Genomic DNA, 57,671 nt, shown 5'->3' with positions numbered 1-57,671 from the left:
CGATCGGCGTGGGCTACCACCTCGACACCACCGGCCTCGAGGAGAAGTCGGCGGCGCTCGAAGGCTGTCTGGTCGCCGTGGAGGAGCTGCGACTGCGCGGCTTCCGGCCGCGGGCGGTCGACGTCGGCGGCGGTTTCGGCATCAACTACCTGGCCCACGCGGACCAGTGGGAGCGCTACACGAGCGCGCTCACCCAGGCCGTGCTGGGCGGGCGCTCCCCGATGACCTGGGGCGGCCACGGCTACGGACTGCGCACGAGCACGGCACCCTCAAGGGGGCACTGGGCCTCTACCCGGCCTTCCGCCCCGTCGCCGGGGCGGAGTACCTGGACGAGCTCCTTTCCTGCCCCGCTCCGGGCCTCGGCCGTCCGCTGGGCACCGTGTTGCTGGAGAGCCTGTGCGATCTGTACGCGGAACCCGGCCGCGCCCTGGTGGACCAGTGCGGAGTCACCCTCGGCTCCGTGCTGGAAGTGCGGGCGGCGGGCGCCGGTCCGGCCGTGGTGCGGCTCGCCCTCAACTCCGGCGACGTCGGGCTGGAGCAGCACGGCATCCTCATGGACCCCGTACTGCTGCGCCGCGACGGCGCCGCGCCCGCGCCCGGCGGCCCGCCCGTGGCGGTGCACCTCGCGGGGAACCTCTGCCTGGAGTCCGACCTGATCACCCGCCGGACGGTCTTCCTGCCCGCCCTGCCCCGGCCCGGCGATCTCCTCGCCTTCCCCAACACGGCCGGCTACTGCATGGACTTCACCGCCACCGCGGCCCAGCAGCAGCCTTCGGCCCGCAAAATCGCCGTGCGAGAGGAGGGCGGTTCCTGGCGCTGGTGTCTCGACGAGCAGTACTGGCCGGTCTTGGATACGGGGGGACAGCGGGTATGAGGTACGACAGCATCACCGAGGCCATCGGTAACACTCCACTGGTCCGGATCGATCCGCACGTGCACGGACTGCGCAACATCGACCTCTACGCCAAACTGGAGATGCTCAACCCCTTCGGCTCCCTCAAGGACCGGGCCGCCTGGAACATGGTCCGCGCAGGCTTGGCCGGGGCGGCCGAGCGCCGCGAGACGATCGTCGAGCTGTCCAGCGGGAACACCGCCAAGGCCCTGGCACTCATCGCCGGCCTGCACGGGCTGCCCTTCAAGAGCGTCACCAACCGCATGCGGATCCCCGAGATCAAGGATCTGCTCCTGCTGCTGGGCGCCGAGATCGAGGAACTGCCCGGGCAGAGCGAATGCCTCGACCCGACCGCCACCGATGACCCGCTGACCGTCTTCCACCAGCAGCTCAGCCGCCCGGGCAGCGCGCATCTGCACACCGACCAGTACTTCAACCCGCTGAACGCCCGGGCTCATGCGCAAGGCACCGGCCCCGAGATCATCGCGGACCTGGACGGCCGCGCGCCGGACTGGTTCATCGCCTGTGTGGGTACGGCCGGATCGTCCACCGGCGTCGCCTCCGCACTGCGCGCCCACGCCCCGGGCGTCCGCGTCATCGGCCTGGTCGGGGAGAAGTCCGACTTCATCCCGGGCATCCGGACGGCCGACGAGGTACAGGAGGTCGGCCTCTTCGACCCGGCCGCCTACGACGCCATCGAGACCGTCGGTGCGGGCGAGGCCATCGACGGGATGGTGACCCTGCTGCGGCGCTGCGCGCTGCTGGCCGGGCCCACCGGCGGCGCCGCCTACCACGGCGCCGTACGCCACCTCCGCCCGGTCGACGACGCGCTGGAGGAGCGGCGGACGGCCGTCTTCATCGTGTGCGACCGGGCGGAGAGCTACCTGGGCTACCTGCGGGCGCGCCGCCCCGAGCTGTTCGGCCGCCCGCCGGCCAAGAACTCCGTGACCACCCTGACCTCGGCGGACCTGAGCCGGGTCACGGCGATCGGCGTCGAGGAGGCACAGAAGTGGATCGAGACCGGGCACCCGCTCGTGATCGACCTGCGCGGGCCGTTCGCGTACGCCGCCCTGCACATCGACGGCTCCGTCAACATCGTCGACGAGCTCTTCGAGGAACTCGTACGCGGCGGAATGCCGTTCAGCGCGAGCCGGCCGGTTCTGCTGGCCTGTCCCGTCGGCGACAAGTCGGCCCGGTAAACGCGGCCCTGCTGACCCGCATGGGGCATCCCGACGTACGCAGCCTGGCCGGCGGCATCGTCGCCTGGCGGGACGCGGGCGCGCCGCTGGTGCGTGACTGACATGGACGACCCGGCAGCCCAACTGAAGTCCCTCGCCCCCTGGCAGCGTCCGCTGCGGGCCCAGTTCCCCATCGTGACCGGTCATCCGGAACTGGTGTACCTCGACAGTGCCGCCACCGCGCAGAAACCGCAGGCGGTGCTCAGCGCCGTACGGACCTACCTCACGACGGCCAACGCCAACGCCGGGCGGGGCTCCTACCCGTGGGCGAACACGACGACCTCCCTGGTGGAGGGCACCCGCGACCGGGTGAAGGAGTTCCTCGGCGATCGGGCCCCGGACCGCTCGTCGGTCCACTTCACGAGCGGCACCTCCGAGGGGCTGCGCACGGTGGCGCGGGACTGGCTGCCGGAGCTCCTGGAGGACGGCGACGAGATCGTCGTCCCGCACGCGGACCACCAGGCGAACCTCGCGCCCTGGCTGGAGACCCGGGCGCTGCTGGCCCGGCAGGGGGTGCGGATCCGGGTGCGGGAGCTGCCGTACCAGAGCAGTTCCGGGGACTACGATCCGGACGCCCTCGCCCGGGCGGTCGGGCCGCGTACCCGGTTCGTGGCGGCCACGCACGTGCACCACGTGTTCGGCGCCGACATGAACGTCCACCGCATCCGCGAGGCCGTGGGTCCGCAGGTGGCCATCTGCCTGGACGCGGCGCAGAGCATCGGGCACCTGCCGGTGTCGGTGGCCGCTCTGGACGTTGACTTCCTGGTCTTCTCAGGGCACAAGGCGCTGGCTCTGCCCGGCACCGGCGCCGTCTGGGCGCGCGGGCTGCGCGGCCCCGCCTTCCGCCCCGGCGGCTGGCAGGGCACCCCGAACACGGCGGGGATCGCGAGCCTGGCGGCCGCTCTCGACTGGCTGGACGCAGCCGGGACCCGTCGTATCGAACGCTGGACCACGGCGCTGGCCTCGATCCTCACCGACGGGCTGAGCACCCTGGACGCGTTCGAGGTGCTCGGCTGCCGGACCAGCCTCGCGGCGGACAGCTCCGTGCAGCGGCGAAGCAGCATCGTGACGTTCCGGCACCGTGAGATCAGCGCCCAGGACCTGGGGTTCATCCTCTTCAGCCGGGGTTTCATGGTGCGCTCCGACGACCACTGCCAGGCCGGGCGGAGTGTACGCGACGGCTCGGTGCGCGTCAGCCTGCACGTCTACAACACACCCGAAGAGATGCAGCAATTGGTGACCACGCTGTCCGGGCTGCAATGATTTTCATGAGCAGGCTGTGGTCACGGCGACGGAGGCAACCAGAGCACGATGAGCATGAGCACGGTGGCGGCCGCGCGCTGGGTGCAGCGCTGGGAGTCCCAGCAGCAGCGGTACGCGGTCGAGCGTGAGGAGCGGTTCACCGTCATCGGGGACGTGGTCGAGCGCGTGACGCTCGACCGGCCGGACCCACTGGTCGTCGACCTCGGGAGCGGCCCCGGCTGCCTGGCCGCACGTTTGGCGGACCGGCTTCCGCAGGCCGAGGTGGTGGCGGTGGACGCCGATCCGCTGCTCCTGGAACTGGGCAGGGTCCACTACGGAACCGCCGTACGCCACGTCGAAGCGCTGATCGGGGCGCCCGGGTGGCTCGAGGCCCTCCCCGTGGACCGCGCGCTGGACGCGGCCGTGTCCACCACCGCCCTGCACTACCTGAGCGAGCCCACCCTGCGGGACGTGTACCGGGACGTCGCCGAACGGCTGCGGACCGGCGGCGTGTTCGTCAACGGCGACCACATCCGTCCGGACTCCCCGAAGATCCGCGAGCTGGCGGACGACATCGGCCGCCGCCGGTCCGAGCGGCAGCTCGCCCGCACCGGCGAGGACTGGCAGTCCTGGTGGTCCGGGGCCGTCGCCGATCCCGAACTCGCCGCCCTGCTCGCGCGGCAGGGCGAACACCGGCACCCGCCCTGCGAGGGCAACGACCTGCCCTTGTCCGGCCACATCGAGCTGTTGCGCGAGGCCGGATTCCAGGACGTCGGGACGGTCTGGCAGTTCGGCAACAGTCACGTCCTCGTCGCCGTGCGTTGAACGGACTCCGCCCGCTCCCCATCAGCCGCAGCACCGCGCTGGGCACGCCGTGCGCAGTTGCCCAGGGCCAGGGGGTGCCAAGGTTTCGCGCTCTCGGCCCGAAGGTCGTCTCCTGGCCGGCGCCCTTCGCGGTGGCTGAGGCCGGCCACCGTCTCGGCCTGGTCCCAGACCGTCAGGAACGACGTCCGCAGGCACGCCGCGAGCGCCGGGTGCTCGATGTACAACGCGGTCGTGGCCGGTGTGTCCGCCATCGGGTCGGGCATGTCGCACCGCACCAGCGAGGTGTCGGCGGTGATCAGTTTCAGCGGGAGCCGGGGGGGTGAAGCGGGACTGCTCGCCCGCTGCGCCGAAGCGGCGCACGTTCTCCAGGAGTTCCGCATCGGCCAGCGCGTCGCGGGTGTGCACGGCGCGGGACGTGCCCCCGGCGCGGCGCAGCCCGCGGACGGCCTTGATGCCTTCGTCGTTGGCGGCGGGGGCGACGAAAGGGGGCTTGCAGAAGCTGTGTGGCCCGGGCGATGCGCCTATCCGAGTGCCTTCCGGGCGTCTCGCGGGCGGCGCGCGCGGGGTGGGGGTATGTCGTTTCGCGCCGGGTGACCTTGGGATGCACGAGGAGATCAGCCATGTACGCAGTGATTCGACGGTACGAAGAGGTGACCGATCCTGCCGAGGCGGGACGCCGAGTGGACGAGGGTTTCGTGCCTCTCCTCCGTCAAGTTCCCGGATTCGTCGCCTACTACTGGGTGGACGCGGGGGGTGGGGTGATGGTCTCGACCAGCGTCTTCGAAGACCAAGCCGGGGCCGAAGCGTCAGTCAGGAGGGCGGCCGAGTTCGTACGTGACCACCTCGCGTCCCTGCTGCCCACCGCTCCCCAGGTCACAGCGGGCCAGGTGGTGGCTGCTGGGTGACGACCAAGCCGGAGCACCGCCTCGCCCGTGGCGTCGACGCGGACCATTCCGGTCGCGCGTGCCGACGACGTCACTCACACGACCCGGCCGAAGCCGCCGGCAGGCAGTAGCGGGTCCAGTACGGCGCACACCGCCAGGGTGAACTGCCAGGAGTGCGCCCGTCGCCGCCCCAGCGATCAGAGCCCGCCAGAGGCACTCGCGCGCTTCCCGGACTCGCGAGCGGCAGCGGCCGGTGGGGCGGCGCCTGATGTCTGCCGGCCTCACGGCTACCGATCGAGGCCCTGAACCACCGCCGGTCTGCGCGGCGGCCTCCGCCGGCCCAGCCGTCCCCGTCCGGGCAGACGACACACCTGCGCCCGTGGCGGCCGCCGGTACCCCCGCTGCTCCGCACGGCTGACAAGCCGCCACGCACGGGTGGGTTGCCTTCGAACGGCGCGCGGACGCACGAGAATCCCGGTTACGGGCGATGAACCACGCCCCCACACGCAAGGGAGCTGTTGAATTTGCCGGTGGAGACCCGAAAGCACGCCAGGGCCCGCACGGACGAGACCCCACCGATCACCGACCGCGAGGGTCTGGTGGCGGCGCTCCAGGAAGCGCTGGCGCTGGAGCACGCGATCATTCCGGTCTACCTGTACTCGTTGCTCTCCCTGGACCGCCAGCGCAACCAGGAGGTGGCGGCCACCGTGCGCAGCGTCGTCATGGAAGAGATGCTGCACATGGCCCTGGTGGGCAACGTCCTCAACTCGGTGGGTGCGACACCTGCCATCGGCGGCCCGGGATTCGTTCCGCGCTATCCGGCCCGCCTGCCCGGTGGCGTCCTGCCCGACCTGACGGTCTCGCTGCGCCGCTGTTCGGTCGAGCACGTCAGGAACGTGTTCATGGCGATCGAGCGCCCGCACTCGCCGGTGGCCGTCTCCGGCCGGCGGGATCTGCGGATCCTGGAAGGCCATGAGGTGACGCTCTCGCCGCGGGGCGACATCGTCGGAGCGACGCCCGAGATCCTCTCGGCGCCCCAGCGGTTCTTCGAGACGGTCCGCTACGAGGACCACACCATCGGCTGGCTCTACCAGCGCATCGCCACCGCACTCATCGATCTGAACCGTAGACAGGACCTGTTCACCGGTGATCCCGGCCGTCAGGTCCTCTGGCCCGGAGCGCCGGGCCGACTGTACCGGGTGACCGACCTGCCCAGCGCCCTGTGGGCACTGGTCGAGATCATCCGGCAGGGCGAGGGCACCGTGGAAAACCCCACCGTCGGCGCGCTGCCGACCGACCCCACCGAACCACCACCGCCGAGGAGCGCCCGATGAGACCGGAGATCAGCCGTCGCGGCACCCTGCAGGCCGCCGCGGGACTCTCCCTGAGCGGCCTGCTGCCCCTGACCGTGCCGAACGCGGACGCCGCTCGGGCAATGTCCACCGCCGGGGGCGGGACCGAGGAACTCGCGCACTACTACCGGTTCATGGAGATCGCCGAAGGACGCCGACTCGTCCGGGACCGCGGAAGCTGGCAGCTCACGGGTCCCCCACTCACCCTGGCCGGCGCCGGCGTGCTGCCTCTCGTGGACGACCCCGACACCGAGAAGCTCCCCCCGGGCAGCCGGGAGCGTGAGGCCTCCGAAGCCTGTGACGCCGCCTACGACGAGGTCCTACAAGCCCTGCGGCGCGTCTTCGACGGCCACCCGGACGAACTCCGCAACGCCGTCGCCCGCATGCGTGCCTTCGAGAGCCAAGCCGAGGAACTGTCCCGGATCCCCAGCGCGCCCGGCGCCTCGACCGTACTCGGACCGGCCTTCCGCCTCCCCGAGGCTGACGGGCCGCCATCCGGCTGACCGGCGCCCGGGCGTCAGCCTGCCGAGAGGCCGGCAGGGGCCGTCCGGGCGCTGGGACGGCCGTGCGGCACAGTGGCGGTGGTCCCTTCCTCTGCTGCTCGTCGTCCGGCCCACGGCCCCCGGATGCGTCGCCGTCCACCCCGCCCGCACCGCCGCGCCGGCCAACGCGTGCGTGCGCGCGGACTCGTCCACAAGAGCACCCGGCCGACGGGCGCGGGGCCCGGCCGCCGTCCGCCAACGGAGCACGGGTACCCGCGCAGGCGCGTACCTGCTGCCGCCAGGCCGGCCACCGTCGGGCTGCCGTGACCGCCGGCTCGGTACGCTGCCGCCCGTGCCGGGTCCGGGCGCTGTGGGCCGTGACCTCACCGAGCGCGCCGAGCATCGCGCCCGCCGCATGTGATGCCGCCGCACCGCCGCTCGCGCCGGCCGGCACCACCCGCACGGCCGGCTCCGCGGAGGCAAGCGCCAACGCGACCGAACGCCCCACCACCCCAGTCCCGACCACCAACAGTGAAGAACGATGCCGCGCACGCCGACCCGCGCGAGCGCTCGCCGAGACCGACGGAACCAGTCTCCCCGGGCCGTAGAAGTACCGAGGACCCGACCGAATGCGGCATCGGTCTTCTCAAGAGACACCGGGTGGTGGCACCCGGTACGACGAGCCCTCCGTTCTGCTACGGCCGGAGGCCGCGGGAGCGCGAGCACCCAGGGTCCTTCACCTCGCGCCGACCGCGTACCGGTACGACAGCTGGACGATCTTCCACACCGTCTCCAACTCGGCTGCGGTCCTGGGACCGTAGACGAGCGTCACGGCCTGGACCGGGTGGTGCACGCCCCAGCCCGCGGCGATGACGTCTTCCTCTGCCTCCGGGGGGAGCGTGAGGTGGAGCGAGCCGTCGTGGTGGGGATGGATGTGGGCCCACTCCCTGCCGCGCTGGAAGGCTTCGGCGGGGCCCGAGCCGATGCCCTCGGGCAGGAAGAGGGCACGGGCGTGCGGGACCGAGACGAGCGTCGGGGACATGTACACGTAGGGCAACGCACGCATCCGTTCCCACAGCTCTTCCTGCAGCATGATCGGGGCGATCTGGGAGCCCTGCCCGTGCGGCGCCGGGCCGAAGACCCTCGGGGCTGCGCCGTTGCGGGGCGTCAGGGTGAGCATGGCGAGGTTCCTTTCCAGTGGCCGGTGAACCGACCGTGAATGGTCAACGGAGATGCAGCATGCGTGCTTGATGCCTGCGCCTTGGTGGAGGGCCGGTCGAGACACGACGGAGCCCGGTGACTGCTTCGGCGAGCGCGAGCACTCCGCCCGGGACACCGTCTCCCGCAGTACTGACGCTGGTTCGGGGACGGCGCACGCGACGTCGATGTACTCGTTGCAGAGAGAGATCCCGACGAGCCCCCGTGGGTCTCGACGGAGACCCGCCCGAGCCCGTCCTTGACCCTGTTCATGCACCCGCCGAGCGGCCCGCATCCGAACCCTCGCGGAAGGCGTCAGTCTGCTCAGGTACCCGCCACGGGCGGACGCTGGGGCTACCGCTTCTTGTTCTCCGTCTTCCCGTTGTCCTTGGCCTTGCGCTCCTTGTCCTTGTCCTTCGCCTTCGGTTTCCGGCTCGCGGGCGGCGCCGCTGCGGGAGCCGCTGAGGGGGCAAGGCTCGGGGTGATGGCCGGGGCGGCGGCAGGCGCGGGGCGCGCAGCCGTGGTTACGGGGGCGGTGGGAAGGGCGGCAGGTGGAGCGGCGGGCGTGGGCGACGTACGGGCCGCCGCCTCGGGTGCCGTCGGCCGGCTGCCTGTTGTCGCCAGGGGGGAGGCGGTCGCCCCTACCAGAAGCAGGGACGCGCCGACCACGCTCGCAGCCGTCACAGCCGCTCCCTTCGTACGACGGCCGGTCCGGCACCTTCTGTTCTTGCCGCCGGGCACCTGCCGGGCCCGGGCCAGTGGAACGGGTGCACGGTGCGTATCCGGTGCTTGCCCCGAGGCCCCGGGTTCACGCGCCGGCTGCGGTGCGGGGCGCGGGCCCGGCGCCGCGCACAGGCCCCGCAGCACCAGATGGGTCCGGGCGGCGTCGGGGCGTGCCTGCGGGTCCTGGTCGGTCATCGCCTTCAGCAGTCTTCCCAGGGCCTGGGGCAGCAGCTCGGGTACGTGCGGGGGACGCAGCAGCGGGGCGACGCCGAGTTCGACGGGGGTGCCGGCGTATTCGCGCTCTCCTGTCAGTGCCTCCAGCAGCGTCAGGCCCAGGGCGTAGACGTCGCTGGCGGTGCCCGCACCGTGGCCGCGGAGCTGCTCGGGGGCCATATAGGCGAGGGTTCCGACGAGCGTGTCCGGTGCGCTGCGGGAATGGTCGTCCAAGGTCCGCGAGAGACCGAAGTCGGCCAGGAAGGGCGACCCGTCGTCGCAGAGCAGGACGTTGGACGGCTTGATGTCGCGGTGGATGATGCCGTGCGCGTGGACGTGGTCGAGGGCAGATGCGATCTCGGCGCCGAGCCGGATCACTTGTACCGGGCTGAGCGGGCCGGCGTCGATGCGCGTGCGCAACGTGATGCCGCGTATGAGTTCGGTGACCATGTAGGCACCGTGATCGTGACGTCCGGTGTCGTACACCGTGACCAGGGCGCGGTGCGAGAGACGGGCCAGGGTCTGCGCCTCGTCACAGAAACGGTCGGCGGTGACGGTGTCCGTTCCGGAGCGGAACACTTTCACCGCGACCTCGCGTCCCAGAACCTGGTCGACACCCCGGTACACGTCCGCCGTCCCGCCGGAGCCGATGAGCGCTTGGAGCCGGTAGCGCTCGCCCAGCACCGAGCCGACTGGGGTCTGCACTGCGTGAGCTGGACCCGGACGTGCCGACATGCGGGGACCTCCTCGACTCGCGGGCAGTACACCGCGTTTACCCCTCGGCCTCGGGAGTACGCAGCCCTTCGCGTCGACGGGCTCGTTGCCTCCGGGCCGTGACCGCGCGCGTCCACCGGGCCCCGGTCCGTGCGGCTGTGTCAGGTGGTCAGGGCAGCAAGTTCTGCGTTGGCGCGCTCGGTGACCAAGGCGAGGACGCGGCCGGCGGCGGCCAGGTCATCGGCGGCCAGGCCGCCCCAGATGCGGGCGCTTATGGGAGCGGTCTCAGCGCCGACGGCGGCGAGCAGCAGGCGTCCTGCTTCTGTGGGTCGGAGGTGCGTTCCGTCGACGACGAGCAGTTGCTCGGTCAGGAGGTCGTCGAGAGTGGCGCGGACGTCGGCCGGATCGGCTTTGAGGGAGGCCTGGACCCGGGTGGCGAGATCGTCCGGCGTCTGCGGGGTGTCGGCGGTGACGGCGGCGCGCAGGACGACCTGGTGCTGGAACGTGATGCCGTGGCGGGCCAGGACGTGCTCCAGGACGCCGCGGGCCGCGTAGTGGGCCAGGCCGAGGGCGCGGGCGTCGGCGGCAGGTGCGCTGGTGGTGGAGGCAGCGGTGGTCATGGTGTTGTCCTCTGAGTGCTCTCGTCGGTGAGTGCGGGTGGAGCGAGAGGGGTTTCGAGCAGGGCCCTCAGCTCATCCGTGAAGGCGTGCGTGCGCGGGGCATCGAGGCCGCCGAGGGGCTCCAGCAACTGCTTGAGCAGTTCCTGGACCACCGCGATGGCCTGCCGCGCAGCGGCTTGGCCCTGCGGGGTCAGGGCGAGCTGTACAGCGCGCGGGTCGTGGGGGTCGCGAGTGCGCTCGAGCAGGCCGGCCGACTCCAGGCCGCGCGCCAGCTTCGACACGTACAGCGCCTCCAGACCGGTGTGGTCCGCAAGCCGGCGCTGACTGGGGCGCTCGCCGGCGCGCTGCATACCGTGCAGCGACGCGACCAGCGAATACTGCGCATGGGTGAGGCCCAGCGGAGCCACCGCGCGATCGACGGCGACACGCCACTTGTTGGCGAGCCGCCACACCAGGAATCCGGGAGTGCCCCCCGGTGAACTCCTACTCATGCAAATAGAGTACATGGCTACTATAGCCATGGCTACTATGTGAACCGGGCAGAGCTGGCGGTCGGCCCGGCACAGGGCCGGGAGCGGCGCCTCAGGGCTCACCCAGGCGTACGGCGAGGGCGGCGATGTCGTCGTCAAGGCGCCCTCTGCTGTAGCGGAGGAGGTCGCGGTGAAGGGCCGTGAGCAGTTCGCGGGGCGGTGTCTCGGGCTGTTGGCGCATCCAAGTGGCCAACGGGAAGAACTCGCCGTCGCGGGCGCGGGCCTCGGCGATCCCGTCGGTGTAGAGGAGCAGCAGGTCGTTCGGGGCGAAGTCGAAGGTGTCGACGTTGTAGTGCTCGCCGATCAGCTCCGCGAGGCTGAGCAGTGGCGAGGGGGTGGCCGACTCGAGCACACGGAGATCGCCGCCGTGCAGGAGCAGCGGTGGAGGGTGTCCGCAGTTGAGGATGCCGATGTGCCCGCCCTCGCGCGGGATCTCGACGAGAAGGGCGGTGGCGAAGCGCTCCATCGGCCCCTCGGGGGGAAAGGCGGCGTTGTAACGGGTGCTGCTGGCGTCCAGCCTGCGCGCGACGTTGACCATGTCGGCCTCCCCGTAGGCCGCCTCCCGGAAGGCGTTGACGATCGCCGCGGCCGCCCCCACGGCCGGCAAGCCCTTGCCCCGCACGTCACCGATGAGCAGCCTGACCCCGTACGGCGTGTCGACCACCTCGTAGAAATCCCCGCCGATGCGGGCCTCCGCCGCGGCCGCGAGATACAGCGACTCGATCTCGATGCCCGCGACGACACGCGGCATGGGGCTCATTACCACCTGCTGCGCCGCGTCGGCGACGAGCCGCACCTGGAAGAGCGTGCGCTCCCGCTGGAGCCGGACATGACTTCCGTACGCTGCGGCCACGGTGACCGCGATGATGCCCGCAGCCGTCCACCACGTCCCCAGACCGGGAAAGACGAGGCTGAGGCCGATCATCAGGAAGAGGCAGACCGTCCCGAGCAGGACGGTGGGAAGCACCGGCCACATGGCGGCGGCGAGTGCCGGCGCCGCGGGCAGGAGGCGACTGAAGGCCAATTCCGGCGGAGTGGCGTATGCCAGGCTGGCGATGACGACGGTCAGGATGACCGGCGACAGCCGCACAAGTCTTCCCGGGCCGGGGCGCCCGTGGAGTCGCGGCCGTCCAGACTCGATCACACTTCCCAGAATATGCACAAAGCGGGCATACCGCCCTGACGAGCGGAGTCTCTGCCTGCCCTCCCGCGCATGGCGTCAGGGCACCGTTTCCAATGGAGGGAGCTGCCGGTGGGCACGTCACCCCCGGCGCGTCGGGGAGGCGGCACTGGCCGGGTGACCGGCCGTGCTCCCTTGCCGGATCCCCCGCCCGTGCCGGAGAGTCCCCGTAGGACCGGCCCCGCCGGTCGCGGCAGGGGACCGGGTGCGGGGATCGGCCAGTCGAGGGAGCAGCCATGCAGGGCGGTACGGTCGCAGTGGTCGGCGGAAGCATTGCCGGATGTGCGTTCGCCTCGGCGGCGGCACGCGCGGGGGCGGACGAGGTGGTGGTGCTGGAGCGCACCCGGGGGCAGCTCGCCGACCGGGGACTCGGGCTGTGCATCCACGACGAGCGGGCCGTCGAACTCGCGGCGACCGGCGCCCTGCCGCCGGGCATCGCCGCCCACCGGCTGACCCGGCGCCGGTGGGTGGTCCGGGACGCCGCCGCCGGGCCGGCCGGGCGGATGTTCTGGGAGCAGCCGTTCCCCTTCCACTCCTACCACTGGGGACTGCTGTGGAGCGGGTTACGGGAGGCGACGCCCGCATCCGTGGTCTACCGCCAGGGCGTGGCGGTGACCGGGGTGGCCGCCGCCGGGGACCGGGCCGAGGTGCGGCTCGCGGGCGGGGGCACGGAGCAGTACGACCTGGCCGTCGGCGCCGACGGGTACCGCTCGGTGGTACGGGAGACGGTCTGCCGTACTTCCCGCCCCGAGTACGCCGGGTACGTCTGCTGGCGCGGCAACTTCGACGCCCGGCGGCTGGCGGAGACCGGCGAGGCGGACTGGCCCCGTGACGCCGTGACCACCGTCTGCTTCGAAGGCGGCAGCTGTGTCGTCTACCGCATCCCCGGCCCGGCCGGTCCCCGGGTGAACTGGGTGCTGTACGCGATGCCCCCGCAGAGCGGGCGGCTGCGGCTGGACGACCCCACCAGCTTTCCGCCCGGGCAGGTCACTGCCGAACTGGGCGCGGCACTGGCCGAGTTGCTGGAGCGCGGTTTTCCGCCGTACTGGGCCCGCGTCATCTCGCTGACGGACGCGGAGCACACCTTCGTCCAGCCGATCTACGACCTTGCGAGCGCGCACACCACCGCGGGCCGCTTCCTGCTGGCCGGTGACGCGGCGGTCGTGGCGCGCCCGCACACCACCAGCGGGGCGGCGAAGGCCCTCCAGGACGCCAGCGCCTTCGAGGCCGCCTGGCGCCGGTCGGCCTCCTGGGACGAGCTGCTGGACACCTACCGTGCCGGGCGGGGGCCTGCGGGCCGGGAGCTCGTCGCCCTGGCCCGCAGGCTCGGCCGGGCCCAGGTGGAGCGGACGCCCGTCTGGGCCGCGATGGACGCCCGTGAGGCGGGGTCGTGGTGGCGGGACCAGCTCGCGGACGCGGCGGACATCGGCGGCCAGGCCATGACCGCCCCGAAGCCGCTGGTGGAGTGATCGCGTGACCACCTGGACGCCTCGTCCGACTGGGCCCACTGGCTGGTCCCGGCTTCCCCCACGGCGGTTTCACGGCAAGCCCCGACTGATGCCCGGCCGCACCTGGTACGAAGCGCCGGCCGGCGGCGGGGCCCGGCGAGGGTAGGGAAAACCCCACCACTAAGTCTCCGCCTGGGCGTGCAGACCCGGCGGGGGCCGCGCGGCTGGAATGGGTCCATGACCCGTTCCGTCCGCACCTTCCCGTTTCAGGCCTCCCGTTTGCTCCCCGCTTCGTCCGCCGTCCGGTGGACCGTCGGCTGGCTGCTCGCGGCCGCCTGGGCGCTGTCCTTCCCGCTGGTCTCCTCGCTCGGCCCGCACCGGCTGTGGGGTTGGTGCGCGGGCGGCGGCTACCTGGCCGCCGCCGGGGCCGGCGTCCTCGGCCGTCGCCGGGTGGCCGTCGGTGCGGCCCTGCTCGGGGCCGTCGCCGTACCGCTGCTGTACCTGGTCCTGACCGGCCGGGGCCAGTCCGAGGTCGCGGTGATCGAACGGTCCGGGCGGCTCCTGCTGCAGTCCGGACGCCTCTACGTGGACCAGCCCGCCGGGGTCGAGGAGTACACCCCCTACCTGCCCGGCATGGCCCTGCTCGGCCTCCCGCGCGCCCTGCTGGGCGGCGGCGACGGCTGGGCGGTCCGCCTCCTCGGCGACGCCCGGATCTGGTGCGCGGCGGTCCTGTTCGCCGCCCTGTGGGCGGGGCGCCGGATGCTCGGCGGTCCCGCCCCCCGGCTGCTCCCGGTGCTGGTGGCGTCTCCTGTGGTGGCCCTTCCGCTGGCGGTGAGCGGGGTGGACCTGCCGCTGGCGGGGCTGTGCTGCCTGGCGCTCGCGGCGGCCTCCTCCGGCCGCCCGGCGGTGGCCGGGGCGGCGCTCGCGGCGGCGTGTGCCATGAAGTGGACCGCGCTGCCCGCGGTGGCGGTGGCCGTCGCCGTCCTCGGGGCCTGCCGGGGTGCCCGTGCGGCGGTCCGCTGCGCGGCAGTGGCGGCGTCGGTCACGGCCCTGCTGGTGCTGCCGGCGGTCCTGCTCCAACCGGCCGAGCTGTGGCGGCAGGTGTTCGCCTTCCCGACGGGCCGGGCGGAGGTGGCGACCCCGGCGAGCAGCCCCCTGCCGGGTCATCTGCTGGCCGGACTCGGACCCCGGGGCTGGTACCTGGCTGTGGCCCTGCTGGCCCTGGGCGGCCTGGCGATGGCGGTGTCGCTGTGGGTGCGCCCGCCGCGCACGGTCGTCGCCGCCGCCGATCGGCTTGCGCTCGGGCTCACCCTCGCCTTCTCGCTGGCCCCCGCCGGCCGCTTCGGGTACCTGGCCCTGCCGCTGCTGCTCGTGGCCTGGTCCCGCTCGGCGGCCCCGCGCCCGGGGCCCTCCCGGATCGTGGCCCGGTCCGCCACGCCGGCCCGGGGTGCGGCGCGGGCCCGGTGATCCCGGTCAGCGGGCGTTCTCGTACCGGCCCACCGCGCGCGCGACGGCGTCCTGCAGCGGCTGCATCCGGTCGACCAGTTGCCGGTAGTCGCCGCCCCGGCCGTCGGACCATTGGCCCAGAGCGACCACCATGGCCCGCCCGCCTCCCGTGTGGTCGCCCCGCACGTCCTTGTACAGCGCGGTCTGTTCACCCGCGCAGCCCTTTCCCTCGGCGATGTAGCCGGCCAGGCGCGGCCCGACGGTACCGGGTTCGGGACAGGACGCCAGCGCGGCCGAGCCCACCCGGGTGAAGGCGCCACCGGCGCCGTCCGGGACCTGGGCCGGGAAGGCGTCGGCCAGGGCGATCACCGGCCGGGAGGCGGGGTCGGCGGCCGCAGCGGCCTGCGCCATCGGCGAGGACGTGGCCATCGCGGCTGCGGAGGGGGTGGCGACTTCGGCACGTCCAGACCCTGGGGATCAACCCCGTGGAAGTGAATACCCCCAGGTCACAGCCTCATCACTATCCGGGGGGATCAGTTCCGCCCGGTGCCCCGCAGATGGGCCAGGACGGCCAGGACGCGGCGGTTGCCCTCCGTCGGGTCCAGTTCCAGCTTCGTGAAGATGCTGCCTGCGTGCTTGACGACGGCGGCCTCGGTGACGAACAGTCTGGCCGCCAGAGCCTGGTTGTTGAGCCCTTCCGCCATCAGTGCGAGCACTTCGCGCTCGCGGGGGGTGAGCCGCGCCAGCGGCCGGTCCGGGCCCTGCTGGGGAGCGAGCAGCACGCGCACCACCTCCGGGTCGATGACCGTCTGGCCCCCGTGGACCCGTTCCAGGGCGTCGAGGAACTCGGTCACCTCGCCGACCCGGTCCTTGAGCAGGTAGCCCAGCCCGGCCGGTGAACCGCCGGTGAACAGCTGGGTCGCGTACGCCGTGGCCACGTACTGGGAGAGCACGAGGACCGGCAACGAGGCATCGCGGGAGCGCAGTTCGAGCGCGGCCCGCAGTCCCTCGTCGTGCAGGCCGGGCGGCATCCGTACGTCCGTGACGACCACGTCGGGCCGCTCGGCCTCCACCGCCCGCAGCAGGGCGGCGGCGTCACCGACGGCGGCGAGGACCTGGTGGCCGCCGAGGGTCAGCAGTTCCGTCAGCCCGGCGCGCAGCAGCACCGAGTCCTCGGCGAGGATCACCCGGAGCACGGGACCTCCACGCGCAGTTCCGTCGGGCCGCCCACCGGACTGGAGACCATCAGCCTGCCCTGCAACATCGCCACCCTGTCCGCGAGACCCGCCAGGCCCGCTCCCGCGCCGGGATCGGCCCCGCCGCGGCCGTCGTCCGTGACGGTGAGAGTGAGCCGGTCCCCCTCGATCCTACCGGCGACGCCGACGTGCGAGGCGCCGCTGTGCTTCGCGGCGTTCGCCAGCGCCTCGGTGACGGTGAAGTAGGCGGTGGTCTCGACCGGTTCGGGCAGCCTGGGCAGGTGGGCGAGTTCCACCGTGACCGGCACGGGATGGCGCAGCGCCACTTCGGCGACGGCCGCCGCCAGCCCGTGGTCGCTCAGTACCTGCGGGTGTATGCCGCGTACGAGGTCCCGCAGTTGCTCCAGGGCCAGCCTCGCCTCGGCGCGCCCCCGGCCGACCAGCACCGCGGCCTCGGCCGCTTCCGGGATCCGGCGCAGCCGCAGCTCCGCGAGGCCCAGGGTCATGCTGAGGGCGACCAGTTGCTGCTGGGCCCCGTCGTGCAGGTCGCGTTCGATGCGCCGCCGTTCCGCCTCGAAGGCTTCCACCAGCCGGACCCGCGACCGGGTCAGCTCCAGCACCCGGCCGTCCTCCTCGCGCGGCCCCAACAGCAGCCGGGCCGCCTTCACCTGCGCCCCGGTGATCAGCGCGCCCGCGTACGCCGCCAGCACCAGCCCCGCCAGCCCGGCAGCCGTCCCGCCCAGCGCCTCCAGGGGGCCCGCAACCGCCTGGCCCGGTATCAGCATCACCGGCTCCGGGGCGAGGGCCCACACGATGACCGGGGCCGCCACCAGGATCAGCGAGAACGCCAGGAGCGTCAGCACCCCGAAGCCGGCTGCCCCGAACACCGCCCCGAGCAGGACGGCATACCCGAACTCCCGCCAGGTGGCTCGCTCCCGCAGCCGGGTGCGCAGCCAGGCGGCGGCGCCGGCCCCGGCCAGCGAGGTGTGCGGATCGGCGACCGGCGCCGGCTCGACCCACCGGAGCCTGCGCCGCTCCAGCTCCCCGAGCGGTACGGCGCCGGCCACGGCGGCGAGCAGCAGCAGGAGCCCGAGGCCGGCGACCGCGAGCAGCAGCCCGAGCCCCACCAGCAACACCAGCGCGACCAGCACCGCGTACCCGAGTGGGAACCCGCTGCCCAGGTAGGCCCAGCACCGCCACGGCCACAGCGAACCGAGGAACCTCCAGGGCCGCCGCATCACCCCCCACACGGCCACCGGAGAAACGAGGGGGGAGTCGGAAACCGGCATGTGCTCCAGCCTAACGAGCTCGCGCGGCGATCATCGGTGACGGGAACCCGGCCGGGTCCCGGGCCCCGGGTCCCGGGTCCCGGGTCCCGGGTCCCGGTACAGGTGCGCCGTGCACGGAACACGGCCGGTGCGCCGACCGCCCCCGACGGCCACCCCGGCCGACACGGGTTCGCTTGCGCAGAGCGCGCACCGCTGTGCCGTTTGCACGAAGCTCGGCCATTTGCCGGAGGGCGGTGTGACAAGGCCGGGGATCAAGGCGAGTCTGGATGGATGGACGACAGCGGCGAGGTGCCCCCGGGAGCCGACGACAAGGCGGCGACGGTGGGGGTGGAGGAGGAGTACTTCCTGGTCCGCGCCGACACCCGTGCCGTGGTGCCGGCCGGACCACGGGTGGCGGACCGGGCCACCGCCGAACTCGGGGATCTGGTGGCCAGGGAGTTCACGGATCTCCAGGTCGAGGTGCGCACGACGCCGTGCGCGACGGTGGACGAGCTGCACACCCAGTTGGTGCGGCTGCGCCGGGCGCTCGCCGCTTCCGCGGCGATGGAGGGCGTCCGGGCATGCCCCTCCGGGACGCCCGTGATCGGAGGCGGGGCCGGGGTGCCTGTCGGTGATCATCCACGGTACCGGGCCGGTGTGGAGCTGTACCGGTCGATGATGGACGACTTCGCGGTCTGCGCGCTCCACGTCCATGTGTTCCTGCCGGACCGGGACGTGGCGGCCCTGGCGGGCAACCATCTGCGGGCGTGGCTCCCGCTGTTGGTGGAGATGAGCGCGAATTCCCCGTTCCACGACGGCCGGGACACCGGCTTCGCGAGCTGGCGGTCGGTGATCCGGCTGGGTTTCCCCACCCTGGGGCCGCCGCCGTACGTCGAGTCGTTCGACGACTACCGGCGTACCGCCGCGGCCATGGCCGACGTGGGCGGGATGTCCTTTGCCGAACTGCCGTTCTGGGACATCCGCCCGCACCCGCGCCTGCCGACCCTGGAGGTGCGGTGCATGGACGTTCCCGCTGACCCCGCCGACTCGGCGGCGATCGCCGCCGTCGTGCGCGCGTTGGTGGTGACGTCCGCCCGCCTGGTGGAGCAGGGCGACCCGGGCCCGCGGCGCAGCGGTGAGCTGCTCCGTGCGGCCTACTGGTACGCGACACGCGACGGCTGGAACGGACAGGGGGTGGAGCCGCTGTCCGGGCTGATGCTTCCCGCGACCGAGCGCGCCCGGCGGCTTGTGGATCACATCGGTGCGGCGCTGGAGGAATCGGGAGACCTCGAACGCGTCACCGCCTTCCTCGACCGGCTGGCCGGCCGGGGTACCGGCGCGCACCGTCAGCGTGCCGCCCACCGGGCGGGCGGACTGCACGCGGTCGTGGACGACCTGGTGCGGTGGACGACCGACCCGGCACCGCCCCCGCCCGGCACACCGCCGGCACCGGGCCGGGAACGGGCCGAGCGGAGAACTCCACCGGACCGCGGCCCGCCGGCGAAGATCCCGCCGCCCGGCGGGAGCGGCATCGCCGTCCTGCCGCAAAACGGAGCCGGCACCCGCTCGGCCCCCCCTCAGCTGTCTGGCCGACTCCACCACGACGCCGCCCGGTAGCCGTGCCACGCTGAGGAACGAACACGAAGCCGCCGTGCGGCGGTTCAGGAGACGGGACAGGGGGGAGCCAGAGCCCGGGGACCGATCCTGGGCGGCCGCTCACGGACGCTGGAGAAGACCATGGACGACCGATCCCCGAAGAGCCCTGCGACCGCAACCGCCCCCACGGACCGGGCACCCGGCGCACCGCCGAGCGGGACACCCCGCTCGGCGGACGACGTCCCGGGCACGGCCTTCGGCGCCACCTCTCCGGGGTCACCGGGTACCAGTGCGAATGTGCGCCGCGACGGTTACGCCCGTCTCAGCGCCGCCGACCTGGGAGTGGACACCGAAGCCTTGGGCGAAGACTTCGCCCGGCTCGCCCACGGCTACCGCGACCTGCCACTCGACCCCTACGCGCCGGACACCAACCGGTACCGCCGCTACTCGCATGCCGTCTACCTGCCCTGGAACGGCGAGTTGTCGTTCGTTCCCGGCGTTCCCGATCCGGAATTCGGCACCGTCACCGAGTACTGGCAGGACGAGCACAACCCCGAGTTCCCCCGTGTCCGGCGCAGGCTGCCCGACGTCCCGCCGGCACTGCAGCGCAACCGCCTGCTGACCGCCCTGATCCGCGCCGACCTCGACCAGGCGCTGTGGCTGCAGGACCTGCAGCACGCGCCTGTGTACATCGGCGTGCACATGATCACGCTGGCCGTGGGGGGCCAGCAGCAGGTGGCGGTCTCCTCGCCGAACTGCTTGCACCAGGACGGCGGCTCACCCGCCACCTTCACCTTCGCCCACCTCATCGGCTGCCACGACATCACCGGCGGCGACAACGTCATCGCCACCCCCGACAGCGCGGGCCGGGTGCCTGACGCACTGCCCCCCGACGCCCTCCACGCCCGCTTCATGATGACCGAACCGCTGGACGGCTACGGCGTGCACGACCACCGCGTCAGCCATTACGTCGCCCCCGTCCGCCTTGCGGACGGCAAGGACCACGGCCGACGCGACATCCTCATCATCGGCATCGCCCCCTACACGCCAGGGCTGTAGTCCCGCTGCGGAAGCGGTCGTTCGTGCCCGAGCCGCGGCAGCACCGGCCGTCGTGCTCAGTGGCGGTACGCGGCTGTCGCGATACCGATGAACGATCGGATCAACGGGTTCGTGTCACCTTCGTTCCACACCGCCACCACCGACCAGTCCGGCGCGCAGGCCGCACGTCGGGTCGGTCAGATCGGTGTCGCGGATGCGGACGTCGATCCCGGGATGGTTCCGGCGGTAGGCGTCGCCCGCCGGGACAAGCCCGGGTCCGTGCCGTCGCCCAGGATGCCGACGGTGATGGTCGCGACGCCGGCTGCCGCGCTCACGCGTACCCGGACGCGGTCGGCGTGGTCGAGCAGGGCTCGCGCCTCGTCCAGCAGCACCGTGCCCACCGGAGTGAGCGTGATGCCGACGGGACTGTTCGGTCCTGGCGCTCCCCCTTGCCAGCGGCAGGACCGTGGTGCCCCCGGCCAATCGACGCAGACGACGGGCCCCGCAAGCGTGCGGCCCACGAACGGGAAACTGTGAACATCGCCCATTGGATCGTCGTGGGACCGCTCTCCCTCTTCTGCTTCTACTCAGGCACGCTGAAGGTGAGCCGCAGCCACGATCGGCTGCGACCTCTGATGGCCTGGGTCGACCGTGTGCGGTTGCCCGCCCTCAGGGCACTGGGAACGGTCGAAAATACTGGGCGCGACCGGCATGGTCCTGCCGCCCCTGACGGGCATCGCTCCCTGGCTCGGGCAAGCCGCCGCCCACCGGCTTGGTACTCCTGCAAACCGGTGCGATCGCCGTCCACTTGACCGGTGGGGACCGCCGGATCGCGTTCGACATCGGGCTCGCCACCACCGCGGCTGTGACCGTCTGGCCGGCCACCGGGATGTGATCGGGCCCGGTCCTCCCAGGAGTCGGTCGCGTGTCCAGGTGCCCGACGTAGACCGCGACCTTGCCCTTCGGGGTGGCCCGGGACGGCCCGCGACGGAGCTCCGCCGGGAGTCAGCGCTCGGGTTTGGAGGGCCGCTGCATCAGCGCGGCCGCGGCCTGGTCGAGGGTGACCTTCTCGTGCAGCAAGGCGCAGACGACTTCCGTGATCGGCATCTCGACGTCGTGGGCGTGGGCCAGCGCGAGGACCGCCTCCGCGCTCTTGACGCCCTCGGTGGTCTGGCGACTGGCGGCGGTGGCCTCGGCCACGGTCAGGCCGTGGCCGAGGTGGGTGCCGAAGGTGCGGTTGCGGGAGAGCGGTGAGGAGCAGGTCGCCACCAGGTCGCCGAGGCCGGCAAGCCCGGCGAGGGCGGCCGGATGGGAGCCCGTGGCAGTCGCGAGGCGCGTGGTCTCGGCCAGGCCGCGGGTGATGAGCACGGCCTGTGCGCTGTGGTCCAGGCCCATGCCGGCGGCGATGCCGACGGCGAGGGCGATGACGTTCTTCACCGCGCCGCCCAGCTCGCACCCGATCACGTCGGTGCTGGTGTAGGGGCGGAAGTAGGGGGTGTGGCAGGCCCGCTGGACGCGTTGGGCGGCTGCCTCGTCGGGGCAGGCGATGGTTGCGGCGGCGGGCTGGCCGTCCATGATCTCGCGGGCCAGGTTCGGGCCGCAGAGCACGGCGACCCGGTCGTCGCGGATACCGGTCACCTCGGTGATCACCTGGCTCGCCCGAAGGCCGCTGCCGATCTCGATGCCCTTCATCAGCGACACGATCACGGTGTCGGGGCCGATGTGCGGCGCCCAGGCGGCGAGGCTCGCCCGGAGGGACTGTGCGGGGATGGACAGCACGAGGAAGTCCGCGCCGTCCAGCGCGGCGACCGGGTGCGTGGTGGCAGTCAGCGTGCGGGGCAGCTCCACGTCCGGGAAGTATCCGGGGTTGCGGTGCGTCGTGTTGATCGCGTCGGCGATCTCGCTGCGCCGGGCGTGTACGGTCACGCTGATGCCTGCGTCCGCCATGATCTTGCCGACGGCGGTGCCCCAGGACCCGGCCGAGAACACCGCCGCACGGGCGGAACGGTGCTGGCTCACTGCGGGTCCCCCCGTCGGGCGCGGGCCGCTCGCCGGTCTGGCGGCCGGGCGCGTCCATCCTATCGACCGCCCTGGCCCGGCTTGGGTGTCCGCGAGGCGCCGCAGCGGCAGCCGGACGGCCCGACTGCCGCGCAAGGAGGCGGCGGTCTCGGGCGGATGCCGAAGGGGCGGATGCCGAAGGTGGGGGTCAGGACGAGGGACGGCGGAGCCCTGGTGGAGTGGCCGCTCGTAGTCGGGCTTACTGGGTAGGGCCAGGGGATGAGCTATGTACGCCCCGTGAAGGGGTACTCCCGTGACAGCCGTTACATCACCACCCGGATCACCGCTGACGGACGCGACGGTTTCCCGGTGGAGCCCGGCCGCTACCGTCTCGTGGTGAGCCGCGCCTGCCCCTGGGCACAACGCGCTGCGATCGTTCGGCGGCTCCTGGGGCTGGAGGAGGCCCTGCCCATGGCCGTCGCCGGGCCGACGCACGACGTCCGCAGCTGGACCTTCGACCTCGATACGGGCGGCCGGGACCCGGTGCTGGGGATCGAACGGCTCCAGGAGGCGTACTTCGCCCGCGACCCCGGCTACGACCGGGGCATCACCGTGCCCGCGATCGTGGACGTGCCGACCGGCGAGGTGGTCACCAACGACTTCGCGCAGATCACCATCGACATGTCGCTGGAGTGGACGGCCCACCACCGCGCCGGAGCGCCGGCGCTGTACCCGCCGGCGCTGCGGCCGCAGATCGACGCCGTGAACGAGGTGGTCTACCGGGACGTGAACGACGGCGTCTACCGCGTCGGGTTCGCCAAGTCGCAGGAGGCGTACACCAAGGCGTACGAGCGTCTCTTCGCCCGGCTCGACCAGTTCTCCGAGCGGCTGGAACGGTCCCGCTACCTCGTCGGCGAGACGATCACCGAAGCGGACGTGCGGCTGTTCACCACGCTCGTGCGCTTCGACGCCGTCTACCACGGCCACTTCAAGTGCAACCGGCACAAGCTCTCCGAAATGCCGGTGCTGTGGGCCTACGCCCGCGACCTGTTCCAGACACCCGGCTTCGGCGACACGGTCGACTTCGACCACATCAAGAGGCACTTCTACGTCGTCCACAACCACATCAACCCGAGCGGCATCGTGCCCGTCGGCCCAGACCCTTCGGGCTGGCTCGAACCGCACGGCCGCGCGGCGCTGGGCGGCCGCCCCTTCGGTGACGGCACCCCGCCCGGACCCCCCTCCCCCGCCGAGACCGTCCCACCCCTCGGCGCTCCGTCCCGCCTCTGATACGGGCGCGGCAGGCGGGAGGCCGGAGACCCCGACCGCCCGGCCCCCGGCCTGCCCGCCGCCCAGAACCCGAGGTGGCCGGCCCCGCCGCCCGCCGACATGCGATATCCGCGTGACCGCTTCGTCAGTCAGGAGCCGGAGAGTTGAACTGTCCTGCAGCCGGCGGTGCGGATCGGCTCCGCAGCCGGTCCGGCGGGGGGGCGGGACAACGGTGCGGGGCAGAGTTGACGTCCAATCGATTGCCTTTCGAGGAGTTCTCGCTCGTGCCGTGACAACGTCATCGCGCCAGGCTCCACTGGGGACGAAAGGACAAAGGGAATGACCAAGTCAGGGCGCAGGTTCGGCATTGCCGCCGTGGTGACCGCATTGGTGGCCGTGATGATCGCCGTCGTGGGACCGCAGGGAGCCAGCGCACAGGACCAGGCGCGTCGCGGCTGGGACCACTTCGGGTTCGGGGTGCCGTGGGAGGAGTCCTACGGGTACTCGCAGGCCATCAGAGCCGGTGACACGATCTACATCTCGGGGCAGTTGTCCCATGACGCGGCGGGCAACCTGGTGGGCGTCGGCGACTTCGAGACCCAGGTGCGCACGTCGTTCGCCAACATGGACAAGGTGCTCGCGCACTACCGGATCCAGCGCAGCCAGATCATCAGCATGAAGATCTACACGAAGGACCTGCGCAAGAACTTCGACACGGCCGCGAGGCTGCACAAGGAATACGTCGGCAACCACCGCACGACCGACACCATCCTCGGTGTCACCGACCTCGCCTTCCCCGAGCAGTTGGTGGAGATCGAGGCGGTCGCGCTGGTGTCGCCGCGCTCCTGACCGGGCCTGGCCGCGCGGTGACCGCCGCGCGGCCGCTCAGCGCGCGCCAGGCGGACCGCGCAGACCGTCGCACGGCCCGGCAACCGGGATGCCGGGCCGTGCGCGGTTCAGCCGTGGGTCCGGTCCGGGCGCAGCTCGATGTGGTCCGGGGCCAGGTCGACCGCCACGCGGTGCTCCATGCCCAGGGCCTCCAGGAACTTCGGGGGGAGTTGGACGCGCCCGGAGCGGTCCAGGACGACGTACTCCCGTTCGCTGATCGACTCCTCGCCGTACTCGTCCGTGACCAGGCGGCGCAGGACCTCGCTGCTGGTGCGGCCGTCGCGGATCGCCACGGTGCGGCGGACCTCGCCCGCCACCATCGGGTCGTGCGTCACGATGACCACCGTCACGCCGAGTGCCTCGTTCACCTTGCGGAAGGTCTCGAAGACCGCCGCGGCCGTCTCCGAGTCCAGTTCGCCCGTGGGTTCGTCGGCCAGCAGGACCCTGGGGTCGTTCGCCATCGCCACGGCTATCGCGACGCGTTGCTGCTGGCCGCCCGACAGTTCCGCCGGCCGCCGGTGCGCCAGGTCGCCTATCCCGAGGGCGTCCAGGATCTCCGCGACCCGCGCGGCGCGGCGGGCGCGCGCGCCGCGTCGGGTGCCGCCTCCCTTCAACTGCATCGGCAGGGCCACGTTCTGGGCGGCCGTCAGGAACGGCAGCAGGTTGCGCGCCGTCTGCTGGAAGACGAAGCCGACCGCTTCGCGGCGGTAGCGCAGCCGGTCCCGCGCCGACAGTTCCAGCAGGTCGTAGCCGGCGACCGACGCGCTGCCCGCCGTCGGTACGTCCAGGCCCGCAAGGATGTTCAAGAGGGTGGACTTGCCGCTGCCCGAGGCGCCCACGAGGGCCACCAGCTCGCCCTGGGAGACCGTCAGTTCCAGCCCCTGCAGGGCCTGCACCTCGATGCCGTCCGTGCTGAAGATCCGGACCAGCCGGTCGCAGGCGATCGCGGCGTCCGCCGGGGTGCGGGGCTCGGCGGCGGCCGTCGCCCGGCGGCGCAGTTCCTCGTACGTCGGCTGGTCGGTGATCAACGCTGGTCTCCCGCTCTCAACTCGGTGGTGATCTGCCGTCGCCCGGACGTCGCCGCCTCGACGAGCACGGCCGCGGCGACCAGGGCGGCCAGGCCCAGGGCCTGGGTCAGTACGGGGCCGGCCGTGAGCCGTACCCCGGTCGGCACGCTCGCTCCGACCAGGGTGGACAGGTCCATCGCCGGGCCCAGCAACGCCACCGCGGCGGCCGCCGCCAGGGCCCCGCCCAGCGTCGCCGCCAGGGTCTGCGGCAGGGTCTCGGCGAGGATCAGCGCCACGCCCTGGCGGCGGCGCAGCCCCATGGTGCGCAGCCGGGCCAGCAGCGCCGCCCGGCCGGGCACGGTCCGCATCAGCGTCAGCAGTACGGCCAGCAGCGCGAAGCCGGCCGCTGCGGCAACGGAGGCCCAGAAGAGGCGCTGCGCCGATCGCTGCAGCGGATCGGCGGCCAGCTCGGCGACGGCCTCCGCGCTGGTGCGCACGGAATACCCGTTGTCGGCGTGGTACGAGCGGGACGCCGGATCCAGGCCCGCGGCGGGTGCCGGACCCTGGGCCCGGGTCGTCGAAGACGCCGACGGGCGCACGTCCCGGACCAGCGCGCGCAGCCGGTCGCCGTCGACGGAACCCAGAGCCAGCCACTGGTTCGTGCGGCCGGCGCCGATGAGGGCCGTGGCCGGGCCCGCGGGCAGGACGACGGTCGCGGCGTCCCGGGCCGGCCAGGCCGGGGTGCAGTCGATCACGCCGGCGACCCGTGCCTTGAGCTCTCCGCCGTTGCCGCGCCGCAGCGTGTACGTGCCCGGCCCGGCCGGCCGGGCCAGCCCGGCGCTGAACAGCGCGGGCACGGGCGCGGCGGCGGACTGCGGGCCTCCCGCGGTCAGCAGGGCCGGGTCGAAGGAGCCGCAGCCGAGGGCGCGGGACAGCTCCGCGTACGCGGCCGGCTCGGCGACGATCACGGAGACCTGGCCGGCTCCCCGGGTCGTGCCGGTGACCGAGTAGTCGTGGTCGATCCACAGCGGTACGGACGTCCGTACGCCCGGCAGCTCGCCCGCGGCCCTCGCGAGTCCGTCCGGGAGCGACGCCGTTCCCAACGCGGAGATCGCCGCGTCGCCGCCGACCGCCAGCCGGGCGACGCCCAGCCGGTTCGAGTCCACCGAGTCCAGGACGGCGGCCCCGAATCCCCCGGTGGTGACGGCGAGGAGCAGGGCCACCGTCGGCAGGACGGAGGGACCGGTCCGGCCGCGGGCGTGCGTCCCGCCCGCCCCCGAGCCGCGGGCGGCCCGCGCCAGCCCGAGGAAGCCGACCAGCCCGGAGCGGCGGCCGGCCGCCCGTGCGAGCCACCCGGTCACCACCGGCTGGAGCCGGGCCAGCAGCAGCCCGCCGCACAGCGCGAGCAGCAGCGGAGCCGCGATGAGCAGCGGGTCCGGGTCACCACCGGCCGGGGCGACGCCGCGCCGGCGGACCTCAAGTACGGCCGCCCCCGTGGCGATGACGACGAGCAGCTCGGCCACGGGCCGGCGCCACCGCCCGGCCGGACGCGGCGGGGACAGCAGTACTGCCGCCCGTACCGGGAAGGCCAGCAGCGCGAGCAGGGCGACGACCGCGGCGGACAGCAGCCCGGGAGCGAGCCGGGGCGTGGGCAGCAGCAGTACGGCGAGCGCGGTGGCGGCCGCGGCGGCCGGCAGCACCGTGACGGCACCCTCCCCGAGGAGCCGGCCGACGATGCCGGCGCGCGAGCCGCCCCGGGCCAGCAACAGCCGCAACTCGTCGTCGCGGCGGTCCGCGGCGAGCGCTCCGGCCAGGCACAGGACGACGAAGGCGACCCCGCCGACCCCGGCGGGTCCGATCAGCGCGAGCGGCGCCGCGGCCTGCCGGCGCTCGTGGGCCTGCTTGAACAGTTCGGGCAGCCACGAAGTGGTCAGCAGCCGCTCGCGGCCGGTCTCCCGCGCGAGGGTGGTGGCGGTGGGGCCGCCCACGTACGAGGCGACCTCCTTCGTCGTGGCGTCGAGCCGGTCCGCCCGCAGGCGGCCGACGTCGACCGGAAGCCGCCAGAAGTCCTCGGCGGTGCGGCCCCAGGTGTCCACCCGGCCGAGGTCCCCGGCTCCGATCAGGGCGTCGACGTCCCAGGAGAGGTTCTCCCCGGTGTAGTGCTCGCACGCGCGCGGCAGGCAGTCGAGGTCCGCCCAGAAGTCCTCGGCCGGGTCGGTGACCGCGTAGAGACCGACGACTTCAACGGTCGGCGTGCCGTCGGCCAGGGGCGCGCTCTGCAGGACGGATCCGAGGCGGGCGCCGAGGGTTTCGGCGGCGCGCTGCGAGAGGGCGACCTGGAGCGGCGGGGCGTACGCGGCGGCGCCCTCCCCGGCATCCGCGGGCGGAGTGCTGCTCGGCCAGCGCCCCTCCAGCAGTTTCACGTGGGCCGGGGCCTCTTGGACGTACAGCAGGGACATGTTGGGCGGCAGACCCGACGGGCGGGACAGCTGCGGATTCAGCAGCGGCAGCCGCTTGGTGGTGCGCGTGCCGTGGACCACCTCGGCCGCGTCGACGTGGAAGGTGGCTCCGGTACGGGCGAGCAGGCTCTTCAGCGTCCCGTCCAGGGCCTGGGCGCTCTGCCCGGACAGCGGGGCCGGCGCGGTCACTTGCAGGCCGGTGTCGGTCCGTACCCTGTGCTCCAGGAAGGATTTCAGGGCCTGGTCGGCGCCCCGGTCCTGGGCCCGCGGCAGCGCGGCGGCCAGCAGGACGGCGGCGAACGCCAGCGCGGCGGCGAGCAGGGTGCCCAGTGGCGCCGCCCGCAACCGGGTCCTGACCCAGGGTGCGGGCTGCGGCCCGGAGCGCGGGACGGCGACGGACGGCGGGGCGGCTGGCAAGGGCGGAATGGCGGACGGCGGCGGGGTGGGCGACGGCGGCGGGGTGGTCACATCTCCTCCACGGGGCGCAGCCGGGCGGCGATGTCGCGGCCCCGCGGGCCGCTGAGCACGGCCGACAGCAGGGGGACGGCGGCGATGGCGGCGGCCGTCAGCAGGGTCTGCCAGAACGGCAGGTCCACCCGTACCGGCGGGAACGGCTGTCCTGCGGCGGGTGTCAGCACGATCAGGGGCGCCAGCAGATGGACGAGGGCGACACCCAGCCCGGTCCCGACCGCGGTCCCGATGACGATCAGTACCCCGCCCTCGGCGGCGGATGCCAGGGCCAGTGACCGGCGCGGGCTGCCGAGCGCGAGCAGTACCGAGAACTCCCGGCCGCGCACCCGTCGCTGGGCTGCGGAGGACGTCGCGAAACCGATGGCCGCCAGGACCGCGCACGCGGCGGCGAGGGCAGCCGGTGCGCTCTGCGGACCTGCGCTCAACGGGTCCTCCAGCAGGCGCACGGTGGTTTCCTCGCGCAGTTGGACCCGCTCGGTCCTGGCCCCTTCGCGCAGCTTGTCCGCCGCGCGGGCCGGGACCGGGTCGGCGGCCGAGGCGGCGGGCAGCCACCACTCGGTGGGTCCGGCCGGCTGCTGGCCGGCGGTCTCCACCAGGAACCGGCCGAGGGTGCGCAGGTCGACGGCGAGCGCCGACCGTCCGACCACCGGGAGGGAGTCCACGGCGGCGGTGATCCGCACCGGGACCGTCGCGCCGTCCAGGGTGACGGGGACCGTCTCGCCCACGGAGGCGCCCACGGCCCTCAGGTAGCGGGTGGTGGCGACCGCCGGGACCTCGGCGGGGGGAGGCGCGTTGGGCGCCGGGAACAGCACGGCGTTGACGGCCTCCTCGGTGCCGGCCTGCCCCCGATAACGCACCCGCATCAGGTCGGTGGCACCGGCCGGGACCGGGGACAGCTCGGGGGCCCGCACCGTGCGGGGCCCCTGCGGGCGCGCCGACTGCCAGCCGCGCGCTTCTGCCCGGTCGGGCGCGGCGACCGCCGTGGCGCCGCCGTCCGCGGTGTCGGAGACGCCGATCCGGCGCAGGCTCAGTTCGCTGCCGGCGCCCGCGGGGCCGCCGTCCCCGGCGTACGAGAGGCGGATGCCCGCCAGGGTCAGCGGGGCCGCGGCCGAACCGACCGGGGCGCCGGTCAGGGTGTCCAGTGGGAACGGCAGGGTGGCGTCGCCGTTGGCGGGCAGCGTGGCCGACGGCGTCCCGTGGGTCGCCCCGAACCGGTCGCGCAGCAGCAGGCTCACGGTCGCCCAGCCCGTACCGGCGGACCGTACCGTCACGTCCAGGTCGATCCGGCGGGGGGAGCCGGGCAGGGCGACACCCGGGGCCGGTACGGGAGCGGCTCCCGCGGCGCCGGCCGCCGCGGACCCCGTCGGGGCGCCCGGGTCTGCCGCGGCGAGCGGGGCGAACAGCTCGCGCATCCCGTGCCCGCCTCGCAGGTCCGCGCGCAGCGGTACGCGCTCGCCCACCTTGGCGGCGTCCACCGCGATGAGGTCGGCGGAGCCGCCCCCGTCGGGCAGCTGCTGTTCCATGCGGACCACCGGGATGAGGCGGTCCGCGCCGGGCAGTGCCGCGTAGCGTCCGCCCTGCCCCATCGGGGTCATGCTGCTCCCGGAGATCCGCAGGCCGCCCGCGGTCGCGAAGTCGGCCTGGTCGTGCTGGGAACCGGACCAGGCGGCGTGCTGGCCGAGGGCCAGGATCCCGCTGGCGACGGCGAGGACGAGCAGCAGCACGGGCCCGGTGGCCCGGCCGGGCCGTCGGGCGAGCTGCCAGCCGATCAGGGCGGGCCCAAGGCTCCGGCCGCGCGCGGCCAGCCGTCCCCCGGCCCGCGCCGCGAACGGCAGCAGGCGCAGCACCAGCAGCGTGCCGCCGCACAGGGCGAAGGCGGGGGCGGCGACCAGGACCGGGTCGATGCCGAACCCGCCGCCGTGGGAGTCGGGCACGCGGGCGCCCGTACCCCGGTACTTCGACAACTGCTGGTAGCCGAGGACGGCGAGGCCCAGCACGGCCAGGTCCAGTCCGGAGCGGGCGGCGCCCGTCACCAGGGCCTGCCTGCTGCCGGCGCGGCGCAGTACGGCGGCCGAGGCGCCGCGCAGGGCGGACGGCAGGGTCGTCAGCAGGACGCAGGCCAGGGCGCAGCCGGCCGCGACCGGCCAGACCAGCCAGGTGTCCGGGATTTCCGGGTGGACCCGCCCGAGCGGTCCGAACCGGCCGAACAGGCGCAGCAGTGGCGGTGTGAGCAGCGGCGCCAGGACGGCCGCGGGCAGGGCGAGGAGCAGCGACTCGGCCGCACCGAGTACGCCGAGGCGCCGACGGGAGGCGCCGCGCGCGGTGAGCAGGACGCGCTCCGGTTCCTGGCGGGTCGTCAGGATGTGGGAGACGAGGAGCAGTGCGGCCGTCGCGAGGACGGCGAGCTGGAGCGCGCCCACCAGCAGGGTGGACCGGGCGACGAGCAGGCCGGAGTCCAATTCGGCGAGGAGTCGCGGCAGTTCGGTGACGGCCCGGAGCGAGGTGGTGCGCTCCAGGGCGACCCCTGCGGGACCCGTCGCGGTCCGGACGGCCTCGGCGTCGGAGGTGCGGACCGTGCGCAGGTCCGGGGTCAGCAGGGTGAGACGGTAGTTCTGCAGGAGACCGCCGGTCGTGAACGCGCTGTCGTCCACCAGGAGCGGGCCGTAGGTGGCGAACGCGTCGGACTGGATCTCCCGGCCGCCCAGCGGGTCGAGGCGCCAGTACCCGGCGTCCGGATCGGTGGCCCGGTACACGCCGGTGACCAGCACGGTCAGCGCGGCCCCGCCGAACCGGTCGTCCAGCCGGACCGGCGCGGGCAGCGCTGACCCTGCCAGGCCCAGCCGGGCCAGCGTCGTGAGCGGAACGGCCACCTGCACCGGCTCCGTCGCGGTGCCGGCTCCGGCGGCGACGGGCCCGGGCCATACGCCGGCCAGCAGTCGTACGTGCTCCCGGCCGAGGGCGGCGAGCAGGGTCAGATCGGCGTCGCGACCGGAAGCGGCGGTGCCCGGGAGTCCGTACGAACGGCTGCGTGCCACGCTCTCGGTGGTCACCGGCAGCCGGCCGAACACCTCGCCGGCGAAGGCCCGGACGGACTCGTCGTCCTTGGCGCGGGAGGCGGCCGGACGGCCGCTGGTGACCACGACGGTGGTCCGGGCCTGCTCCGCGCCGGTCAGGGCTCGCCGCAGTGCCTCCTCCTCCACGCCACGGGTGAAGGCCGTCAGCGCGGTCAGAGCGGTCGTGGTGATCAGTACGGTGAGCAGTACGGCGACGGCAAGCGGCCAGCGCCCGCGCAGCCGGCGCACGACGAAGCCGAGCACAGGTCGAGTTCCCTCCCCCATCCGGACCTTCGGTACCGGATAGCGGACGATGCTGTCAGATTCGAGCCAGAGGGGGAAGGGGCTTGCGCGAAAGGTGCGACAGATGCGCAAATGCGATCAGAAAGCGGCAGTGGCGCGTGGACCGCGGGGCCGGGTGCTCCACGCGGACCACGCGAACGGGGCGGACAACTCGGCGGGGGAGCAGGTGCGATGACCAACAACCAACAGGAGCCGGTGACGGCGGCGGTCGCGACGGCGCGGGAGGACGCCGGCACACCGATCGTGGTGGTGGACGACCTCCACCACAGCTTCGGCAGCGGACCGCAGGCCGTGCACGCCCTGCGCGGCGTATCCTTCGAGGTCCGCCGGGGCCAACTCACCGCTCTCCGCGGCCGGTCGGGCTCGGGCAAGACCACCCTGCTGAACCTCGTCGGCGGCCTCGACACCCCCACCAGCGGCCGGATCACCCTCGACGGCACCGATCTGGCCGAACTCGACGAGCGGGGGCTGCTCGCCCTGCGCCGCGACCGCCTCGGCTTCGTCTTCCAGTCCTTCGGCCTGATCCCCGTCCTCACCGCCGCCGAGAACGTCGGCGTACCGCTGCGCCTGCGCCGCGTACCAGCCAAGGAGCGCGAGGAACGCGCCCGGACCCTGCTCGCCCTGGTCGGACTCGCGGACCACGCCGACCAGCGCCCGGGCGAGCTCTCCGGCGGCCAGCAGCAGCGTGTCGCGGTGGCCCGCGCGCTGGCCAACGACCCCGACCTGATCATCGCGGACGAGCCCACGGGTCAGCTGGACTCGGAGACGGGCCGGTCGATCATGGAGCTGTTGCGCGCGGTCGTGCGCAGCGAGTCGGTCACCGTCCTCGTCGCCACCCACGACCCCGGCCTGATCGAACTAGCCGACCGGGTCGTGGAACTGAGCGACGGCCGCATCGTCACGCCCGGCGCTGAGGGGGAGCCCAGCCGGCCCGGGTGACCGGGGCAGGCCCGCGCCGGCGCCCGGCGGAAACCCTCCGCCCGGCGGTAGCCCCCAGCCGCCGCACCGACCGTTCCCGGTCCGCCTTCGCCGCTCCCGAACCAGCCCCGCCACGGGCCGGCGGAACCGTTGGCCACGCGGGCGGACGCTCTGGTGCTCAGACCCGCCACGCGTAGGCCGGGGTCACCGTCCCGGCCAGATGAGCACGGGTCCGGGCAGCGGGCGGGTCGCCGAGGCTGCCGGAGTGGATGTCCGGGTGCTGTGCCACTGCGAGCGGCGCGGCCTGCCGGCCGGGGGCCGGCCGGCGCACAGCCAGCGCAACGGCCCCGGCAACCCCCGAAGAGCGGGGAGCGGTTGCTCAGAAGTCACTGGGCGGCAGCGGAAGAGGCAGCCCGGGCAGGCCGTCGATGCTCCGCGCGATGTGGTCCTTCTTGGCGAAGTACGCGCTCAGCGAGGTGTCGTCCTCCCGCGAGAAGCGCTTGCCGTGCAGGTCGCGGTCTTCGTCGTACGACATGAAGGGCACCCCGTAGCCGCAGGAGTCACGGACGAGTTCCGCCGTCACCACGATGATCGCGCGCAGCCCGTGCAGGGCCGGGTCGATGCCCGGGAAGTGCGCGAGCAGTTCCTTGAAGCGCGCGTCGTCACGGAAGACGGGCTCCCCCCGGCCGTGCACCCGAACGATGTTGGGCGGTCCCTGGAAGGCGCACCACATCATCGTGATCCGGCCGTTCTCCCGCAGGTGCGCGATGGTCTCGGCAGTGCTGCCGGCGAAGTCGAGATAGGCGACCCGCTCCTCGTCGAGCACCGCGAAGGAGCCCTTGAGGCCCTTGGGCGACAGGTTGACCGTGCCGTCACCGACCAGCGGGGCGGTCGCGGTGAAGAATATCGGCTGCTGCTCGATGAAGGTGCGCAGCCGGCCGTCGATGCGTTCGTAAGTCTTTCCCATGTCTAAGAATTATGTAAGGAAACTCTTCGCCTGTCTAACGAACTGCTGCGGTGGAGCCGAGCTGCTCGCCCACCAGCCTGAGGAGGCTCTGCCGGTGCTCCACCAGATAGAAGTGGCCGCCGTCGAAGGCACGGATACGGAAGCGCCCGGTGGTTTCGGCACTCCACGGCCGCATCAGCGCTGCGTCGGCCGTCGGGTCCTGGGTTCCCCACAGGGCGGTGATGGGGGTGCGCAGCGGCGGCCGGTCCGGCAATGGGCGGTACACGTCCACCAGTTGGTAGTCGGCGCGCAGGGCCGGCAGGAACAGGTTCCGCAGCGCCGGGTTGTCCAGGATCACCGCCGGCGTACCGCCGTGCTCGCGCAGTGCGCCGAGGAGCTCCGCTTCGGTGCGGGGCCGCGGTGCGTCGGAGCCGCCCGACGGGGGCAGCGTGGCGGGAGCTCGCCGTGCGGACACGAAAAGCGCCGACGGCCGTGTCCGTTCGCCCTGCGGCTCGGCGGCCAGCGCGAGAGCCGTCTCGTACGCGAGGATCGCCCCCATGCTGTGCCCGAACAGCGCCGTGGGCCGCCCGTCGAAGCCGGTCCGCAGCGCGTCCATGACCTCGGCGACCACCGCGTTCAGGTCGGACACCGGCGGCTCGCCGATCCGCTGCTCGCGCCCGGCGTAGTGCACGAGGGCGACCTCGATGTCGTCGCTCGTCTCCGCCCAGGCACGGTAGAAGGAGGGCCCGCCGCCGGCGTGCGGGAAGACGACGAGGCGGTGCCGGGCCGCCGGGCGCGGCCGCGCCGTGATCAGCGTCATCGGCGGACCTCCCGGGTTCCCGTCACCGACGCGTACGGGTCCTCCGCGATGCGGTGCAGGGCGCTGACCAGCAGACGGCCCAGCCGGGCACCCGTCGCCGCGTACGGGCTCTCCGCTCCGAGCGTGACGGCGACGGCGCGGCGGCCCCCGGGCGCGGCGCGGGTGATCTCCACCATGAGCGGGAAGCTGTGCCGGTCTGAGAACCACCAGTCGCGGGTGCGGACCGTGCGCAGCGCGTCGAGGTCGTCGAAGGTGTGGAAGTCCGTGTAGTTGAAGGCCACGTGGAAGAGGGGGGTGCCCCGCCCGACGAGTTGCTGCATCTCGGCCAGCGGGTAGCGCCGGTACGGCTGCCGCTCCCGCTCCGCGCCGAACGCGGCGCCTGCCAGCTCCGCCCAGGTGCCGCGGGCGGTGACATGGACCGGCACCATGTTCAGAAGCAGGCCGAGGACGCGGTCCGCATCCGTCTCCGCCAGGCGGCCGTTGACCTGAACACCCGTCACCGTGTCCCGCCGGCCCGTGATCACGGCAAGCGCGTGGGCGTGCGCGGCGAGGAACAGGCTCTTCACGGGGAGGCCGAGCCGCGCGGCTGTCGCGTCGAGTGCGGCGTCCAGCTCCTCCGTCAGTGGCGTGTGGAAGGCGAACTCGTCCTCGGCCTGGCCGCCCGGGTCCACCGGCAGGTCCGGCACGTCCGGCGCCCGCCGCAGTAGCTCCTCCCACCAGGCCCTGATGGCGGGGTCGGCCTGGGCGGCCTGCTCGGCGGCGACGAAGTCCCGGTAGCGGGCGGCCGGTGCGGGCGGCAGGGCGGTGGGGGCCGGGACGGGGGCCTCGGCGGCGCGGAGCTGGTCCTCGTAGGCGAGCAGCAGCTCGGTCGTGAGCAGGGCCAGGCTCCAACCGTCGAGGATCGCGTGGTGCACGGCCAGGGAGAGCTGGAAGCCGTCGCGCCCCAGGCGCAGCACGTGGCAGCGCACGAGCGGAGGTCGTTTCACCTCGAAGGGGTTGGCCCGCTCGCGCTCCCACCAGTCGCGCAGCAGTCGTTCGCGGTCCTGGTCGTCGGGGGCGGCGGCCCGCGGTCCGTGGTCCTCGACCGTCAGGGGAACGTGGGCGGACCCGGCCACGAGCTGCATCGGTTCGCGGAAGGCGGCGAGGTGGAAGGACGTGCGCAGGATCTCGTGCCGGGTGCAGAGCAAGGCCAGGGCGCGTTCGAGGGCGGCGGGATCGAAGGGACCGTCGAGACGGACGCTGATCAGATCGTGGTACAGGTCGATGCTCTCGTCCTCGGCGTATTCGCATTCGAAGAGGATGGCGAGCTGCATCGCCGCCGTCGGGTAGGCGTCGACGGTCCCGGGCGGGAGCGCCGACGGGTCGAGGTCGGCGACGGTCGTCGACAGCTCGGCCGTCGCGGGCGCCGGTGCAGTGCCCCGCTCGCTCGCGGCGACGGCGAGCGCGGCCACCGTCGGGTGCAGGAATATCTGCTCGATCGTGACCGGAATCCCCCGCTCGCGTGCCAGCGCTGCCAGCCGTACCGCGCGCAACGAGTCACCGCCGAGCGCGAAGAAGTTCTGGTCGATGCCGAGTTCGGGGAGGCCGAGTACCTGTCCCCAGACGTCGGCGAGGGTGCGCTCGGCAGGGGTGCGCGGTGGCGTGACGGACTCCGGCCCGGCTGCGGGCCGCCGGTCCTCGGGAGCGGGCAGGAGGGTCCGGTCGAGTTTGCCGTTGCCCGTCAGCGGCAGTCGGGCGAGCGGCACGACGGCGGCCGGCAGCATGTGGGCGGGCAGCCGCAGGCCCAGCGCCTCGCGCACCTCCCCGGGCCGGACGTCGTGGCCGGGTACGGGGACGACGTAACCGACGAGGCGGGGCAGGCCGGGGACGTCCTGACGCAGTACGCAGGCGGCGGCGCGGACGCCCGGCTGGTCGAGCAAGGCCCGTTCGATCTCGCCGAGCTCGATCCGGAATCCGTTCAGTTTGACCTGCTGGTCGATCCGGCCCCGGTATTCGAGCTCGCCGTTCTCCAGGCGCACCGCGAGGTCGCCGGAACGGTAGAGCCGCTCCCCCGGCGCGCCGAACGGATCGGGAACGAAACGTTGTCCGGTGAGTTCCGGGCGGTTCAGGTACCCGCGCGCGACGCCCGGTCCGCCCACGTACATCTCGCCTTCGACGCCGGTCGGGACCTCTTTCCCGTCCTGGTCCAGGAGATGCACCCGCAGGTCGGACAGCGGGCGTCCGATCGGGCTGAGCGAGCCCTTGAGGTCGTCCAGTTCGAGTGGACGGACGGTGACGTGGACCGTCGTCTCGGTGATGCCGTACATGTTGACGAGCCGGGGCCTGCGGATGCAGTACCCGGCGACCCAGCCGGTCAAAGTGGCCGGATCGAGTGCCTCCCCGCCGAACACGACGGTTCGCAGGTCCAGTTCCGGGTATCCGGCGTCCTCGGCGGCCGCCGCGAGCTGCCGGAAGGCGGTGGGTGTCTGGTTGAGCACGGTGACGTGCTGGGTGCGCAGCAGCTCCAGGAACGCGTACGGGTCACGGCTCGTGAGGTACGGCACGATGACGAGCCGGCCGCCGTAGAGCAACGGACCCCACAGCTCCCACACGGAGAAGTCGAAGGCGAGGGAGTGGAAGAGCGTCCACACGTCGTCGGTGCCGAAGCCGAAGTCGTCCTCGGTGGCGGTGAAGAGGCGGGTGGCGCAGCCGTGGGTGACGACGACGCCCTTGGGCTTTCCCGTCGATCCGGACGTGTAGATGACGTACGCGGGAGTATCCGGACCGGCACCCGACTGCGGCGCGTGTTCCGGCTCGGCGTCGCAGTCCTCGGCGAGGGAGACGAAGGCGGGAGGTGCGAAGGCCCCGTCGAGCAGCGGTGCGCACGCCTCCGCGTCACCGAGCAGGATGCGGCACTCGGCGTCGGCAAGGGTGTCGCGCAGCCGGGCCGCCGGGTGACGGGGATCGAGCGGCAGGTAGCCGGCCCCCGACTTGAGGACGGCGAGGACTCCGACGGCAAGGTCGACGGTCCGGTCGGCGCACAGCGCGACCAGGGCTTCCGGCTCTGCGCCCTGGGCGCGCAGGCGGTGCGCGAGCCGGTTGGCCGCACGGTCGAGGTCCGCGTAGGTCAGGCTGCGGCTGCCGTCGGTGACCGCCACGGACGACGGGTGCCGCAGGGCGACCTCGGCGAAGATCTCGTGCAGGCAACGCCTGTCCGCTCCGGTCCGGCCGGGCCCCTGCTCCGGGGCGGCCCGGCGCGGTGCGGTCTCCTCCTCGTCGGCTTCGGCGGCCGGGGCACGCACCGCTGCGCCGAGGATCTCCAGATAGCGGTCGAGCATCCCCGTCGCCCGCGCCTCGGTGAACAGGTCCGTGGCGTACTCGACGGAGACCTCGAACTCCGTCCCCACCTGGTGTAGTTCGAAGGTGAGGTCGAACTTGGCGGTGCCGTTGTCCACCGGCAACGGCTCGGCGCCGAGGCCGTCGAGCCGGGCGTGCGGACGGCGGGCCCCCTGGTAGGCGAGGGCCACCTGGGCCAGCGGAGTACGCGACAGGTCTCCCGCCGGGGCCAGTTCCGCCGCGAGCCGCTCGAAGGGCACGTACTGTCCCTCGACCGCGTCGAGGACCACGGCGTGCGTCTCCTGCACGGCGCGCCGGAACGCGCCGGGGCGTCCGACGTCCGCGCACGGGCGCAGCCGGACCGGCACCGTGGTGGTGAAGAAGCCGACGACGTCCTCCAGGGCCGGATCCGGTCGCCCGTCCATCGGCGTGGCCACCAACAGGGCGCCGTGGTCGCTCAGTTCCCCGAGCAGCGCACCGTAGGCGGCGAGTGCCACCGCGTACGGCGTGGTGCGGGTGGTGGCCGCGAACCGGGCCGCCGCCGCGAACAGGCCGTCCGTGGTCTGCCGGACGAGTCGGCGGCCGCGGTACGAGCGGGTGGCCGGCCTCGGGAAGTCGGCGGGCAGGTCGAGAGTGGTGGGGACGCCGGCGAGCCGAGTTCGCCAGCTGTCGAGGAGCTTTTCGGTGTCCAGGCTCTGCGACCAGCCGGCGAAGTCCCGGTACTGGGCGTGGAGTTCCGGTACCTCCTCGTCGGGGGCCGCCCCGGTGCGGCGGCGGTAGGCGCGGGCGAGATCTTGGTCGATGACGTCGAGGGTGCGGCCGTCGGACACCAGGTGTGGCAGGACGAGCAGCATCAGGTGGTCATCGGCGGCGAGACGGAACAGGGTGAGCCGGGCGAGGGGCGCGACACCGAGATCGATGTGCCCGGCTGCGCGTTCGGACGCCCTCCGGAGGCCTTCGGCACAGGGGTCTTCACTGTGGGTCAGGTCGATGACTTCGAGTCGGGCGCGCGCGTCCGTCGTCGTGACGCGCGGTTCGGCACCGTCGTACGTGAACACGACCCGCAGTTGCTCGTGCCGGTCCACCACGTCCCGCCAGGCCGCGTCGAGCGCCGTACTGTCGAGCGGGCCGCGCAGCCGGGTGAGGGCCGGCACGTTGTAGGCCGCGCCCGCGACCGGGCTCAGCTCGTCGAGGAACCACAGGCGGCGCTGGGCCGGGGCGAGCAGTGGACCGGTGCCTGCGGCGGGCAGCACCGGGGGCAGGGCGCCGGAGCTGTCCCTGGGACGGCCCGCCAGCAGGTCCGCCAGGGCGGTGACGGTGCCGCACCGGAAGAGCTCCGGCACCGTCAGGGCGGTGCCGAGCCGGGTGCGGACGCGCGCGGCGATCCGGGCGGCCTGCAACGAGTTGCCGCCGAGCTCGGTGAAGTCGGCCGCGACATCGACCGGCCCGGTCCCGAGCACCTCTCCCCACAGCCGCGCCAAGGCCGGGCGCAGGCCGGCCGCTCCGGCCTGCGGGCCGTCGGCCGTCACTGTCTGCGCCGGGGTGCGGGCCGTGCCGGACGTTTCGGTGGACATGACTGCGCTCCTGGGTTCTGCGGGGCGGGGTAGGCAGACGGGGGGCTGCGGGGAGCGGGTACGGGGGCCGCCACATGCGGCGGCCCCCGCCCGCCGGGTCACACCGGCTGGCCGATCGGGCGGACGACGACGGTGTTGATGTCGACACCGGCCGGCTGCCGGACGGCCCAGACCACCGAGTCGGCGATCTGCTCGGCAGTGAGGTTGATGCCCTCGGGCGCGCCGCCCCCGTTGTCCCAGAAGGGGGTTTCCACCCGTCCCGGGGCGACCAGCGTGACGCCGATCCCGTCGGCGGTGACCATGCGGCGGGTGTTCTCGGCGAGGCCGGTGACCGCCCATTTGGTGGCGCCGTAGATGTTGCCCGGTGTGTAGACGACACCGGCGACGCTGCCGATCAGTACGATCCGGCCGCGCGATTCCTTGAGCGCCGGCAGCGCATAGTGGATCAGCAAGGCCGGCCCCAGGACGTTGGTGAGCACCATGGCACGCCAGCCGGCCGGATCGCCGTCGGCGAGCGAGTCGTGGGTGGCGTATCCGGCGTTGGCGACGACCGTGTCGACGCGGCCGTACGCATCCAGGGTTGCGCGCAGCGCGGCCTCCACCGACTCGTGGTCACCGGCGTCGCCGGGGAGGGTCAGGAGGGTCCCCGGCTGCGCTCGGACCTCCTTGGCGAAGTGCTCCAGCCGCTCGGCGCTGCGACCGGTCACCGCGACCCGGTACCCCTCAGCGAGGAGCTTGCGGGCGCAGGCCGCGCCGATGCCGCTGGACCCGCCGGTGATCAGGGCTACGGGGGCGGCGGGGGTGTCGTTGCTCATGGGGAGGTGCTCCTGCTCTGAGTGGTACGTGGTCATGGGTGAAGGTCTTCGCGTCGCGTGGTCAGCCCGCGTCGCGCGGGAGCTTCCCGGCGATGCGGATCGGAAGCCGCTCCAGGCCTCGGCTGATGGAACTGTCCGCGACCCAGGTCAGTGTCCCGGGCGGCACCGCGAACTCGATGCCGGGAATGCGGCGCAGCAGCGTCTCGAAGGCGATCTGCCCTTCCAGGCGGGCGAGCGGCGCGCCGGCGCAGAAGTGCGGTCCGTGCCCGAACGTCATGTGCCGATTGGGCGTACGCGTGATGTCGAGGCGATCGGGCTCGGTGAAGACGGCGGGGTCGCGGTTGGCGGCGGACACCGACAAGTGGACGAAGCTGCCCTTGGGTATGTGCGCTCCGCCGAGCGTCAGGTCGCGAGTGGCGGTGCGCAGCGTCCCGCGGTCCACGGACCCTTCGTAGCGCAGCAGCTCCTCGACCGCCGAGTCCATCAGCTCGGGCCTCCTGCGGAGGAGTTCGAGCTGCTCGGGGTGGCTGAGCAGGGCCCAGACACCGTTGCCGACGAGATTGGCGGTGGTTTTGTGGCCGGCGATGACGAGGAAGATGGCGGTGGAGACCAGTTCCTCGTCGGTGAACATGCCGTCCTCGTCGGCGGCCCGTACCAGATCGCCGAGGAGGTCCTCCCGCGGCTCGGCGCGGCGTTGGGCGAGGACGTCGGTGAAGTACCCCACCACGTCGTCGTTGACCCGTTTGCGCTGCGACGCGGCCTCGCCCTCCTGGCTGGGATCCTGGCTGAGCACCCTCCCCCAGTCGATGAACCGGTCCCGGTCCGCGTACGGGACGCCGAGGAACGCGCAGATCACCATCATCGGCAGCGGCAGCGCGAAGGAGTCGAGGAGGTCGAACTCGCCGGAGTCGGGGAACGCGTCGATGAGGTCGTCGGTGATCTTCTGGACGCGCGGGCGCAGCAGTTCCATACGGCGCGGCAGGAACGCCCGGCCGACCAGCTTGCGCAGCCGGGTGTGCTCGGGCGGATCGGCGAGCAGCATGTTGCTGGTGAGTACGGAACTGTTCTGCACGGTCTGCTCGCGGAACCAGTCGGGGGCCGCGTCGAGGGTCTTGGAGATGCCCGGGTCGCCGAAGGCGCGCAGCACGCTCGCGTGGTCGACGACGACGTACGCCGGATCTGCTGCGCCTGACGGGAAGTCGATGGGGTGCACCGGGCCGCGGTCGCGAAGCCGCGCGACGGACGGGTGCGGGTCGGCGCCCGGGCAGGTGACGTACGCCGCGGGAACGACGGGCTCGTCACCGGAGAACGGGCACCGGGACTCCTCGGAAGGGGCGGACACTGGGTACTCCTCGGTCGGGGGTCGGGGGATGTGCGCTTCGTGCCGCACGGAGTCGGGGGCGGACGTCACGGTGCCGGTTCGGGCCGGGGTTGCGTGGCGGGCGGGTCGGGAACCAACTCCTCCGGGGCGGGCAGCCGTCGGATCCGACGGGTCAGGGTGGGGAGCGCGGCGAGCGTCGAGACGACCGCCATGAAGAGGAACACCCAGCGGGCACCGCCCAGGTCGAACAGGCTGCCGATGGCGAAGATGCCGAGCGGCTGTGCGACGTACGCGAGGAAGGTCACCGCGCCCATCACCCGGCCCTGCATCCGGTCGGGCACGAGTACGGCGACGTACGCGAAGAAGAGGGCGTTGACGATCGGGCCGCGCAAGAAGACCACGCCGAGCACGACGCCCAGCGAGACCACGCCCGGCAAGGTCATGAGCAGCACCGCGGCCAGGGGCCCGAGCCACGCCGCGGCGAGGAACAACGTGGCAGGGCTGAACCGCTTGAGGGCCCAGGTCGCGAGGGCCGCGCCCACCAGACCGCCGGCTCCGGCGATGGTGAGCATCAGGCTGATGGACCCTTCGGACGCGCCCCGGTCCCGTCCGGTGGCGATCAGCGCCAAGAAGGCACCCGTGTGGTTGAACGCCATGTTGGAGCCCATGATCCACACGATCCAGACCAGCAGCACCGGCGTGCGCAGGATGAACCGGAAGCCCTCCCTCGCCTTGCCGCTCTCCGCGCCTTCTCCGCTCTTGAGGGCCGCGGCCTGCAACGGCTTGCGCACGAAGAGCAGGGCGACGGCCGCGGCGGCGAAGGCGAGTCCGGTCCCGAGGAACGGCAGCGAACGCGCCACCCCGAACAGGGAACTGCCGAGCGGCGCGCCCGCGACCGTGGCGCCGAGGGGCCGGATCTGGTTCTGCGCGGTCGCCTTCGTGAGTTGCGAGGGCGGCACCACCTGTTTGATCGCCGCGAGCGCCGGTGGTTCGGACAGACCGAGACACAGCGCCGAGCACGCGACGAGGACGAAGACCAGGGCGACGTTCGCCCGGTCGGCTGCGACCAGCACGCTGAAGAGGACGAGCAGCAGGGCGCGGCCACTGTCGCAGAGGATCATCAGGCGACGCCGGTCCATGCGGTCGGCGAGCGAGCCGCCCCAGATCGACGCGGCGCCTGCCACGAGGAGCTGTACGGCGCCGATGGCGCCCGCGTAGGCGGCCCGGCCGGTGACGGTGAGGATCAGCAGGGGGTAGGCGACCTCGGCGGACTCCTTGCCGATGGACGCGAAGAAACGGCTGATCCACAGGGCCTGGAAGTCACGGTTGCGGATGAGCGGAACGGGCGCGGCGGTCGCTGCCTCGTGCTGCTCGGCTGCCGCTGCCCCTGCCGCTTCCTGCTCGCCCGCAACGGCCGTTCGCCGTTCGGCCGCCGCCTCGGGATCTGTCACGGGTATTGCCAGCCTTCCGTCGTATCGGACCGTCCGTGGCGGGTGAGGGCGGCGCCCAGCTCCGCGGCGGTTGCGCGCACATGCGGTTCGGTCAGCATCGACCAGTGGTCGCCCGGCACCGGCCGTACCTCCACCTGCGGGTGGAGCGGGGCGAGAGCGCGCCGCACCCGGGCGGCTTCGGCGGGCCGCGCCCCCGCCTTGAGGACGACGGCGGGGCAGGGCACCGGGCGCGGCCGGTGGCGCAGCAGCGCACGGATGCGGGAGAGGAAGACCCGGCGCAGCCGCGGGGCGCGCCGCAGTCTCGCCCCGAAGGTGCCCCGGCCGAGCAGCACTTGGGCTTGCAGGCGGAGTTGGGCTGCCAGGAAGAACGGGTCGGTGGCGGCTGAACGCCCCTTGCACTCGGGTGCGTACCCGTCCAGGCACAGGAGCACGTCCACGCGCTCGCCCGCGTCCGTGAGCTGCCGGGCCGCCTCGTGCGCGACGACCGCCCCGAAGGACCAGCCGCCGAGCGTGTACGGGCCTTGGGACTGCACCCTGCGCAGCGCGGCGACGTGCCGGGCGGCGATCCGCTCGACGGAGGCGCCGAGGGGCGGGTCGCTCTCCAGGCCGTACACCGGCCGGAACGTCTCCGTCACCGCGACGAGGTCACGGTAGCCGGCGGTGCTGTCGAGGGAGTCGGCGACCAGGAAGACGGGGCGGCCCACCCCCGGGCGCAGCAGGACGGTCCCGGGAGGCGGTGGGGCTCCGACGGTGCGCTCGACGAGGTCGGTCAGCCGCCCGAACGTCGGCTCCGTGAGGAAGTCGGCCACCGCCACCGTGGTCCCGAAGCGCCGTCGTACGTCGCCCATCAGGGCCACGGCCATCAGGGACTCCCCTCCGAGTGCGAGGAAGTCGTCGCCGTCGGCCGCGGCCGGCACGCCGAGGGCGGCGCACCAGAGGCGTTCGAGACCCCGGCGCACTCCGGCGTCGTCGGCCCCGGTCGGGTGCGCGGACACCGGGGCCACCGCTCCCCCGGTGACGGCAGGGCCCCCGGACGCGGCCGCCCGTGCGGACGCACCGGACGCGGCGGATCCACCGGGTGCGCCGGCACCGGCCTCCTCGTCCGGCTCGACCGCCTCGAAGGGCTGGGTCGGCAACGACCGCCTCCGGGGCCGCGGTTCACCCGTGAGCTCCGCCAGGTCGACGTCGGCGCCCCGTTCCCACAGCGAGCCCAGGGCGCGCAGCAATGTGGCTTCGGCGCGGTTCGCGTCGCCGCCGACGAGCGGAACCGTCGTGTGCGTCGGATCCCATTCGGCGTGCCGGCGCAGCGCCCCGCTGAGCGAGGTGCCGGGGCCCAGTTCGACATAGGTGTCGAACCCCTCGCCGAGCAGCGCCCCCAGGCAGTCCTCCAGACGGACGGTCGCGCGCAATTGCTCCGCCCAGTGGTCGGGCGTCATCAGCCGTTCCGGCGCTGCCCAGGTGCCCGTGGCGTTGGACAGCACCCGCAGGACGGGCCGCTGTGCGGGCACCGCGGCGACGGCCGTGCGCAGCGCGTCGGCCGCGCCCTCCATGGCGGCCGAGTGGAATGCCCGGTGGACGTCCAGGAGGCGTACGTCGAGCCCGTCGAGGGCCTCGCCTTCGAGCAGCCGGTCCATCGCCGCGCGCGGCCCGGACAAGACGGTGCGGCCGGGGCCGGCGACGGCGATCTCGACGTCCGGGTGCGATGTGCCCGTGCGCGCCGCGAGTACGGTGGCGGACGCCGTGACGGCGGCCATCCTGCCCGGCTCGGTGTCGCGCATCGCGGTGGCCCGGGAGTGCACCAGGCGGACCACCTGTTCTGGGGTCCACACCCCGGCGAGCGCGGCGGCCGTGTACTCCCCGATGCTGTTGCCGAGCAGTGCGCCCGGCGTCACACCCAGGCCCAAGAGGTGGCTGCCGAGGGCGTGACCGAGCGCGAGCAGCCCGAGCTGCTGGTGCACGGTGTCCTCGAACCACCCGTCCGGGGCCGCCGGGGGGTCTACGACGGGTGTGAGGTCGACCCCGCACAGGTCGCGCACCGTCTCGGTCCAGGTGTCGAAGGCCGTACGGAAGGAGGGCAGCACCCGGTACGCGGCGGCGCCGGCGGCGCCGGTGAGGGTGCCCTGCCCCGGCAGCAGGAAGGCGACCCGCTCCAGGGACCCGCCGGGGGCGGACGGCACCGCTCTGCGCAGGGCGCCCGCCGCGTCCTCGGCGCTCTCGACGACGACGGCCTGCCGCCAGGGCAGTCGGCGGCGGTCGGCGAGCGTACGGGCGGTCTGCGCGAGCAGCTGCGCGCCGTGCGCCACGGTGTCGTGCGACGCAGCGTCACGCGCCACGCCCTGCAGCGGGTCCCGCGCGGGCTGCCGGCCGGCTCCGTCCGCAAAGCCGTCCTCCGGCGGGGCAGCCGCTTCCAAGCTCTCCGCCAGTTCCACCCGCAGGCCGTCGCGCGACTGCGCCGACGTGCCGGACACGGCGAGCAGCCGCGCCGCGTTACGGGCGGCCCCGCGGGCCCGTACCGGTGGCCCGGCCAGCACCACATGGGCATTGGTGCCGCCGACCCCGAAGGCGCTGACTGCGGCGAGCCGGTGGCGGCCCTCGGGCTGCGGCCACGGCGCGTGCTCCGCACAGATCTTGAAGGGCGTCCGCGCCAGATCGAGCAGCGGGTTGGGCCGCTCGTAGTGGAGGGTGGGAACGAGCTCGCCGTGCTCCAGCATGAGCAGGGTCTTGATGAGTCCCGCGACGCCGGACGCCGAGCCCGCGTGCCCCAGGTTGCTCTTGACGGCACCGACCCAGCAACTGCCGACCGAGTCGGTCGTGGTGCGGAACGCGTCGGTGAGCGCCTGGAGTTCGACCGGGTCGCCCATTTTGGTGCCGGTGCCGTGCGCCTCGACGTAGCCGATGTCCGCCGGATCGACACCGGCCGTCTTCTGCGCGAGCAGGATCACGTCGCGCTGTCCGGCGAGGGACGGCGCGGTGTAGCCGATCTTGTCGCTGCCGTCGTTGTTGAGGGCGGTGCCGAGCAGCACACCGGCGATGCGGTCGGCGTCGCGCAGCGCGTCGTCGAGGCGCTTGAGGACGACGATGCCCACGCCTTCGCTGGGTACGGTGCCGCCCGCGCCGGCGTCGAAGGGCCTGCAGTGCCCGTCCGGTGAGAGGATGCCGCCCTCCTGGTGCAGGTAGCCCCACTCGCCCTGCGGCGTCAGGGACACCCCGCCCGCGAGGGCCGCGTCGCACTCGTACGCCAGGAGGCTCTGGACCGCAGTGTGGACGGCCGTAAGCGAGGTGGAGCAGGCCGTCTGCACGGTGACGGCCGGCCCGCGCAGGCCGAACTTGTAAGCGGCCCGGGTGGTCAGGAAGTCGGGGCGGCGCCCGATCATCCGGGCCAGCGGGTCGGCGTCGGGCCGCTCCGGCAGGACCGGCCCTTCGGAGCCCGCGTACACACCGATCCAGCCGGGGAAACGGGCCGGGTCGAGCGCGGCGTCGTCCAGTGCGGCGGCGGCGCACTCCAGGAAGATGCGGTGCTGCGGGTCGAGCAGGGCGGCGTCGGCGCGGCTGTAGCCGAAGGCACGCCAGTCGAACCGCCGCGACCCGTCGAGCACCCCGCGGGCCGCGACGTAGTCGGGATGCCACACCAGGTCGGGGTCGGCGCCCGCCGCGACGAGGTCGTCGCGCTTGAACTGGGTGATGCCCTCCGTGCCGGCCCGCAGCGCCCGCCAGAAGCTCCGCACGTCCGGAGCGCCTGGGTAGCGGCAGGCCATGCCGACCACGGCGATCGCGGTTTCCCCGTCGTGCGGGTACGGGGCGGGGTTCGTGTCCGGCATGGGATGGGTGTTCACCCGCGTCCTCCCGTTCCGGGGCGGCGGGCGCGGCGCCGGGCGGCGACGCGCGCGTCGAGCTCGTTCGAGGCCCGGCGGTCGGCGGTCGACTGCTCCTGCGGGCGTCCGACGAGGCGCGCCATGGCACCCACGGTGGTGCACTCGAAGAGGCGCTGGACGGGCAGTTCGACGCCGAACGCACGGCACAGCTCGGCGTGCAGGGTGACCAGCTTCAGTGAGGTGCCGCCGAGGTCGAAGAAGTTCGCTTCGGCGCCCGGTGCCCGGGTCTGGCCGAGGCCGAGGACGGACGCCCAGATCTCGGCGACCCGGCGCTCGGTGCCGGGGTCGACGGGCGTGTCCGGAGCGGGTGGCGCGTCCGGACCCCGCGACGTGCCCGGGGTGCCCGCCGCCTCGGCGCGCGTCGCCGTGACCTCCGGCTCGGCCGCGGCGCCGAGCGACGCCGCGAGTTCCGCGACGGTACGCGGACCGCTCTGCGCGAACGCGGCGAGGAACGCCGGGTAGAGCCGCGCCAGTTCGCGGACGGATCCCGCCGGAACACGGTCGCCCCGGTACACGAACTCCCCGCTCAGCCGCTCCCCGGTGACGGTCAGCCCCACCGTGAGGGTGAACTTGCCGAGGGCCGCCGTGCCTTGCGCGCCCTCCAGCGGCAGGAGCACGGCGTCACCGAGACCCGGCGGCGTCACCGGGCGCGTCTGCGGGGCGAGCACCACGTCCAGGTACGGGGTGGCGCCCGCGGTACGCGGCGGGGCGAGGGCCTCGACGACGCTGCCGAACGGGACGTGGTGATCCTCCAGCGCGTCGAGTACACCGTCGCGCACCTCTTCGAGCAGCTCGGCGACCGTGGTGCCCGCACCACAGCGAGAGCGGACGACGACGGTGTTGAGGCACGGGCCGACCACCCGGGCGAAGCCGTCGCCCTCGCGGGTATCCACCGGGAAGCCGAACGTCAGGTCGGTGTCGCCGGTCACGCTGTGCAGCAGCGCGGCGAGTGCGGCGGAGGCCACCATGAACCACGACATGCCCAGGCGGTCCTGGAGCGGACGCATCCGGTGCAACAGTCCGTCGGGCAGGTCCAGCCGCACCGTGCCGTGCGGCCCGGGCTCCGTGGGGGCGCAGAGGCCCGAGCGGCTCGGCGCCCCGCGCAACCGCTCGGTCCAGCGCACGAGCGCTTCGGCGTCGGTCCGCTCGGTGACGGCGGCCAGCTCGCGGAACTGCGGCCCCGGAACTGCGGCCCCTCCCCCGTACTCCCGCCGGAGATCATCGAGCAGCACCGGCAACGACGCGGCGTCGAAGACGATGTGGTGGACCGTCAGGGTGAGGACGCGTCCTCGGTCGGGTCCGTCGATCAGCCCGGCGCGCAGCAGCGGTCCGGCCGCGAGGTCGAAGGTGTGGTCGGCGGCGGCGCGCAGCCGCGCGGCGAGCTGCTGCTGATCGACTGCCCGCTCCTCGTGCACCTCGGGCCGCCAGGGCCGGCCGATCAACTGGCGCAGCCCGTCGGGGCGCCGCGCGAACGTGGTACGCAACGACTCGTGCCGCGCCACCACGCGCTCCAGACTGGCGGCGAGCCGGTCCGCGTCGAGGTGCCCGTCCACGCGCCAGGCGAACGGTACGTTGTAGAGCCCGGGTTGCGGGCTGAGGGTTTCGGCGAGCCAGATCTGCTCCTGGAAGGCGGATGCCTTGCTCTCCTCGGGGGGCGCGACGGTGGCGGCCGGGCCCGGGCCCCCGGCCTCCGCCTGTGCGTCGATGTGCGCCGCCAGATCGGCGAGGACCGGGAGGCGGAACAGGTCACGCAGCCGCAGCCGGGCGCCGAGGCGTTCACGGACGCGGGCGGTCAGTGTGACACCGCGCAACGAGTGGCCGCCGAGGTCCCAGAAAGAGGCGTCCCGCGAGGTCACGGGCGTCTCCAGGAGCTGTGACCACATCTCGGCGAGGATCCGCTCGGTGGGGGTGCGCAGATCCTCCGCCGCCTCCGCCGAGTCCGCGGAGGCCGTCGGCCGGGTGAGGAGTTCGAGCATCCGGGCCCGGTCCGCCTTGCCGGTCGAGCCGATCGGCAGTTGATCGAGTACCAGCCAGCGGGAGGGGACCATGTAGCCGGGCAGTCGTTCGGCCAGGCGGGCGGACAAGGCGGCGGGCAGATCGGCGGGGGCGGTGCCGGCGGCGGTGGCGGGCAGGACACAGCCGGCGAGGTTGCTGTCGTCGGTCTTCTCCACGAAGGCCGCCTCGACCAGACCTGTGGCGACGGCCTCGCGTTCCACCTCCTCCAGTTCGATGCGGAAGCCGCGCAGTTTGACCTGCCGGTCGCGCCGACCCAGCATCTCCAGTTCGCCGTCCGGCAGCAGACGAACCAGGTCCCCGGTGCGGTAGAGGCGTTCGCCGGTCTCCGGCACGGTGACGAACCGTTCGGCGGTCAGTTCCTCGCGGTGCAGGTAACCCAGTGCCACTCCCGGCCCACCGAGGCACAGTTCGCCGGGCTCGCCGACCGGAACGCGGGCGAGTTCGTCGTCGAGGACGTGCGCGGTGGTGCGCTGGAGCGGCCGGCCGATCGGTATCCGTTCCCGTCCGGCCAGGCTCTCCTCGGTGCACAGGAACCAGGTGGCGAACGCCGTCGCCTCGGTCGGACCGTAACCGTTCACCAGGCGCCCCGGCCCGCCCGCGGCGAGCACGCGGCGCGCTGCGACCAGGTCGAGCTGCTCCCCGCCGACGACGAGGGTACGCAGTCCGGCGAAGGCGTCGGGCAGCTCGGCGGCGGCGGTGTGGAAGAGCGAGGTCGTCAAGAACATCACGGCGACGCCCTGTTCGCGCACGAGCGCGACCCACTCGTCAAGGGCGAGATCGGTAACGGTGGGCAGCGGCACGACGGTGCCGCCCGCGCAGAGCGTGGACCACACCTCGCAGGTCGTCACGTCGAAGGCCGGGTTGCAGGTGCCCGCCACCCGGTCCCCCGGCGCGATCGGGCAGTATTCGGCACCTTCCACCAGGCGCACGACCGCGCGGTGCGGTACGACGACGCCCTTGGGCCGCCCGGTCGAACCGGAGGTGTACGTGACGTAGAGCGCATCCTCGTCCGACGGGGCCGCACCTACCGGCGGCCCGTCGACCGGTCCACCGGCCGGAGCCTGCGTGGCCGCACCGTCCGGCCTCAGCACGGGAGTCGAGGAGGGTACGCGCGTGTGCTCGCCCGCCACCGCCGCGACGGCACCCGATTCGGTGAGCAGGTCCGCCACCCGCTCGGACGGCGCCTGGAGATCGAGCGGCAGGTAGGCGGCGCCGGAGCGGGCGATGCCGAGGAATGCCACGACGAGGTCGGCGGACCGGGGCAGGTCCACGGCCACGAGGTCACCGCGTCCCACACCGCGCTGCGCGAGCGCCGCGGCGAGCCGGCCGGACCGCCGCCACAGCTGCGCGTACGTGAGGGAGACGCCGTTCACCGGGTCCTGCACGGCGACTTCGTCCGGCCGGGAGCGCACCCAGCGTTCGACCAGGGCGGGCACGCCGGAGCCGGCCGCGAGCCGGTCGCGGTCGATCTTGCCGTTGGCGGTGAGCGGGAACCGGGACATGACCACCACGTCGTCGGGGACCAGGTAGGAGGGCAGATCCCGGCGCAGAGCACTCCGCAGGGACGCGGCGTCGGCACTCGCCCCGCTTTCCTCCATGACGAGGTAGGCGGTCATCCTGGCGCCGCCGTCACCGTCCTTGTCGACGACGACCGCCGCCTGGGCGACCTGGGAGTGCCGCACGAGCGCCGCCTCGGTCTCGCCGGGCTCGATGCGGAAGCCGTTGACCTTGACCTGCCGGTCGCGGCGCCCCACGTAGCGCAATTCACCGGCCGCGTCCCGCCGGACCAGGTCCCCGGTGGCGTACATCCGCTCGCCCGCGGCGCCGAACGGGTCGGGCAGGAACCGCGCCCGGGTCAGCTCCTCGTCGCCGTCGTAACCGGCGGAAACGTGCGCCCCGGCCACGTAGAGCTGGCCGGTCTCGCCGTCGGGCACGGGCCGTAGTTCCTCGTCGAGGACATGGACGCGCGTGAAGTCCATCGGTCGGCCGATGGGGACGTCGCCGTCCACCGGCGGGCCGGGGTGGATGCGGTGCCGGGTGGCGAAGGTGGTGGTCTCGGTGGGCCCGTACCCGTTGTAGAGGGTGACACCGGGACAGGCCGCAACGACGCGGCCCACCGCGTGCGGCGGGACCACGTCACCCCCCACCCACACCTCGCGGGCGCCTGCCAGACAGCCCGGATCGCCGGCGGCGAGCGCCCCGAACAGGCCCGCGGTGAGCCACAGCGCGGTGACCCGGCCGTCGCCCAGGAGGCGCCGCAGCAGCGGTGCGTTGATCTCCTCGGGCGTCACGACGACACGGCCGCCCGACAACAGGGGCACCCACAGCTCGTAAGTGGAGGCGTCGAAGGCGTGCGGCGAGTGGAACAGGACCCGCTCGTGGGCGCCGCCACGCCACACCCGGTCGCGGGCGAGGGCGAGCACGTTGCGGTGGGTGACCCGTACGCCCTTGGGAACGCCGGTGGAGCCCGACGTGTGCATCACGTACAAGAGATCGTCGGCCGTGGGCGCGCCGGTCATCGGCGCACGGGCGCCGAGGGCCCGTCGGTCCGCCTCTTCGGTCATACCGTCCTCGGTGACCCGCACGGTACGCCGCCCCGCCGTGACGGGGTGCTCGGCGGTACTCGCGTCCACCACGAGGAGCGCGCAGTCGGTGCCGTCCGCCATCGCGGACAGCCGCGCCCCGGGGGAACGCACATCGAGCGGGACGTACGCGGCACCCGTCTTCGCGACGGCGAGCAGTGTCACCACCACGGCGGCGGACCGCTCCATCAGAACGCCCACCCGGCCGCCGGCCCGGGCACCCGCGGCGATCAGCCGATGCGCGAGCCGTTCGGCGCGCTCATTCAGCTCCGCGTAGGAAAGCCGCTCCTCGCCGTGCCGCCCGTACTCGACCGCGACCGCTTCGGGAGTCTGCCCGACCTGCTTCTCGAAGACCTCGGGAAGCCCGGCCTCCTCGATCACGACCGGGCCCTCGTGCCCATCGCTCAGCCCTTCCATGACAATCTTCCACCTTCCAAGACGTGCGCGTACGGCGACACCGCACATGGCGAACGGGGACCCGGCCCCGGCGCGCGGGAACCGGATCGGTCCGACGGGAAAAGCCGGACCGCAATGGCAGAGGAATTCGAAACGGACCGGGACGACGAACGAGGAACGGTCACGGCGGGCCGGCTCTCCGCGAAACCCCGCACGGGCAGGGCCCGACGGCGGGCCCGGGGCGCAGGAAGCGCACCATCCCTTGTCGCGGCAACCACACCTGCCGCGGATCACACTGGCGGACACCTCGACCGCCCTTCCCGTGCCACCTCCTCCCGGAGATCCCTTACAAGATCAGGTGGCTCCACGACGCTAGGATCCCGCCTCCCTCGATTCAAGAAGCGTCCAGCCGCTCTGGCCGGAAAGGACTGGCCGGATGGTCCTTTCACCCCGCCTCCCACCTGCCCCGATGCGAACTCCGGGCAGCTCCGGCCAAAAGTGCGATCCTGTCGGCCCACTGGCTCATTCCGCCCTCTTGATACTTCGACACGGTGTCGCTTACCGGGCGGCAAAGGTGCAACTGCCCACGTTTAGGCTTGAAGTGCGTGTGCGGCGACCGGCCCGGCAAGGGCCGGGGCTCGGGCCGCTGCCGTGAGGGCGGCCGCCGGGCCGTCGCCGAAGGATCGCGCAGGTCCCGTGCGCGCCCTCCGTCCCCCAACCGGCGCGCCGCCCTCGTACCAGCCTTCGGCCGCCCCCAGGAGGTGGCCCGTTTTGCTGCATGGCGTCACAATTGACCATGCCTGCTGTTCCGCTGCCGGGTTGGAGAGCCGTGAAGGAACAGGCCTTGCCCGCGGTACGCGGTCCCGTCCGTCGTCCAGCCAGCGGGGGCGCAGAGACAAGGAGTGGACCATGACCAGTCCAGCCGATCGGGCACGGACGGGACGGGCGGTGCGCAAGCGGGTCACCCGGGCCTCCCACGGCCGGTGGGCGCCGGCCGCAGACCGGACCGATCCCCTGTGGGTGCTGCGGCGGCAGGCCGCCGACCGCGTGGTCGAGCTGCTGCCGATCCGCTACGGGCGGATGGCGGTCTCCCCGTTCACCTTCCTGCGCGGCGCGGCCGCCGTGATGGCCGCGGACCTCGCCGCCACACCGAACACCGGTCTTACCGTCCAGCTGTGCGGGGACGCGCACCTGCTGAACTTCGGCGTCTTCGCCTCGCCCGAACGTGCCTTGCTGTTCGACCTCAACGACTTCGACGAGACCCTGGCCGGACCGTTCGAATGGGACGTCAAGCGGCTCGCCGCCAGCGTCGCGGTGGCCGCCCGCGACCTGGGGCACGGTGACGAACGCGCGTGGCGGGCCGCCCGGGCCGCGGTCGAGGCCTACCGGCGTGGCATGCGGCAGCTGGCCGAGCAGGGGGAGCTCGCCGTCTGGTACCAGCGGATCGACCCGTACGCGGTACTCCAGGCGCTCCGCGGCAAGCGACGTGGACGGGCCGAGGCGAACCTGGCACGCGCCCGGGCGCGCACCAGCCTGCAGGCACTCGACAAGCTCACCGTGATCGAGGACGGCCGTCGGCTCATCATCCACGACCCCCCGCTGCTGGAGACGGTCGATGAACGCGCGATACGGGCCGTCGGTGCGATCTTCAGCCAGTACCGCGTCAGCCTCCCCGAAGAACGTCGCCTCCTGCTGGACCGCTACCGGTTCGTCGACGCCGCCCGGAAGGTCGTCGGGGTGGGAAGCGTGGGCACGCGCTGCTACATAGTCCTCCTGACCGGCCGGGACGAGCGGGACCCGCTCTTCCTCCAGCTCAAGGAGGCCGTGCCGTCGGTGCTGGAGGCCCACCTGCCCGCCGGTGGCCACGATCACCACGGCCACCGGGTGGTAGCGGGGCAGCGGCTGATGCAGGCCACCGGCGACATCTTCCTGGGGTGGACGACCGGACCTGAGGGGCGCCACTACTACTGCCGCCAGCTGCGCGACATGAAGGGGTCGGCGGTGGTCGAGACCATGAACCCGTCCCTGCTCCGCCAGTACGCCGCACTGTGCGGCACCGCCCTGGCCCGCGCCCACGCCCGCTCCGGTGACCGTATCGCCATCGCCGGTTACCTCGGCAAGGCCGACACCTTCGACCGCGCCGTCGCCGACTTCGCACTGCGCTACGCCGACCAGACCGTCTCCGACCACGCCGCGCTCACCGCCGCCGTCGCCGCCGGCGGCGTCATCGCCACCCCCGACGTCTGAACGGACAACCCGCCCAGGGCCTTTCCGCAGGCGCAAGGCCCCGGAGGACGGTCGACGCCGACGCCGCTCGGCGCTCCCCGCCCAGTCCTCCGGCGCGGGCCTCAGGGAGTGATCGCGCTCAGGTCCGGTGTCGGTAGAGGATCCGGCCCCGCGTGAGGTCGTAGGGGCTCAGCTCCACGAGCACCCGGTCGTACGGCAGGATCCGGATGTGGTTCTTCCGGATCCTCCCGCTGATGTGCGCGAGCACCTTGTGCCCGCTTTGCAGCTCCACCGTGAAGGTGGCGTTGCGCATGCATTCGACGACGGTCCCTTCCCTTTCGAGACCGCCCGGTGTCTTCGGCAAAATCACTCATTCCTTGAAGTCGATGACGTGGAAGCAGGGGCTCGCCGGGATGTGGCGGCGCCTCACCGGCGCACCAACTCCAGATTCGCGCCGGTGTACCTGGCGCCGACGCCCTCGAAGAGCGCTACGGCCGCGGCATTGGACTCGTCCACCTCGGAACACGCCGATCCGGCCCCCGAGCGGCGCAGCGAACCCAACGCCTGAGCCGGCAACGCCCGCGCGATACCGCGGCGTTGCGCATCGGCCAGGACGGCGATCAGCCCGATCCGCGGCCTTCGGGGGACCGGAGCCACCCGGATGAGCCCCACGTACCGGCCGGACAGTTCCGCGACCGCGTACTTCGAGGGGTCCACGATCGTGACCCCAACAGGACGGGGCAACACCTCGGCCGGCATCGTCTGCCAGCCGACCGTGGCCCCGACCTCGTGGCGAACCGCCCGGTCCAGCACGCGCAGCAGGTCCTCGTGCGCCTCGCCGGCGGGCACGATCGTCACAGCCGACGGCGGTCGCACCGCGCCGAGCCCGGTCACCGACGGGTCGGTGGGCACGGCGTACTCGCGCTCCCGGCGCCCTGTCGTGAAACCGGACCGCTCGCTCTCCGGCTCCCGAAGGGAAATGCGATGTGTTCATGATGACGGCCTTTCAGGAGTGCCTTGTCGGTCGGGGCACTCCTGAGGACACCTATGTCACTCGCGCACCGTGCGGGAAAGGGGGAGCACCCACTTGAGAACAGCGTTCACGGGTCTCACCTCCTAGCGGCCTGTCACGGTGATCCGCACGCTACCAAGCAGGCGGCGTCCGGCCCCACCTATTTTCGGCGGACGCGGGCACCATCGCGGCGGCGTGCTTTCCGGTTCGCGATCCGCTCGGCGGCACCAGCCCGGTGGTTCAGTACGCCCGGTACGCTCCGGGGCCGCGGCGGTTCCGCCCGGTCGGGGCAGGGGCCGTGTCCTGGGGCCGGGATCCGTTGCACAGGACACTGCAACGTCCCCGGGCGCGTGCACCTGCACACCGGGGACGGTGCCCACGTTCTGCCCCCGGCAGGACCCCACCCCCGCCGCATGTCCGAGGAGCGCATCATGTCCGCAGTGAAGAAGAGCTTCACCATCGCCGCCACCGCGGCCACCATCGTCATGGGCCCCGCCGGCCTCGCCTCCGCCGACGCCGGCGCCGAAGGCGCCGCTGTGGGCTCCCCCGGCGTCCTGTCCGGCAACATGGCCCAGGTCCCCGTCCACGTTCCCGTCAACGTGTGTGGCAACAGCGTCAACGTCATCGGCCTGCTCAACCCGGCCTTCGGCAACACCTGCGTCAACGGCTGACACACACACGCGCGGCGGAGCCCAGCGGCGACCCGCCCCGCGAGACCGTGAGAGAGGCAACCGGACTCCTCCCCGGCCGCCCCACTCACTCCACGGCGCCCGCCCCCGAACCCGGAGGCGGGCGCCACGCGTTCCGCCACACCGGTCCGCTCGACAACGGGGAACTCGCGGCTGCGGGCAGGGCGCATGACCCGCGAGCGTCACCGTATGCCAAAATTTCAGTACACAGAGTCACCAGGGCCTGGACGTGCCGGCCGTGCCCGGACGCGACCACCACGACGCGCACGCGGGGCGGCCCGAAAGCAGTCGGGCGGCGATGTCGAAAAGCCGTGACCGGCTCCGTCCCCGTAGTGAACGCGGCGACAATGGGCCGCACCAGCACCGAGGAGAAACGCGATGGCCAAGTACCTGCTGCTCAAGCACTACCGTGGCGCCCCGGCATCGGTCAACGACGTGCCGATGAACCAGTGGACGCCGGAGGAGATCTCGGCCCACATGCAGTACATGAACGACTTCGCGGCCCGCCTCGAGGAGAGCGGCGAGTTCGTCGACAGCCAGGCGCTGGCGCCCGAGGGAACGTTCGTCCGCTACGACGGCGAGGGCCGCCCGCCGGTCACCGACGGCCCCTTCGCCGAAACCAAGGACCTCATCGCCGGCTGGATGGTGATCGACGTCGACAGCCACCAGCGCGCCCTCGAACTGGCCGGAGAACTGTCGGCCGCCCCCGGGGCGGGCGGGAAGCCGATCCACGAATGGCTCGAGCTGCGCCCGTTCCTGGGCTGCCACCCCACCGTCACGGAGTGACCACTGGGATGGACGAGGCCCTGCTGCGCAGCCTCGCACCGGGCGTGCTCGCCGTCCTCGTCCGCCGCGGAGCCGACTTCTCGGCGGCCGAGGACGCCGTGCAGGACGCACTGGTCGAAGCACTGCGCGGCCGGCCGGCCGGCCCTCCGCGGGATCCGAAGGGCTGGCTGGTCACGGTCGCCTGGCGCAAGTTCCTCGACGCGACCCGGGCGGACGCCGCCCGCCGCCGGCGTGAGGACCGGCTGGACGAGGAACCCGCCCCCGGTCCCGCGCCCGCGGTGGACGACACGCTCCAGCTGTACTTCCTGTGCGCCCACCCGTCGCTGACGCCGTCGTCCGCGGTCGCGCTCACGTTGCGCGCCGTCGGCGGGCTGACCACCCGCCAGATCGCCGTGGCCTACCTGGTGCCCGAGGCGACCATGGCGCAGCGCATCAGCCGGGCCAAGCGCACCGTGGCCGGAATGCGCCTCGACCAGCCCGGCGACGTCGCCACCGTGCTGCGCGTCCTGTACCTGGTCTTCAACGAGGGCTACTCCGGCGACGTCGACCTCGCCGCCGAGGCCATCCGGCTCACCCGGCAGCTCGCGGCCGCCGTCGATCACCCCGAGGTGGCGGGGCTGCTCGCCCTGATGCTGCTCCATCACGCCCGGCGCGCCGCCCGGACCGCACCCGACGGCAGCCTGGTGCCGCTCGCCGAGCAGGACCGCAGCCGGTGGGACACGCGGCTGATCGCCGAGGGCGTCGCCGTCCTCCAGGCGGCCCTCGCCCGCGACCGGCTGGGCGAGTTCCAGGTCCAGGCCGCCATCGCAGCCCTCCACGCCGATGCGCCCACCGCCGAGGAGACCGACTGGGTGCAGATCGTCGAGTGGTACGACGAGCTGGCGCGCCTGACCGACAGCCCGGTCGTCCGACTCAACCGCGCCGTCGCCGTCGGTCAAGCCGACGGACCGCGCGCCGGCCTGGCGGCGCTCGCGGAGCTGGACCCCTCGCTGCCCCGCCACACCGCGGTGGCGGCGTACCTCCACGAACGGGACGGCGACCTGGCGACGGCGGCCCGGCTCTACGCCGAGGCGGCCCGAAGAGCACCCAGCCTCGCCGAGCGCGACCACCTGACCCGTCAGGCCGCCCGCCTCCACGCCCGCCGCTCACGCTGACGGGTGACGATGTTCACGGCAGGCGGCACCGGATGCGCGCCGGGCGGTGGGAGCCGCGGACCGTCCGGGCCGCGGTCAGGCCGGGGGCGGCGGGTTTCCTGCTTCGGCGGCGCGGCGGTATTCGGCGTTGATGCGCTGGGCCTCTTCGAGCTGGTCTTCGAGGATGACGATGCGGCAGGCGGCCTCGATGGGGGTGCCGCGGTCGACGAGTTCGCGGGCGCGGGCTGCGATGCGCAGCTGGTAGCG

General features: G+C 73.3%; 37 protein-coding genes and 6 pseudogenes (1 of these 43 running past the window's edge). 19 read left to right on the top strand and 24 right to left on the bottom strand.

Translation table 11 applies throughout. The features are described 5' to 3' along the window. From ACWGH1_RS04860 to ACWGH1_RS04830, 7 genes and pseudogenes are all read left to right on the top strand, one after another. A pseudogene (locus ACWGH1_RS04860) lies at nt 1-874 on the top strand (Y4yA family PLP-dependent enzyme); it begins 595 nt to the left of the window's first position. Next, a pseudogene (locus ACWGH1_RS04855) lies at nt 871-2,192 on the top strand (pyridoxal-phosphate dependent enzyme). The pseudogenes ACWGH1_RS04860 and ACWGH1_RS04855 overlap by 4 nt, the downstream one beginning before the upstream one ends. Before the next feature lies 1 nt (nt 2,193). After that, complete coding sequence (locus ACWGH1_RS04850; RefSeq protein ID WP_453352698.1) at nt 2,194-3,393, top strand: aminotransferase class V-fold PLP-dependent enzyme; 1,200 nt, start codon at nt 2,194-2,196, stop codon at nt 3,391-3,393. A gap of 48 nt (nt 3,394-3,441) precedes the next feature. Continuing rightward, nucleotides 3,442-4,197 (top strand): class I SAM-dependent methyltransferase, encoded by a 756-nt coding sequence (locus tag ACWGH1_RS04845; protein ID WP_453352697.1) that lies wholly within the window; start codon nt 3,442-3,444, stop codon nt 4,195-4,197. A 620-nt stretch (nt 4,198-4,817) separates the two neighbouring features. Next, on the top strand, nt 4,818-5,102 hold the full coding sequence (locus ACWGH1_RS04840) for a hypothetical protein (RefSeq protein WP_453352696.1): 285 nt from the start codon (nt 4,818-4,820) through the stop codon (nt 5,100-5,102). Nucleotides 5,103-5,611: 509 nt separating this feature from the next. Then, nucleotides 5,612-6,415: a ferritin-like domain-containing protein gene (locus tag ACWGH1_RS04835; RefSeq protein ID WP_453352695.1), complete on the top strand. Its 804-nt coding sequence runs from the start codon at nt 5,612-5,614 to the stop codon at nt 6,413-6,415. Then, nucleotides 6,412-6,936: a hypothetical protein gene (locus tag ACWGH1_RS04830; protein ID WP_453352694.1), complete on the top strand. Its 525-nt coding sequence runs from the start codon at nt 6,412-6,414 to the stop codon at nt 6,934-6,936. The genes ACWGH1_RS04835 and ACWGH1_RS04830 overlap by 4 nt, the downstream gene beginning before the upstream one ends. A 715-nt stretch (nt 6,937-7,651) precedes the next feature. On the opposite strand, the gene ACWGH1_RS04825 is transcribed toward ACWGH1_RS04830, so the two are convergent. From ACWGH1_RS04825 to ACWGH1_RS04805, 5 genes are all read right to left on the bottom strand, one after another. Next, nucleotides 7,652-8,095, bottom strand: coding sequence for a luciferase domain-containing protein (locus ACWGH1_RS04825; RefSeq protein WP_453352693.1), 444 nt, complete (start codon nt 8,093-8,095; stop codon nt 7,652-7,654). 371 nt (nt 8,096-8,466) lie between these two features. Further along, entirely contained in the window at nt 8,467-9,753 is a 1,287-nt protein-coding gene (locus ACWGH1_RS04820) for a serine/threonine-protein kinase (RefSeq protein WP_453352692.1), read from the bottom strand. 170 nt (nt 9,754-9,923) lie between these two features. Beyond that, the gene (locus tag ACWGH1_RS04815; RefSeq protein ID WP_453352691.1) at nt 9,924-10,382 is read right to left on the bottom strand and encodes a MarR family transcriptional regulator; all 459 of its coding nucleotides are present in this window, start codon (nt 10,380-10,382) and stop codon (nt 9,924-9,926) included. Continuing rightward, nucleotides 10,379-10,873 (bottom strand): MarR family winged helix-turn-helix transcriptional regulator, encoded by a 495-nt coding sequence (locus tag ACWGH1_RS04810; protein ID WP_453352690.1) that lies wholly within the window; start codon nt 10,871-10,873, stop codon nt 10,379-10,381. The genes ACWGH1_RS04815 and ACWGH1_RS04810 overlap by 4 nt, the downstream gene beginning before the upstream one ends. 91 nt (nt 10,874-10,964) lie before the next feature. Next, nucleotides 10,965-12,002: a PP2C family protein-serine/threonine phosphatase gene (locus ACWGH1_RS04805; protein WP_453352689.1), complete on the bottom strand. Its 1,038-nt coding sequence runs from the start codon at nt 12,000-12,002 to the stop codon at nt 10,965-10,967. 326 nt (nt 12,003-12,328) lie between these two features. On the opposite strand from ACWGH1_RS04805, the gene ACWGH1_RS04800 reads away from it, so the two are divergent. Both ACWGH1_RS04800 and ACWGH1_RS04795 read left to right on the top strand, forming a co-directional pair. Beyond that, on the top strand, nt 12,329-13,561 hold the full coding sequence (locus ACWGH1_RS04800) for an FAD-dependent monooxygenase (protein WP_453408427.1): 1,233 nt from the start codon (nt 12,329-12,331) through the stop codon (nt 13,559-13,561). A 216-nt stretch (nt 13,562-13,777) separates the two neighbouring features. After that, entirely contained in the window at nt 13,778-15,007 is a 1,230-nt protein-coding gene (locus ACWGH1_RS04795) for a glycosyltransferase 87 family protein (protein ID WP_453408426.1), read from the top strand. Between the two features lie 6 nt (nt 15,008-15,013). Here the strand turns inward: ACWGH1_RS04795 and ACWGH1_RS04790 are convergent, their stop codons facing one another. From ACWGH1_RS04790 to ACWGH1_RS04780, 3 genes are all read right to left on the bottom strand, one after another. Then, on the bottom strand, nt 15,014-15,415 hold the full coding sequence (locus tag ACWGH1_RS04790; RefSeq protein ID WP_453356105.1) for a hypothetical protein: 402 nt from the start codon (nt 15,413-15,415) through the stop codon (nt 15,014-15,016). A 104-nt stretch (nt 15,416-15,519) separates the two neighbouring features. Then, the gene (locus ACWGH1_RS04785; protein WP_453356104.1) at nt 15,520-16,182 is read right to left on the bottom strand and encodes a response regulator transcription factor; all 663 of its coding nucleotides are present in this window, start codon (nt 16,180-16,182) and stop codon (nt 15,520-15,522) included. Beyond that, complete coding sequence (locus tag ACWGH1_RS04780) at nt 16,170-17,471, bottom strand: sensor histidine kinase (protein WP_453356103.1); 1,302 nt, start codon at nt 17,469-17,471, stop codon at nt 16,170-16,172. The genes ACWGH1_RS04785 and ACWGH1_RS04780 overlap by 13 nt, the downstream gene beginning before the upstream one ends. 270 nt (nt 17,472-17,741) lie before the next feature. Between ACWGH1_RS04780 and ACWGH1_RS04775 the strand changes: the two genes are divergently transcribed. Further along, a complete protein-coding gene (locus tag ACWGH1_RS04775) occupies nt 17,742-19,067 on the top strand; it encodes a carboxylate-amine ligase (protein ID WP_453356102.1) in 1,326 nt (441 codons plus the stop codon). A gap of 276 nt (nt 19,068-19,343) precedes the next feature. Continuing rightward, nucleotides 19,344-20,105: a 2OG-Fe dioxygenase family protein gene (locus ACWGH1_RS04770; RefSeq protein ID WP_453356778.1), complete on the top strand. Its 762-nt coding sequence runs from the start codon at nt 19,344-19,346 to the stop codon at nt 20,103-20,105. Between the two features lie 141 nt (nt 20,106-20,246). Here the strand turns inward: ACWGH1_RS04770 and ACWGH1_RS04765 are convergent. Then, nucleotides 20,247-20,500, bottom strand: a pseudogene (locus tag ACWGH1_RS04765) (LysR family transcriptional regulator); the annotation flags it as partial. Nucleotides 20,501-20,617: 117 nt separating this feature from the next. Here ACWGH1_RS04765 and ACWGH1_RS04760 point away from each other — a divergent pair. Beyond that, nucleotides 20,618-20,979 (top strand): annotated as a pseudogene (locus ACWGH1_RS04760) (DoxX family protein). 110 nt (nt 20,980-21,089) lie between these two features. Here ACWGH1_RS04760 and ACWGH1_RS04755 read toward each other — a convergent pair. Further along, nucleotides 21,090-22,103 (bottom strand): NAD(P)H-dependent glycerol-3-phosphate dehydrogenase, encoded by a 1,014-nt coding sequence (locus tag ACWGH1_RS04755; protein WP_453356779.1) that lies wholly within the window; start codon nt 22,101-22,103, stop codon nt 21,090-21,092. 258 nt (nt 22,104-22,361) lie between these two features. On the opposite strand from ACWGH1_RS04755, the gene ACWGH1_RS04750 reads away from it, so the two are divergent. Next, entirely contained in the window at nt 22,362-23,372 is a 1,011-nt protein-coding gene (locus ACWGH1_RS04750; RefSeq protein ID WP_453408425.1) for a glutathione S-transferase family protein, read from the top strand. A gap of 318 nt (nt 23,373-23,690) precedes the next feature. Further along, nucleotides 23,691-24,200, top strand: coding sequence for a RidA family protein (locus tag ACWGH1_RS04745; protein ID WP_453356815.1), 510 nt, complete (start codon nt 23,691-23,693; stop codon nt 24,198-24,200). 107 nt (nt 24,201-24,307) lie between these two features. Here the strand turns inward: ACWGH1_RS04745 and ACWGH1_RS04740 are convergent, their stop codons facing one another. Genes ACWGH1_RS04740 through ACWGH1_RS04730 form a run of 3 tightly spaced genes read right to left on the bottom strand, consistent with a single transcriptional unit; the run spans nt 24,308 to nt 31,493 of the window. After that, nucleotides 24,308-25,264, bottom strand: coding sequence for an ABC transporter ATP-binding protein (locus ACWGH1_RS04740; RefSeq protein WP_453352335.1), 957 nt, complete (start codon nt 25,262-25,264; stop codon nt 24,308-24,310). Beyond that, entirely contained in the window at nt 25,264-28,122 is a 2,859-nt protein-coding gene (locus tag ACWGH1_RS04735; protein ID WP_453352326.1) for a hypothetical protein, read from the bottom strand. Before ACWGH1_RS04735 ends, ACWGH1_RS04740 begins: the two co-directional genes overlap by 1 nt. Before the next feature lie 47 nt (nt 28,123-28,169). Next, a complete protein-coding gene (locus ACWGH1_RS04730) occupies nt 28,170-31,493 on the bottom strand; it encodes an FtsX-like permease family protein (protein ID WP_453352327.1) in 3,324 nt (1,107 codons plus the stop codon). A 210-nt stretch (nt 31,494-31,703) separates the two neighbouring features. Between ACWGH1_RS04730 and ACWGH1_RS04725 the strand changes: the two genes are divergently transcribed. Beyond that, nucleotides 31,704-32,471: an ABC transporter ATP-binding protein gene (locus tag ACWGH1_RS04725; RefSeq protein ID WP_453352328.1), complete on the top strand. Its 768-nt coding sequence runs from the start codon at nt 31,704-31,706 to the stop codon at nt 32,469-32,471. Between the two features lie 358 nt (nt 32,472-32,829). On the opposite strand, the gene ACWGH1_RS04720 is transcribed toward ACWGH1_RS04725, so the two are convergent. From ACWGH1_RS04720 to ACWGH1_RS04685, 8 genes are all read right to left on the bottom strand, one after another. Beyond that, nucleotides 32,830-33,417, bottom strand: a complete 588-nt coding sequence (locus ACWGH1_RS04720; RefSeq protein WP_453352329.1) for a pyridoxamine 5'-phosphate oxidase family protein — start codon at nt 33,415-33,417, stop codon at nt 32,830-32,832. 34 nt (nt 33,418-33,451) lie between these two features. Beyond that, complete coding sequence (locus tag ACWGH1_RS04715; RefSeq protein ID WP_453352330.1) at nt 33,452-34,216, bottom strand: thioesterase II family protein; 765 nt, start codon at nt 34,214-34,216, stop codon at nt 33,452-33,454. Beyond that, complete coding sequence (locus ACWGH1_RS04710; protein WP_453352331.1) at nt 34,213-39,105, bottom strand: amino acid adenylation domain-containing protein; 4,893 nt, start codon at nt 39,103-39,105, stop codon at nt 34,213-34,215. The genes ACWGH1_RS04715 and ACWGH1_RS04710 overlap by 4 nt, the downstream gene beginning before the upstream one ends. A gap of 98 nt (nt 39,106-39,203) precedes the next feature. Further along, nucleotides 39,204-39,920 (bottom strand): SDR family oxidoreductase, encoded by a 717-nt coding sequence (locus tag ACWGH1_RS04705; protein ID WP_453352332.1) that lies wholly within the window; start codon nt 39,918-39,920, stop codon nt 39,204-39,206. A 61-nt stretch (nt 39,921-39,981) separates the two neighbouring features. Further along, a complete protein-coding gene (locus ACWGH1_RS04700) occupies nt 39,982-41,262 on the bottom strand; it encodes a cytochrome P450 family protein (protein ID WP_453352333.1) in 1,281 nt (426 codons plus the stop codon). A 65-nt stretch (nt 41,263-41,327) separates the two neighbouring features. After that, nucleotides 41,328-42,692 carry an MFS transporter gene (locus ACWGH1_RS04695; RefSeq protein WP_453408424.1) on the bottom strand — a complete coding sequence of 455 codons (1,365 nt, stop codon included), beginning with the start codon at nt 42,690-42,692 and terminating at the stop codon, nt 41,328-41,330. Further along, nucleotides 42,689-46,525 carry a type I polyketide synthase gene (locus ACWGH1_RS04690; RefSeq protein ID WP_453353115.1) on the bottom strand — a complete coding sequence of 1,279 codons (3,837 nt, stop codon included), beginning with the start codon at nt 46,523-46,525 and terminating at the stop codon, nt 42,689-42,691. Before ACWGH1_RS04690 ends, ACWGH1_RS04695 begins: the two co-directional genes overlap by 4 nt. Then, nucleotides 46,522-51,579 carry an amino acid adenylation domain-containing protein gene (locus ACWGH1_RS04685; protein ID WP_453353114.1) on the bottom strand — a complete coding sequence of 1,686 codons (5,058 nt, stop codon included), beginning with the start codon at nt 51,577-51,579 and terminating at the stop codon, nt 46,522-46,524. Before ACWGH1_RS04685 ends, ACWGH1_RS04690 begins: the two co-directional genes overlap by 4 nt. A gap of 888 nt (nt 51,580-52,467) precedes the next feature. Between ACWGH1_RS04685 and ACWGH1_RS04680 the strand changes: the two genes are divergently transcribed. Beyond that, nucleotides 52,468-53,805 carry a DUF2252 domain-containing protein gene (locus ACWGH1_RS04680; RefSeq protein ID WP_453353113.1) on the top strand — a complete coding sequence of 446 codons (1,338 nt, stop codon included), beginning with the start codon at nt 52,468-52,470 and terminating at the stop codon, nt 53,803-53,805. Nucleotides 53,806-53,923: 118 nt separating this feature from the next. Here ACWGH1_RS04680 and infA read toward each other — a convergent pair whose 3' ends face one another. Both infA and ACWGH1_RS04670 read right to left on the bottom strand, forming a co-directional pair. After that, nucleotides 53,924-54,148 (bottom strand): translation initiation factor IF-1, encoded by a 225-nt coding sequence (gene infA / locus ACWGH1_RS04675; protein WP_453353112.1) that lies wholly within the window; start codon nt 54,146-54,148, stop codon nt 53,924-53,926. Nucleotides 54,149-54,210: 62 nt separating this feature from the next. Further along, nucleotides 54,211-54,738, bottom strand: a pseudogene (locus tag ACWGH1_RS04670) (GNAT family N-acetyltransferase); the annotation flags it as partial. Nucleotides 54,739-55,227: 489 nt separating this feature from the next. On the opposite strand from ACWGH1_RS04670, the gene ACWGH1_RS04665 reads away from it, so the two are divergent. The 3 genes from ACWGH1_RS04665 to ACWGH1_RS04655 all read left to right on the top strand — a co-directional run bounded on the left by ACWGH1_RS04665 (nt 55,228) and on the right by ACWGH1_RS04655 (nt 57,425). Further along, a complete protein-coding gene (locus tag ACWGH1_RS04665; protein WP_453353111.1) occupies nt 55,228-55,467 on the top strand; it encodes a chaplin in 240 nt (79 codons plus the stop codon). Nucleotides 55,468-55,863: 396 nt separating this feature from the next. Further along, nucleotides 55,864-56,271, top strand: a complete 408-nt coding sequence (locus tag ACWGH1_RS04660) for a YciI family protein (RefSeq protein ID WP_453408423.1) — start codon at nt 55,864-55,866, stop codon at nt 56,269-56,271. A gap of 8 nt (nt 56,272-56,279) precedes the next feature. Then, the gene (locus tag ACWGH1_RS04655) at nt 56,280-57,425 is read left to right on the top strand and encodes an RNA polymerase sigma factor (protein WP_453408451.1); all 1,146 of its coding nucleotides are present in this window, start codon (nt 56,280-56,282) and stop codon (nt 57,423-57,425) included. A gap of 75 nt (nt 57,426-57,500) precedes the next feature. Here the strand turns inward: ACWGH1_RS04655 and ACWGH1_RS04650 are convergent. Continuing rightward, a pseudogene (locus tag ACWGH1_RS04650) lies at nt 57,501-57,671 on the bottom strand (MerR family transcriptional regulator); the annotation flags it as partial.

It is taken from the genome of Streptomyces sp. NPDC054883 (assembly GCF_053610645.1).
Note: the sequence above shows the minus strand (reverse complement) of the source record. Positions and strands in the feature narration are given on the sequence as shown.

What these genes read in the sequence shown, in the direction of transcription:
- ACWGH1_RS04720 (WP_453352329.1), bottom strand. Translation starts at nt 33,417, where the DNA reads ATGGGAAAGACTTACGAACGCATCGACGGCCGGCTGCGCACCTTCATC.
- ACWGH1_RS04750 (WP_453408425.1), top strand. Translation starts at nt 22,362, where the DNA reads ATGAGCTATGTACGCCCCGTGAAGGGGTACTCCCGTGACAGCCGTTAC.
- ACWGH1_RS04745 (WP_453356815.1), top strand. Translation starts at nt 23,691, where the DNA reads ATGACCAAGTCAGGGCGCAGGTTCGGCATTGCCGCCGTGGTGACCGCA.
- ACWGH1_RS04800 (WP_453408427.1), top strand. Translation starts at nt 12,329, where the DNA reads ATGCAGGGCGGTACGGTCGCAGTGGTCGGCGGAAGCATTGCCGGATGT.
- ACWGH1_RS04715 (WP_453352330.1), bottom strand. Translation starts at nt 34,216, where the DNA reads ATGACGCTGATCACGGCGCGGCCGCGCCCGGCGGCCCGGCACCGCCTC.
- ACWGH1_RS04830 (WP_453352694.1), top strand. Translation starts at nt 6,412, where the DNA reads ATGAGACCGGAGATCAGCCGTCGCGGCACCCTGCAGGCCGCCGCGGGA.
- ACWGH1_RS04825 (WP_453352693.1), bottom strand. Translation starts at nt 8,095, where the DNA reads ATGCTCACCCTGACGCCCCGCAACGGCGCAGCCCCGAGGGTCTTCGGC.
- ACWGH1_RS04845 (WP_453352697.1), top strand. Translation starts at nt 3,442, where the DNA reads ATGAGCATGAGCACGGTGGCGGCCGCGCGCTGGGTGCAGCGCTGGGAG.
- ACWGH1_RS04815 (WP_453352691.1), bottom strand. Translation starts at nt 10,382, where the DNA reads ATGACCACCGCTGCCTCCACCACCAGCGCACCTGCCGCCGACGCCCGC.
- ACWGH1_RS04680 (WP_453353113.1), top strand. Translation starts at nt 52,468, where the DNA reads ATGACCAGTCCAGCCGATCGGGCACGGACGGGACGGGCGGTGCGCAAG.
- ACWGH1_RS04665 (WP_453353111.1), top strand. Translation starts at nt 55,228, where the DNA reads ATGTCCGCAGTGAAGAAGAGCTTCACCATCGCCGCCACCGCGGCCACC.
- ACWGH1_RS04710 (WP_453352331.1), bottom strand. Translation starts at nt 39,105, where the DNA reads ATGTCCACCGAAACGTCCGGCACGGCCCGCACCCCGGCGCAGACAGTG.
- ACWGH1_RS04725 (WP_453352328.1), top strand. Translation starts at nt 31,704, where the DNA reads ATGACCAACAACCAACAGGAGCCGGTGACGGCGGCGGTCGCGACGGCG.
- ACWGH1_RS04685 (WP_453353114.1), bottom strand. Translation starts at nt 51,579, where the DNA reads ATGGAAGGGCTGAGCGATGGGCACGAGGGCCCGGTCGTGATCGAGGAG.
- ACWGH1_RS04775 (WP_453356102.1), top strand. Translation starts at nt 17,742, where the DNA reads ATGGACGACAGCGGCGAGGTGCCCCCGGGAGCCGACGACAAGGCGGCG.
- ACWGH1_RS04660 (WP_453408423.1), top strand. Translation starts at nt 55,864, where the DNA reads ATGGCCAAGTACCTGCTGCTCAAGCACTACCGTGGCGCCCCGGCATCG.
- ACWGH1_RS04850 (WP_453352698.1), top strand. Translation starts at nt 2,194, where the DNA reads ATGGACGACCCGGCAGCCCAACTGAAGTCCCTCGCCCCCTGGCAGCGT.
- ACWGH1_RS04790 (WP_453356105.1), bottom strand. Translation starts at nt 15,415, where the DNA reads ATGGCCACGTCCTCGCCGATGGCGCAGGCCGCTGCGGCCGCCGACCCC.
- ACWGH1_RS04780 (WP_453356103.1), bottom strand. Translation starts at nt 17,471, where the DNA reads ATGCCGGTTTCCGACTCCCCCCTCGTTTCTCCGGTGGCCGTGTGGGGG.
- ACWGH1_RS04810 (WP_453352690.1), bottom strand. Translation starts at nt 10,873, where the DNA reads ATGAGTAGGAGTTCACCGGGGGGCACTCCCGGATTCCTGGTGTGGCGG.
- ACWGH1_RS04795 (WP_453408426.1), top strand. Translation starts at nt 13,778, where the DNA reads ATGACCCGTTCCGTCCGCACCTTCCCGTTTCAGGCCTCCCGTTTGCTC.
- ACWGH1_RS04705 (WP_453352332.1), bottom strand. Translation starts at nt 39,920, where the DNA reads ATGAGCAACGACACCCCCGCCGCCCCCGTAGCCCTGATCACCGGCGGG.
- ACWGH1_RS04655 (WP_453408451.1), top strand. Translation starts at nt 56,280, where the DNA reads ATGGACGAGGCCCTGCTGCGCAGCCTCGCACCGGGCGTGCTCGCCGTC.
- ACWGH1_RS04840 (WP_453352696.1), top strand. Translation starts at nt 4,818, where the DNA reads ATGTACGCAGTGATTCGACGGTACGAAGAGGTGACCGATCCTGCCGAG.